We start from the raw sequence: 56,369 nt of genomic DNA, 5'->3' as shown, positions 1-56,369 counted from the left end.
ATATCGCCGGAGACAGCAGCTTCGCGCTGATGCTTGCTGCGCAGGCCCGCGGGCATGAGGTCTGGCACTACGACGTCGAATCGCTCGCATGGCAGAGCGACGGCACGCCTTCCGGCAAGATTACTGCGCATGCTGCGCCGGTTACTGTAAAGCCCGTGAAAGGCGACCACTTCACCGCGGGCGAGCGCCGGCGGATCGATCTGGCATGCGACATCGATGTCGTGTTGATGCGGCAGGACCCGCCATTTCATCTGGGTTATATCAGCTCGGCACTTTTGCTTGACCGGTTGAAAGGCACCACCTTGGTCATCAATGACCCGCGCGAAGTGGTGAATGCGCCGGAAAAGATGTTCGTCCTCGACTATGCGCGGTTCATGCCGCCAACGATGATTGCGCGCGATCTGGACGACTTGAGAGCATTCCAGAAGGAACATGGCTCTGTCGTAATCAAACCGCTGCATGGAAATGGCGGCAAGGCCATCTTCCGGCTCGATGCAGAAGGCACCAATCTGTCAGCACTGAGTGAGGTGTTCAACCTCACCTGGCCGGAGCCGCACATGATCCAGCCTTTCCTGCCCGAGGTAAGCGAAGGCGATAAGCGTATCGTGCTAATCGACGGAGAATTTGCCGGTGCAATCAACCGCTTCCCGGGTGAAGGTGAGTTTCGTTCGAACCTCGCACAAGGCGGTCACGCCGAATCTGCGACCCTCACTGCGCGCGAAGAGGAAATCTGTGCTGCGATGGGGCCGGAACTGAAAAAGCGCGGCCTGGTATTTGTCGGTATCGACGTGATCGGCGGGAAATATCTCACGGAGATCAATGTGACTTCGCCCACGGGCATTGTCGCGATCGACAAGTTCAATGGAACCGACACCCCAGGGTTGATCTGGGATGCTATCGAGCGTCGTCACGCGGCGATTTAATTAATCCCGGTCGCGGGGATGGGCATTGCGATAGGTATCCAGCAGGCTGGCTGCATCGACCTTCGTATAGATCTGCGTCGATCCAAGGCTGGCATGACCAAGCAGTTCCTGGAGACTTCTGAGGTCCGTGCCCGCACCCAGCAAATGGGTTGCAAAGCTGTGGCGCAGCGCATGCGGGGTCGCGGTATCGGGCAAGCCCATGGCCCGGCGTGCGCGTGCAGTCGCTTTCTGGATCATGCCCTGTGATAGCGCGCCGCCTTTCACGCCTCGGAACAGGGGATCCTCCGGCCCGAGCGGCCATGGTGTGATCTGACAATAATGATCCACGGCGTCGCGAACGATGGGCAGGATTGGCACCACCCGCTGTTTGCCGCCCTTGCCGGTTACGTTCAGGCGATCACCCAGAGGCAAATCGGCACCAGTCAGCGACAGAGCCTCGGCGATCCGGAGGCCTGCGCCGTAGAGCAGCAACAGAACGGCCCGGTCGCGCGCGCCTACCCAGTCCACGCTCGCCATTTCCTCGACCGTATCGGCCAGGCCCTCCGCATCATCGGGCGATACGGGGCGGGGGAGGCCCTTCTTGATCCGGGGCCCGCGCAGGCGTGGAGGCTGCGTGACGTCATGCCCGGCTTGCGCCCTCGCGAAGGACACGAATGACTTCACAGCGGAGAGCTCTCGTGCAGCAGACGAATTGGTCAATCCATCGCTGCGCCTCGACGCCAGGTGACTGCGAATACTGGTCGTGGAGAGCAGGGCGACTGCGTCAAAATCTTCAAGGTCGAGCCGTGTCATCAATCGTTCCGCCGCTCTTGAATAAGCGCGGACAGTATGCGGTGATCGGCGCTGGGCCTGCGAAAGGTGGTTGTTCCACGCCTCGAGACAGTCAGCCTTGGTCAATCGCGCACCAGTTCGGGCCTGACCAATTCGCCCAGAAGCCCGTCGAGAAGCGGCATGCCGGCGTCCGTGGCGCCAATCTGCGCTTCATTTGACCAGATGAGGCCAAGATCGCGGTACAGTGCCAGTTTGGCGTCATCTACCAATGCATTATCCGGGACGCCAAAACGGCGCGATATTTCGCCCAGATTGACGCCTTCGGCCAGTCGCAGACCCATCAGCAGTGCTTCGGAAGCCTGTTCTCTTGAAACGAGGTCGCGCGCCTCGGCGATCCCGTGGCCCTTGCTATCGACAGCAGCGAGATAATTCTCTGGCTTCTTGTGACGTACAGTCGCGATCCCGCCTCGCCTTCCGTGGGCGCCTGGTCCGATGCCGCAATAGTCCTGGTAACGCCAATAGGTGAGGTTATGGCGGCTTTCCTGCCCGGGGCGGGCGTGATTGCTGATCTCGTATGCCGGAAGTCCGGCCTCGGCGGTCATATCTCGGGTGACGGCGAACAGGTCGGCCGCAGGATCATCATCCAGCGGAGTGAACACGCCGCGCCTCACATCGGTTGCGAACCGCGTCGTGGGCTCGATGGTCAATTGGTACAGCGACATATGATCCGTGCCCAATGCCAGAGCCTCGCCCAGTTCGGTTCGCCATTCTGCTTCGGTCTGCTGGGGCCGGGCGTAGATCAGATCGATCGATACGCGGTTAAAATGCGTTTGCGCGGTGGTCACAGCCTTCAGCGCTTCGTCCGCACCGTGCAGCCTGCCTAAAAATCGGAGCGTCTCGTCCCGTAGCGACTGCACCCCGAGCGACACTCGGTTCACCCCCGCGGCTGCAAGCGCGGCGAAATTGGCTGCCTCGACTGAGGATGGATTAGCTTCCAGAGTGATCTCGATACCGTCTTCGAAGCCCCACAAACGGTGCGCTTCATTAAGGAGTTTCTCAACAAGTTGCGGGGACATCAGCGAAGGAGTTCCCCCGCCAAAAAAGATACTTGTGAGCTTTTCTTCAGATTTTACTGCAGCAAACTCACTGCGCATATCCGCCAGCAAGGCGGTTTCCCATGCCTTAGCATCGGTCTTCTCGCGGACGTGACTGTTGAAGTCGCAATAGGGACATTTTGCGAGGCAGAATGGCCAGTGGATGTAGAGCGCTTTGGCCAAGGGTGCCTTCATTGAATTTTAAGCTCGGTTATTGTTTACCGGGCAAATGGACGGGTCGAAACTACTGGGCGGCGCACTTGCGGCCGCCGGATTGCTATGTGCCACGGGAGCGAGCGTTGCCGCAAGCGCTGGAAGTGCATCACGCACGGCCAATGTTTCGCGGGAGGCACCCCATGACAACCGGATGAGCGATCACCACGCGCGCCGCATTCTGGCGCTCCACAATCGCGAACGGCAGCAATTGGGTCTGCCCAAGCTGAAATGGAACCGCGCGCTGGAGCGTGAAGCACATAATTACGGCTCTGTTCTCGCCCGTAAGGGCCGGCTCGAGCATGCCCAAAATGGCGCACGCAACGGCACCGGCGAAAATCTATGGATGGGGACCGCCGGACAGTGGCCTGTGGAAACTATGGTGGGCCTCTTCATCGAAGAGAAACGCCACTATCGTCACGGCAATTTCCCCGAGATTTCCCGCACCGGAAAATGGGCTGATGTGGCCCACTACACGCAGGTAATTTGGCGCGACACCCAAGAGGTCGGCTGTTCTGTCGTCAACGAACGGGGCTGGGACGTCCTTGTCTGTCGCTATTGGCCGGCGGGCAATGTCTGGGGCCGCAAAGCCTATTAGGCGAACTGTTCGGCCACCAGTTTCGCAAATGCATCAGCGCGGTGGCTGATACCGTGCTTTTCTTCGGGATCGAGTTCTGCAAAGGTCTGATCGCTTCCCTTTGGAACGAAGACCGGGTCGTAGCCAAAGCCCATTTCGCCGCGCGGCGGCCAAGTCAGCGTGCCCGGGACCGTGCCTTCGTAGACCTCCTGATCGCCATCAGGCCAGGCAATCGCCAACACGCAGTGGAAAGCGCATGAGCGATCGACGTCGGCGCCCTTGTGCTGGAGCATTCCCTCGACCTTGCCCATTGCCATGAACCAGTCACGGCCGGGATCGCCCTCGAACCATTGCCGCTCGGCCCAATCGGCAGTGTACACGCCGGGGCGGCCATCAAGCGCATCCACCGACAAGCCGCTGTCGTCCGCGAGAGCAGGAAGGCCCGAGGCCTCCGCTGCGGCGCGCGCTTTCAGCAGCGCGTTCTGGACGAAAGTCGTCCCTGTTTCGGCCGGTTCGGGCAGGCCCAGTGATCCTGCCGAGATACACTTCACTCCGTACGGAGCCAGAAGTGCGGATATTTCCTTCAGCTTGCCCGCATTATGCGTGGCAATCACCAGGCTGCCCGAACCGAGCCGACGCGTCATTTCCGGGTAGCCTCGTCCTGTGCCTTGAATACCTGCGCGCAGCCGAGCTGGGCGAGGCGGAGCAGGCGGAGGAACGCTTCCTCGTCATACGGAGCGCCTTCGGCCGTTGCCTGTGCTTCAGCGATCTTGCCGCCTTCGATAAGCACGAAATTGGCATCAGCATCGGCGTTGCTGTCTTCCGGATAGTCGAGGTCGAGTACGGGAGTGCCCTTGTAGACACCGCAGGAAATCGCAGCGACTTTCGCGGTGATGGGATCTTCGACGATGTCTCCGGACTTCATCAATCCGTCGACCGCCAGCCGCAAGGCAACCCATGCGCCGGAAATCGAAGCGGTACGGGTTCCGCCGTCGGCCTGGATTACGTCGCAGTCCAGCGTGATCTGGCGTTCACCGAGCTTCCTCATGTCTACCACGGAACGCAAGCTTCGACCGATAAGCCGCTGTATTTCTTGTGTTCGTCCACTTTGCTTGCCCTTCGCAGCTTCTCGCTGACCGCGAGTGTGCGTTGCCCGTGGAAGCATGGAATATTCGCCGGTCACCCAGCCTTCATTCTTCCCGCGCAGCCACGGCGGGATCCGTTCTTCGATCGATGCGGTGCACAGAACCTTGGTCTCGCCGAAGCTGATAAGGCAGCTTCCCTCGGCGTGTTTCGTGTATCCAGTCTCGATAGTGATGGCGCGCATTTCATCGGGCGCGCGTCCTGAAGGTCGCATCAATGTCTCCAATTTAGTCGAATCTCTTGGGGCGGCTTTGGCGTAAGCCCCTTGAGGCCGCAAGGGGAGCGTCTAGATAGGGGTGTATGACCGGCCCATTGCTTTCCGACCTTTCCGAACGAGCGCGCGATATTTTCAGGCTCGTGGTGGAGGGCTACCTCGACACCGGCACGCCGGTCGGCTCGAAAGCGCTGGCGGGCGAGCGAGGCGTTAATCTTTCGCCGGCCTCGATCCGGTCCGTGCTTGCCGAGCTTGAGCAACAGGGCCTGCTGGCAGCACCCCACACAAGCGCAGGGCGAATGCCGACTGAAAGTGGACTGCGCCTGTTTGTCGATGCTATGATGCAAGTCGCCCTGCCGACCCGCGAAGAACGTGCCGCGATCGAGCAGCGCCTTGGCGAACCGGGTCCGATCGAGCGCGCGCTGGAAGAAACCAGTTCGCTGCTGTCGGATCTTTCCGGGGCAGCTGGCATGGTGATGGTCCCGCGCCGGGAACCGCGCCTGACGCAGGTTTCCCTGACCGCCCTCGATGCAAATCGCGTGCTTGCCGTCCTCGTGGGCGAGGATGGGCACGTTGAAAACCGCATTCTTGCTATTCCGGCAGAGGCGCTTGGGGTGTCGCTTGAGCAAGCCAGCAATTATCTGACAGCTCGGGCTTCCGGCAAGACCTTGGCAGAAGCGTCCAGGGCGATAGAGGACGAGATTGCGGGGGGGCGCAGCGCCCTCGACGAAGCCAGCCGCGACCTGGTTTCACGCGGCCTCGCAACTTGGACGCAGGACACAACCGCGCGGCCAGTCCTGATCGTGAGGGGTCAGGCAAATCTCCTCGATGAAGCGGCGCTCAACGATATTGAGCGCGTGCGTTCGCTGCTCGATGATTTGGAGAACAAGCAATCGGTTGCCTCCTTGCTTGAACATGCGCGCGATGCCGATGCCATGCGAATTTTCATCGGAAGCGAGAACCGGCTGTTTTCGCTTTCGGGATCATCAGTAATCGCCGCGCCCTACCGCGACCGCGAAGGCAAGGTCGTCGGAGTGCTGGGCGTTATCGGGCCAACTCGGTTGAATTATGCCCGTGTGGTCCCCATGGTTGATTTCACGGCCCGATCCTTGGGCAAAAGAATAGGCTGACAGGGTTTTCAAGTGACTAATAACGACACCAACGAACCGCAGGATAAGGCGGTCGACGACGAAGTAGCGCGCGAGATGGAAGGCGTGCCTAAACACCTGCGTGAAGAAACCGAAGGTGAAGGCGAAGCGGACGAAGCGCTCGATGAGGCGCTGGCAAGCCTGCGCGGCGATCTGGAGGCGGCCAAGCAGGACGTACTCTATGCCCGTGCAGAAACGCAGAACGTGCGCCGCCGGATGGAAAAGGACGTGCAGGATGCGCGCAACTATGCCGCGACAGGCTTTGCGCGCGATGTCCTGAGCGTCTCGGACAATCTTGCCCGCGCCCTCGATGCAATCCCGGCAGAGCAGCGCGAAGATGAGAAGCTCAAAGGCTTCATCGCTGGTATCGAGGCAACTCAGCGCGAGCTTGAGAAGGTCTTCAACCAGAACGGTATCAAGCGCATCGCTGCCAAGGGCATGCCGCTCGATCCGAACCAGCATCAGGCGATGATGGAAGTGCCGACCGACGAAGTCGAGCCGGGCACTATCGTGCAGGAAATGCAGGCGGGTTACATGATCAAGGATCGCCTGCTGCGTCCGGCAATGGTTGGCGTAGCCAAGAAGCCCGACTGATTTTCGAGGCGAGGGGAAATACGATGAGAACTGCATTCTTCGGAGCGGCGGTTCTCGTCGCCTCTACCCTGGCGTCACCGGCTACTGCGGAGGACACCGCCGATGCGCAGCTCAGCGCCTTGGCTGATGCTTATTACGATTACGAGCTCGAACAGTTTGGGCTGACCGAGACGGAGAGCGAGCAAACCAGTCAGGGTGCCCGGATGCCGACTGTCACTCCGCAGGCCCAGCTGGAAAGAGCGGCGCAGTACGCGCAATTCCTGGCACAGCTTGAAACGCTTGACGACAAGCTGACCGATGGCGCCCGGACCGACGCGCTCGTGCTGCGGACCCTGCTCGAATCCTCGATCGGCGATGCCCGATTCTCCGAGTGGGAAATGCCATTCGACAGCGATTCCAACTTCTGGTCATATCTTGCCGGCCGCTCAGGTTACGGAAGCGCCGAGGAATATGAGAATTATCTCGGCCGGATGCGCGATATTCCGCGCTACTTCGCTGAACAGACCGCCAATGCGCGTGCCGGACTGGCCCGTGGCTTTAGCGTGCCGGCAGTCACACTGGAGGGCCGCGATGCGTCAATCGAAGCTTATGTCGTCGACGACCCCGAGCGCAGCCCGTTCTGGGCCCCGTTCTCGGACATGCCATCCTCGATAAGCACATCGGACCAGATCAGGTTGCAGGACCAAGCCCGCACGGTGATCTCGCAGCAGGTGACACCGGCCTACGCTGCTTGGCTGGGTGTGTTTCGCAATGAATACCTGCCGCAGGCGCGGACCACTGTCGGCGCTCGGGAATTTCCCGATGGCGAGGCGTTTTACGCGCAGCAAATCCGGCAATACACCACGCTCGATCTGGGGGCGGAGGAAATTTATGCAATCGGCCTCGAAGAGGTCGCGCGGATCACTGCCGAGATGGAGAAGGTGAAAGCCGAGGCGGGATTTGACGGGTCGCTGGACGAGTTCATCATTTTCCTGCGCACCGATCCGCAGTTCGTGGCGCGCACTCCTGACGAACTCATGGGTGTGGCAGCTTTTACGGGCAAACGTGTCGATGACCGTCTGAGCGACTATTTCGGTTTCCTGCCCCGTTACCGGCACGGGCTGCGGCCGGTCGATCCGGCCATCGCTCCGTTCTACACGGCGGGCCGCGGGGGACTGGAATATTGCCAGATCAACACGCATGATCTCCCGTCACGCCCGGTCTACAACATTCCCGCGCTGACCATGCATGAATGCGCTCCGGGTCATTCCTTCCAGGCGGCAATCGCACTGGAACAGGGCGAAGCACCGCGTTTCAGGCGGCAGACCTATTTCTCCGGTTTCGGGGAAGGGTGGGGGCTCTACACCGAGTATCTCGGGGAAGAGATGGGCATCTACCGCACCCCGTACGAGAAGTTCGGAAAGCTGAGCTACGAGATGTGGCGGGCTGCGCGGCTCGTGATTGACACCGGCCTTCATCACTATGGCTGGAGCCGGCAGCAGGCTATCGATTACCTATCGAGCCATACCGCCCTGTCGGACCGGGAAGTCGTGACGGAGATCGACCGCTACATCAGTTGGCCCGGACAGGCGCTGGCCTACAAGCTGGGTGAAATGACAATCCGCCGCGTCCGCGCCAAGGCAGAGAACGCGCTTGGCGACGGTTTCGACATCCGCAAATTCCACGATGTCGTCCTGTCGCTTGGCTCGGTCCCGCTCCCGGCACTGGAGGAGCGGATCGATGCATTCATAGCCGATGGCGGGCAGGGGCTACCCCGTGTGACCTACGACTGACGGGCGTCAGACACAGCGGGACACGTCGTTGAGGTAAGCCTGAAGTGCATTGCGCCGGTCGTCAGCCCACAGGCCCACCATTCGGTCTTGGGCGAGCGGACTTGTCGAATACTCGATAGCCCTGGCCAATATCGCCCGCCCGTCTGCGACGCAGAAATCCTGTGCATTCGCCAAGTTCATGAAATCGGTCACGGACTGGTATTGAGCCTGGCGCTGTAGCGCTTCCGCACGTTCTTCCGCGGCGCGTTCCTGCATCCGTTCGGATGCGCGTTGCTCGGTCCGGCGGTCGCCTATTTCGCTATCCACGCGTGCAATTTCTGCGCGATAAGTATCCGAATTGCGGGGGAGGTAGGTTGCGAGCGGGGTTATCGGTGCACGCTCGTCTTCGCGCTCGAAACGTTCGATCCGCTTGGCGTCGGTGTCAGGGTCCAGCTGGGCGCCTGCCACGGCAATTCCGATCGCTGCGGCGGTGTCCGCAATCGATCGATCCTTTGTGAAGGCCTGCTGCGGGACCGGCGGGGCTTCGGCAAGAAGCAGGGTTACGACCATTGACGCATCGTCGGCATCTTGGACAAGCTCTTGCAGCATGCAGGGAAAGCGCAATTCAGCACCCCGCAGTTCGACGATCTGGCGCTGATCCCGGGTGCAAGAGATAGCTTCGATCTCGATTGCGCCGGATGCAGATTTCGCGCGCTCGAACGCGGCATCGATCAAGGCCGACTGGGCTTCGGTCTCTTGAGCGGAAAGTAGCGGGGAAGCGCCCACTGCGAACAGGCCTGCCAAAAGGATGTGCCGACTTCTTTTCCGCATGCGCTATGGCCCCCGTCCTATCATTCTGAAATCTGCAGGGAAACGCCTTTCTTCCCGATGAACAGGCCGCAATCCGGCTCCCTTTGCGGAAGTTACCGCCCCGGCATCAGGAACTTAACCTGAAGCCGGGGCGATGTGGTCTTAACCAATCACCTGCGCGCGGTTCTCATCGCGGTGCTTTTTCAGGTACTTCATGAACGGCGTGCCGCCGGTGCCAACATCGGGATCATTGCCCGCAATCGAGCCCGCCTGCTTGTTGATGTAGCTGGCCGCATATTCCAGATGCCGGGTCCGGAACCGCGCGGATTGCTCAAGGCAGGCGTTGAAAGCATCTTTCAGCCCTTGGTCTTCACACGAACTGACGAAGTCGCGAAGGGTCGATTTCGCCGCGAGATCCTCGATAAAGCGCCGGTGTTCGACCGGGCGGTATTGGTGCAGTTCGTCGAGAAACGATCTCAGCGGATCATCGCTATGGCTGACCTGAAACAGCGCATCCATCGCCGGAACGATGGACGATTGCGACCCTGTCTGCCCGCGCAGTGCCTGCGGCTTGCCTTCAAAGCGGTCGATGCCTTCGTAAACAAGGCCGCCATCGGCGAGTGCTGGATTGTTCGCCCATCCGTGAATGTAGGGGCGAACGCGGTGGAAATAGATATAGGGATCGCACTGCTCGGGCATACGCGCAAAGTGGCCGTAGATGCGTTCCCATGCGTCATCCATTTCCAGCAGCAACCGCGTAGCTTCAGCTGCATCGCCTGCGCGTGAAACACCAACCAGTTTCGCAGCATTGTCGAGGAGCACACCGGCTTCTGCCTCGATCGCCACGTGGACGAGGACGAACCAGTTCTCGTCCACGCCGCCCAGGAAGTTCTGGTGCATGGCGATATTATCGAGTGTGATCGGGCCGGATTTGTCGAGCCGGTACCAATTGTCGAGGACATATCCGGAATATGGGAGCAAGGGTGCCTGTCCGAGCCGTTCCGCCAAAGCGCAGATCGGGCGTGCCAGATTGGCAGGCAGGCAAGCTGGCGGGGTCGGTTCGCCCCAAACATACGCCTGCACGAGGAAGGAATAGTGCACCATGGCTGTGCGGACCAGCTCTTCCGATGCGGTCATTGTCCAATCGGCGATTTCTGGATCAGGTAAACCATCCAGAAAATTGCGGACCCTGCCCGAAGTCAGGAGGTTCGACAGATTGCCTGCTGCCTGAATGATGGGTGCCAGGTTTTCGGGAAGCGTGATCTCGTCGATCTCGTAGTGCGAAAGATAGCCGCGCTCGCGGCTCATACCGTAGTCTTGAAGCTCCATTGTAATGACTCATCGCCGGGCGCGGGTTTGGCCGCCCGGTCAATGCGCTGGATAGTATTCAATGTAACTTGTTTGCTCAAGCGAGGGCGGTGGAAAACTCTGCAATCCGTAGCGTTAACCCTCAGCTCCCGGAAACCTCACCAGTAGATCGTAGGCGGAAGGATCGGCGACACCTGCCAGCTTCTTGCCTTGTCGCAGCAGAAAGGCGTGCTTCACGATCTCGGCCTGTTGCTCGATCCCGTAGCGATGCAATGGCCAGCCCGGCTTCAACGAATACTCGTACCGCGCCCACGGCATGCGCCGGGTCACCAGGTACCACTCGCCCAGTGTCTGGGTTTGCCAGACATGGACCATTTCATGGATGAACAAGCCTTGCCGGGAAATGCTCGCCGCCGAGAAATCATCGCAATAACTTTGCGATGAAGGATGAAAATGCAGATGTCCGCGCGGTGCCATCGTGACGCGACTGGGCTGAAACGGAAACCATTTGCGGCGCCGTATCGTCACGCGGTGATATTCGATCGCCGTCCCGAAAACAGTTCTGGCAAGCGCAATTTCGCCCGGGGTCAGCGGACGCTGACCGCCAACCTCGCACTGGGCAGGGGTTGGGCTTTCATGGCTTTCAACCCCGAGCGAATCCCGCAAATCGTTCAGCGATTTTCCCCGGCAGCCTGGATCGGAACGGTGAAGGTTGCGGATTTGCCGCCAGCAACGGTCAGCGTCATCGCTGTTTCGCTACCTGCGACCAGATCAGGCGAGAGGTCGAATACCATGATGTGCAGGCCGCCCGGTTCGAATTTCAAAGTGTCACCGGCCTGGACTGCCTGGGGTCCCGTTTCCCCCATTTCCATTTTGCCGTCCCATTCGGTGGTCGCATGGACTTCGGTCTTGCCCGCACCGTCAACTTCGACCTTGCGCACGGCCACGCCGCGCTCTCCATCATTGGTGAGGTCAAAGTAAATTGCCGCTGGATTGCCCTCAACAGCAGGCAAAACCATGCGCGCATTGGCAATCGAAAGCCCTGCTGCATCGGTCGCCGCCGACGGAGTTTCCTCCTGCGCACCGCCGCAAGCGGCGAGCCCCAGGCTTGAGCCGGCAAGCAGGGCTGCTGCGAAAACGGGTTTGATCATTTGTGGATTTCCCTCCTGTTGATAGCTGCAAAATCTAGCGGGCGACCTCCCTTGTGCCAAGAAAAACCGCACCTATATCGCTCGGGTAACACACCACTCGAATGAGCCGCAGACCGGATCTGCCACTCGTGGGGGTCCAGACGTGCGGTGTCCAACAATGTGAAACTTATGGGGAAACCATGGCTAAAGTAATCGGTATTGACCTCGGCACCACCAACAGCTGCGTCGCCGTGATGGACGGCGGCAAGCCCAAGGTCATCGAAAATTCGGAAGGCGCGCGTACCACGCCTTCGATCGTTGCCTTCACCAAGGATAACGAGCGTCTTATCGGCCAGCCGGCAAAGCGCCAGGCGGTCACCAATCCGGACAATACAGTTTTCGCGGTGAAGCGCCTTATCGGCCGCCGTTTCGATGACCCGGTGACCAAGAAGGACACCGAGCTGGTCCCCTATGACATCGTCAAGGGCAAGAACGGCGACGCATGGGTCAAGGCGGGCGGCGAAGAATATTCGCCCAGCCAGATCTCCGCATTCATTCTGCAGAAGATGAAGGAAACCGCCGAGAGCTATCTTGGCGAGACGGTGACCCAGGCGGTCATCACGGTTCCTGCCTACTTCAACGATGCCCAGCGCCAGGCGACCAAGGACGCCGGTCAGATCGCCGGCCTCGAAGTCCTGCGCATCATCAACGAGCCGACTGCGGCTGCGCTGGCCTATGGCCTCGACAAGGACGACGGCAAGACGATTGCTGTTTATGACCTTGGCGGCGGTACGTTCGACGTGTCGATCCTGGAAATCGGTGACGGCGTCTTCGAAGTGAAGTCGACCAACGGGGACACTTTCCTGGGTGGTGAAGATTTCGACAGCGCAATCGTCGAATGGCTTGCTGCACAGTTCAAGAAGAAGGAAAACATGGACCTGAAGAGCGACAAGCTTGCTCTGCAGCGTCTCAAGGAAGCGGCGGAAAAGGCCAAGATCGAACTTAGCTCGGCTCAGACGACCGAAGTCAACCTGCCCTTCATCACCGCACGCATGGAAGGTGGTGCGTCCACTCCCTTGCACCTCGTCGAAACGATCAGCCGCTCAGACCTCGAAAAGATGGTCGGCGATCTGATCAAGCGTACGCTTGAGCCTTGCAAGAAGGCGCTGGCCGATGCCGGCGTTTCCAAGGACGAAATCGACGAAGTCATCATGGTCGGCGGTATGACCCGCATGCCCAAGGTCCGCGAAGTGGTCGAAGGCTTCTTCGGCTCCAAGCCGCACACCGGTGTGAACCCCGACGAAGTGGTCGCAATGGGTGCTGCTATCCAGGCCGGCGTCCTTCAGGGCGACGTGAAGGACGTGCTGCTGCTCGACGTGACCCCGCTTTCGCTGGGCATCGAGACGCTGGGCGGCGTGTTCACCCGCATGATCGACCGCAACACAACGATCCCCACCAAGAAGACGCAGACCTACTCGACCGCTGAAGACAATCAGCAGGCCGTGACGATCCGCGTCTTCCAGGGCGAACGTGAAATGGCGGCTGACAACAAGATGCTCGGCCAGTTCGATCTTGTCGGCATTCCTCCTGCACCGCGCGGCGTGCCGCAGGTCGAAGTTACGTTCGATATTGATGCCAACGGCATCGTGAACGTGTCGGCCAAGGACAAGGGTACGGGCAAGGAACAGCAGATCCGCATTCAGGCGTCCGGTGGTCTCACCGATGCCGACATCGACCAGATGGTCCAGGATGCCGAGAAGTTCGCCGACGAAGACAAGAAGCGCAAGGAAAGCGCCGAAGCACGCAACCAGGCTGACAGCCTCGTCCACGCGACTGAAAAGCAGCTCGAAGAACATGGCGACAAGATCGACGCTTCGCTGAAGAGTGAAGTCGAAGAAAAGGTTGCTGCCCTCAAGACTGCACTGGAAGCTGACGATGCGGCTGATATCAATGCCAAGGCCCAGGACCTGTCGCAGTCCGCGATGAAGATGGGTCAGTCGATCTACGAGCAGGAGCAGGCGAGCGCCTCGGCCGAGACGCCGACGGAAGATGCCGGCGAAAGCGGCGCTGACGAAGAAGTCGTCGATGCCGAGTTCTCCGAAGTCGACGAAGACGCAAAGAACTGAGACTTCTGATGAAAACCATGACCGCCACCGGTGCAATTCGCTCCGGTGGCGGTTAGATTTTCAGCAGACGGGATTACCATGCCAGCCACCGATATCGATTTTTATGAACTTCTTGGCGTAAGCCGGGACGCTGACGGCGCGACAATCAAGTCCGCCTATCGCAAGCTTGCGATGAAGCATCACCCTGACCGAAATCCGGGTTGCACGGAAAGCGAGAATACCTTCAAGGCAGTAAGCGGCGCTTACGAATGCCTCAAGGATCCGCAGAAACGTGCTGCCTATGACAGGTTCGGGCACGAAGCCTTTACGCAAGGAATGCAGGGCGGCGGAGGCCACGGCGGCCATCCGGGCGGTGATTTCGGTGACATTGGCGACATTTTCGAAACCATTTTCGGAAGCGCCTTTGGCGGTGGTGGACGCGCTCAGGCCCGCCGCGGCGCCGACCTGCGATATGACATGGAAGTGTCCCTCGAAGAGGCGTTCCACGGCAAATCATCCGAGATCGAAATCGAGGTCAGTCAGACCTGCGATACCTGTCACGGCACGGGCGCAACTCCTGGCACGCAAAAGCGGAACTGCAATTTGTGCTCCGGCCACGGCAAGGTTCGCGCAAAACAGGGCTTTTTCGTCGTCGAACGGCCTTGCCCCAACTGTCACGGCGCCGGTGAAATCATCACCAGCCCCTGCCGCGATTGCCGCGGCGAAGGGCAGGTCGACGTTCCGCAGAAGCTGGAAATCGACATCCCGCCCGGCGTCGATACGGGAACTCGTATCCGTTTGTCGGGCAAGGGCGAAGCTGGCCCGCGCGGTGCAGCACCAGGCGACCTCTACATCTTCGTGCACGTCAAACAGCATGAGATTTTCCAGCGCGAAGGCACCACTCTGGCGACGCGCGTTCCGATCAGTTTCACCACAGCGGCGCTGGGCGGATCGATCGAAATTCCCGGTCTCGATGGTGAAAAACTCACTCTCGAAATTCCGGCGGGTATCCAGTCGGGCAAGCAATTGCGCCAGCGCGGTGCCGGTATGCCGGTGCTCCAAGGACGCGGACGCGGAGACATGGTCATCGAGATCGCAGTGGAAACGCCGACCAAGCTTTCGAAAGAGCAGCGAGGTCTGCTCGAAGAGTTTCGCGAGCTTGAGACGGGCGACGAATGTCCCGAAAGCCGGGGCTTCTTCAACAAGCTGAAAGACGTATTCGGCGCCTGATCTAGGGCATTCGGTCCAGCACTTCTGCGCGGATCCCATCCAGTAAAGACTGAGCGCAGCGTTTGCTGGCGTCCTCCTCGTCAAGAATGGCGAGGAACGCCCGGCGCTTGAATGTGCGCAGGGAGGCGTCTTTCGGCGGCTTGTCCAGCGTGCTGCAAACCAGGTCGATCATCCGCTCCGCGCCGTGCAGTCGGCCCCACAAATAATCATTCTCGCGGTATGACCGGCTGAAGAATGCTCCGAAATTATAGAACTCGATACCGCGCAAGGTGGCTCGCGTTCCGCCCTCGCGTATGCTGCGCGCATCATCGGGACTGATCCGGTCGACTTTCACCGGGTCGAATTCAGTCAGCCCTTCGTTGCGAAGCAGTGGTAGCGTCGCAACGTCGTAGAACGGGAAGCCGAGATAGGCGAACAGCATCCGCCGTTTCAGATCAGCAGGCATCGTCTCGAGCGCTTCTGCCAGCATCTCCTCTGCCCTGTCGTCCGTTTCAATCAGAAGGCGTTTTGCTTCGATGGTATCAAGTAAGTTGCCGGGATTCCCGAGGACATGCTGGGCCACACCGCCAAAATCCTCGCCAAGCGATGTCAGCGCTTCTTTCTCGAAATAGAGCGCAAGGATCGAGTAGATCGCATCGCGGCCCTGTTCCAGAGCCGCATCGGAAATGTCGGGGTCTGCATCCCAGTCGCGGGCAAGTCGCCGCGCGAGGGAGCGCAGGCGGCGGATGCGAAAACCAATATCGTGCTCACGGAAGAATGCGATCGCCGCTTGTGTCGCTCCCCCCGATCCATCGACCAGGCTGGTCAGTCCGCGGCGGTACAATTCCTCGCGGACGACATCCTCGATCGCCAGCGGGTCGGGCAGGTGGAGTGATGGCGCAGCCTCGTAAGCCAGCCTCGCCAAACGCGAAACAATCCCGCTGAATTTCGCCTGTGCATAGGAATGGAAGGCGTATCCCGCCTGTTCGGCAGCGGCTTGCTGGGCCTTTTGCCGCCAGGCCTTGAGCCGCTTCGGGGTGGGGCGATCAAGAAACAGTGTCCGCCCGAACAGACGCTCGACCGCACGCTCGACTTCGGGGCGCAGGGAAGCGACGATGCGCTGCATGCGTTCGGCCTCGCGGCTCTGTTCTTCCAGCTGCTCCAGATTGTCGCGGATCGGTTGTTCACGCGGAATCGTCGAAAGCGATCCGAATATGGCCGAGAAGAAGCCGACATCATGTTTTACTCGCTCGTCCCTTGTACTGAACCGATCAGGACGCGGATCGACATAGACGAGGCGGCGATCCACTTCGCGCTGGGCTGGTTTGCCTCGCAACGCTGCCATCGCGCCAGCAAACGGCTTGTTCACCAGCACAGACCCATCGATCAGGGAAACATTACCTGTATCGCCGCGCATGACGTGGATAGGCATGATCGCATCGAGAAATTCGTCCTGCGTTTCCCAACTGCGGCCGCTGTCCTGTGCCAATCGCTCGATCTCTTCGACCCGCAGCGGAGGAAATGCGCCGGGGAAACTTGCCGTGGCGCGTGCGGCAAACACAAGCTCGAGCGGATTGGCAAGATCGTGACCGCCGGTTTCGGGGACTTTGCGCCGCATGGCTATCGGGAGCCGGTGTTCTGTATCTTCCACAACCGGCGGGCTGTTCAGGCGCAATAGCTCCAGATAGCCGTGGAAGTCCGTCGTCGTGACAAACAGATCAAGTGGATGATCAGCCGGAAGCAAGGGCGTTTCAACCGGAGCATCCGCCATCGCGGTGAAAGCGCGCTCCAGCAGTTTGGAGAACCCAAGGCCGGAGAACGGCGGTTCAAACCAGCGCCCGCGGATCAGGTGCGAGACTTTGCGGCGGACCTTCTCGCGCGTTTCGGGAGCGACCTGTTCGGCGATCTCGGTGCCCGGCCGGCCCAATAACCACGTCGCAAGCGGCTGCGCCCAGAACTTCCCGCCGCGCCAGCGCAGTTTGGCTTCGGGATCAATCAATTCATCGACGTCGGCCACCTCAAGCCAGAGATCGGTGAGGGGATCGAGGCTTTGGCCGGAATAGATCGCCTGCGCGAGAAACACGGCATTGATCCCGCCTGCGCTCGCGCCGCTCATGATGTCGGGAATGACCCTGAGACGAAGCTCGCAATCATCTTCGATAGCGGCGAGCAAATCGACATAGACCTGGTCCACGCCGCTGTCGGGCCGCTTGCCCGAATGGAAATCGCGGCTCGCCCGGGCAAGGTGCCACAACTCGCGCGTAACGCCGTGCATGTAGACCGCCAGGCTTACCCCGCCATAGCAGACGAGCGCGATCCTTAGTTCCTTTTGCCGCATCCGCACCCTTGTGCACATGAAGCAGGCGATTGGCAATTGCGTTCCGCAAATGTTCCGTCTAGCGATCGGGTATGGCCAAACCGAAGAAACGCTATGTCTGCCAGGCCTGTGGCAGTGTCTCGCACCGCTGGCAGGGGCAATGTGCCGACTGCGCGGAATGGAATACGCTGGCGGAAGATGCTCCGGCGACGGTGTTTTCGCTGAAGCATGATCTGTCGAGCGGTGGCAGGGCGGTTGAGTTTGTCGACCTCGATAAACCGGGAGAGATGCCGGTTCGCCAAAAGACCGGTCTGGCGGAGTTCGATCGCGCGCTGGGCGGCGGACTGGTTCCGGGCAGCGCGATCCTGATGGGCGGCGATCCCGGCATTGGCAAATCGACCCTGCTGCTCCAGGCTGCGGCAAAGGTCGCCCGGGAAGGGCACTCCGTGGCTTATGTCAGCGGGGAAGAGGCGTCTGGGCAGGTCCGGATGCGCGCCGCACGCCTTGGGCTCTCCGACGCGCCGGTGAAGCTTGCGGCAGCGACCGGCGTCCGCGATATTCTGACCACTTTGGGCCAAATGGAAACGCCAAAGTTTCTTATAATAGATTCCATCCAGACCATGCACTCCGACACGATTGAAGGCGCGCCGGGCACCGTCAGCCAGGTCCGCGGATGTGCTTTCGAATTGATTCGCTATGCCAAGGAAAACGGGGTTGCGCTGGTCCTTGTCGGACATGTGACGAAGGACGGCAGCATCGCCGGACCGCGTGTGCTCGAGCATATGGTCGATGTGGTGATGAGCTTCGAAGGGGAACGCAGCCACCAGTACCGCATCCTTCGCGCGCTCAAAAACAGGTTCGGCGCTGTCGACGAGATTGGCGTTTTTGCCATGGCGACAGAAGGTCTTGAAGAGGTCGAAAACCCTTCGATGCTGTTCCTTTCCGGCCGTGAACAGCCAATGGCGGGAAGCGCGGTCTTTCCCGCAATGGAAGGCACGCGTCCGGTCCTGGTGGAAATCCAGGCGCTGATTGTGAGGCTGCAATCAGGTGCCACCCCGAGGCGGGCTGTCGTCGGGTGGGACAATGGCCGCTTGGCCATGTTGTTGGCAGTATTGGAATCGCGGTGCGGGCTCAATTTCAGTTCGGCAGAAGTCTACCTCAACGTCGCTGGCGGCTATCGTTTGTCCGACCCTGCTGCGGATGTGGCGGTTGCGGCGGCGCTGGTCAGCGCACTTGCCGATAAACCCTTGCCGGATCGCAGTGTCTGGCTTGGCGAGGTCAGTCTTTCGGGCGAGGTTCGGCCCGTTGCACACGGCGGAGTAAGGCTGCGCGAGGCGGCCAAGTTGGGATTCAAGTCGGGTTTCGGGCCATCCGATACCAAGCCCGGTTCGGCAGAACTCGATTATAAGGGTTTGGGACAACTTTCGAACCTCGTTGACCGGGTGATGGCGACCTAATATCCCTTGCCCTCATATGACGGGATTTGATTACATTGTTCTGCTGATTGTCGGTGTTGCTGCCATTGGCGGCTTCATGCGCGGTTTCATGCAGGAAATATTGTCGCTGGCGGCATGGATACTTGCGGCGTTTGCAATCCGCTTTTTGCACACGCCGCTGACCTTGGCTCTGCAGGATTTCCTCGGCGACGGGATCGCGACCTCCGTACTGGCCTTCGCGCTTCTGCTGCTCATTCCATATGCCGCCATGAAAGTGATCGCCAACAATGTCGGCATGGCTTCCCGGGATTCGCTCCTCGGTCCTATCGACCGCGTGTTGGGGTTTGGCTTCGGTGCGCTGAAGGGGATCGTGATCGTCGTCATCGCGTTTTCCCTGTTGGTGCTCGGATACGACAGCGTTTGGGATTACCGGGGCCGGCCGGTCTGGATTACGACGGCAAAGACCTATGAACTGGTTGATGGCGGCTCGCGAACCCTGGTGGAAATCCTCGCGGAGCGCAGGGCGCGCTTGCTCGGCAATGAAGGCGATGACGCCGAGGCTGAAACCGAGTGAGCCGGCCGCCAGGTGGCGCGCTTTATTCACCAGCACTGCTTTCGCTGGCCGTCGAACTTTCCGAATATCCGTTTGATGAATCGGCACCGCTTGTCGGCGGCGCTAGGTCACGCAGTTGCGGTAGCGAAGTGAAGCTATCGGCTCATTCTGGACTCCAATCGCTCGGCTTGCAGGTCACAGCCTGCGCCGTGGGACAGGCGGCTTGCACCATATTCGCAAGGCATTGCGCGGGAGCGGATGCGTCCAACTTGGAGAACGCCGTTTCCGCCATCAGGGATTGGCTGAATGGCGGAGTTAATGTCCCCGATTGGCCGGATATCTTACAGCTCGAGGCGGCGATACCCTATCCCGGACGCCATGAAGCCGTCCTGCTGCCGTGGAGAGCGGCCATCGACGCGCTAGGCAAGGGCCAAGCCACTCGCTAGACCTCTGGCCGCTCGGGAGATCAAGAGGGGGAGCATCGTAATGTCCGCAAGTGAGGGGGTTATGCAACGGGAGCCGACCGAAAAGGAAATTCGGCTGGTGATCGCTGCCAGCAGCGCCGGCACCATTTTCGAATGGTATGATTTCTTCATCTACGGAACCCTCGCCGGATTGATTGGCGCAGCGTTTTTCCCGAGTGACAATGAAACGCTTCAGGTCCTCCTCGTGTGGGCCGGTTTCGCAGTCGGTTTCGGTTTCAGGCCGCTTGGCGCTATCCTGTTCGGCTTCCTTGGCGACCGGCTTGGCAGGAAGTACACTTTCCTAGTGACGGTTACCCTGATGGGCATCGCCACGGCGGGCGTGGGCCTGATCCCCAGCGCGGCGAGCATTGGCCTTGCTGCGCCGATAATCGTCATCGGCCTGCGCATCCTGCAAGGCCTTGCCCTGGGCGGCGAATATGGCGGCGCGGCGATCTACGTGGCGGAGCACGCTCCGCCCGAGAAGCGTGGCTATTACACCAGCTTCATTCAGGCCAGCGTGGTCGGCGGGTTTGTCCTTTCCATCATCGTAGTGATCGCGTGTCGCGCCTTCATTCCGGCGGACGACTTTGTTGCGTGGGGGTGGCGGATCCCGTTCCTGCTCTCGATCATCCTCCTCTTCATTTCACTGTGGATGCGCCTGAAACTATCGGAAAGCCCGGTGTTCCAAGCGATGAAGGAAGCGGGCGAAACCTCGGATAACCCCTTCAAGGAGAGCATGACCTATCCGGGTAATCCAAAACGGATTTTCGTCGCCTTGTTCGGGATTGCCGGGATCCTCACCACGATCTGGTACACCGCGTTTTTCTCCGGCCTGTCCTTTTTGCGCGGCCCCATGCGGGTCGAAGAAAGCACGGTCGAATGGATGCTGCTGATCGCGGGCACCATCTCGATGAGCTTTTACGTGATGGTCGGAAAATGGTCCGACCGGGTGGGGCGCAAGAAGCCGATCATCATCGGCGCAATTGCATCGCTGGTGCTCCTTTTCCCGATTTTCTGGGGCATGGGAGCCTTGGCCAATCCGGGTCTCACCTCCAGCGCATCGGCGGCGCCTGTCACGATCGCGGGCGAGGCCTGCGAATACGATCCCTTTGCAGAGGTGCAGGCAAGTTCCTGCGGCCGCGTGCTGCAGGATCTGACGGCGCTGGGCGTACCCTATTCAATTGATCCAGCGTCCAGCGCGCCCTCGGTCTCGATCGGAAGTTTCACGGGCGACTTTACCGTGCTGGAAGAAGCGGATCGCCGTGCCACCATTCAGGGCTGGCTCGAGGCGCAGGGTTACAGCTTCGAGAAGCAGCAGCTTCCTCTCCTGAGCATTCTCGGGATCATCGGCCTGCTCCTGGTGTGCGGCATGTTGTCGGCGCTCACTTATGGCTCGGTCGCCGCGCTGCTGTGCGAGATGTTCCCCGCCCGGATACGTTACAGCTCGATGTCCATCCCTTACCATATCGGCGCAGGTTACCTTGGCGGATTTCTGCCGCTGATTGCGGGATACATCGTGGCTATGACGGGTAACGTGTATTCGGGACTTTGGTACACGATCGGCATCGTAGCATTCGGGCTGGTTGTCGCATGGTGGGGCATTCCCGATGGCCCGCCGAAGGACTTTGAAGAGGCCAATGCCTGACGCACCGCCGCCGACACTAAAACTCGATATCGACCGCCAGGCGCTGGCCAATAACTGGCGCACGCTGGACCGCTTGAGCGGGTCGGCCAGCGCGGGCGCAGCCGTCAAGGCCGACTGCTACGGTCTGGGCGTCCACCACTGTGTCCCCGCCCTGCGCGATGCCGGCTGCGAAAGCTATTTCGTGGCGCACTGGAGCGAGGTCGAACCCTTGCTCAGCATCGTGCCAGCTGAACAGATTGCTGTTCTGCACGGTCCCTTGACGCATGAGGATGTCGCCTTCGCCCGCGTAACCGGAGTGCGGCCGGTCATCGACACCGTCCGGCAGGCTGCGCTGTGGCGCGACGGCGGGGGAGGGCCATGCCATTTGATGGTCGATACCGGCATCAACCGCCTGGGCATCTCACCGGCAGAGGCGGGCGATGAGGCGGTCCAGTCGCTGAAGGTCGAAGTCCTGTTGAGCCACCTCGCCTGCGCCGATGAAGACAGCGACATGAACGCTCGGCAGCTTGCGGAATTCCAGCAAGTCATTCCGCACATCAGCCACAAGAAAGCGAGCCTGAGCAACAGCGCCGGCATTGCCTTGGGCAGCGATTATCACTTCGACCTGACCCGGCCGGGTCTCGCATTGTATGGCGGGATTCCCCGGACCGAACTGGCGCCGAATATACGGCAAGTTGCATTCCCGCGTGCCGCGATAATCCAGACCCGCACGCTGCGCGCCGGCGACACTGTAGGGTACAATGCCACATTTACCGCACCGTCGGAAATGCGCGCCGGTGTCCTGTCGCTTGGCTATGCAGATGGCATCCTTCGCGCATGGGGTGGAGGGGCATTCGAACACGAAGGCCAAAAGCTTCCAATATTGGGGAAGGTATCGATGGACATGATCGTTATCGATCTGACAAATGCACCCGAACTGGGCGAGGGCGATTGGGTTTCGCTACCCTATTATCTGCCGGATGCTGCGCGGCAAACATCTGTATCACAGTATGAATTACTTACTATTCTGGGACAACGTTTCGCCCGGTGACAGGTTCGTGTTGCGCTGCACATTGTGCGCCTGCTAAGAATGATTGCAGTGCACAAACCGGGGAGTGATACTAAATGGCAAAACGGACCGCCGAAGGCGAACCGATCATCATCAAGAAGTACGCCAACAGGCGGCTCTATAATACCGATACAAGCAGCTATATTACGCTGGATGACCTGGCGAAAATGGTCCGCGACAATGTCGACTTCCAGGTGCTCGACGCCAAGAGCGGCACCGATATCACGCACACGATCCTGACGCAGATCATCGTCGAGGAAGAGAGCCACGGCACCCAGATGCTGCCCGTCAGCTTCCTGCGCGATCTTATCTCGATGTATGGCAATTCGATGCAGTCGATGATGCCCAGCTATCTCGAAGCAAGCATGGCGAATTTCCGCAAGAACCGCGAACAGCTCCAGGCTGCCTTCGCGAAAGGCATCGAATCCAATCCGCTGGCGAAGATGGCAGAAGCCAACTTCAAGATGATGCAGAATGCGGCCGACGTTCTTATCCCGGGCGCGCGCAAATCTCCCAAGCCGGGACAGGCCGATGAACTCGCCCAGATGCGTGCCCAGATGGCCGAGATGCAGAAGAAGCTGGACGAGCTGAGCAAATAATTGCAACGGCCCGCCCGCCGTTACCCAACCAGATATAGGAATTTTTCGTGGCCCAGATCCGCCATGCCTTGAACGCCCGCCGCGCCGATGATTTCGCCGCGTGGTACCAGGAAGTCATCTCTGCTGCTGAAATGGCGGAAGAATCCGGTGTGCGTGGCTGCATGGTCATCCGCCCGTGGGGTTACGGTATCTGGGAGCGTATGCAGCGTCTGCTGGATGATCGGATCAAGGCGACGGGCCACGACAATGCCTATTTTCCGATCTTCATTCCCCTCTCGAATTTTGAACGAGAGGCGGAGCATGTCGAAGGTTTCGCCAAGGAAATGGCGGTGGTTACTCACCATCGCCTGATCGCTGGCAAGGACGGGGGGCTGATCCCCGATCCCGAAGCCAAGCTGGAAGAGCCCTTGGTCGTGCGCCCGACTTCGGAAACCATCATTGGCGATGCGATGTCGCGCTGGATCCAGAGCTGGCGCGATTTGCCGCTCAAGCTCAATCAATGGGCTAACGTTGTCCGCTGGGAAATGCGCACCCGGATGTTCCTGCGCACCAGCGAATTTCTCTGGCAGGAAGGGCACACCGCCCATGCCGACGAAGCAGAGGCGCGCGAGCACACGCTGACCATGCTGGAAGTCTACCGCGCCTTTGCAGAGGAAGATCTCTCGCTGCCCGTGATCGCTGGCGAAAAGCCAGAGAACGAACGCTTCCCCGGCGCCGTCGAGACATGGTCCATCGAAGCAATGATGCAGGACGGCAAAGCGCTTCAGGCCGGCACCAGCCATTATCTCGGCACGAACTTCGCTCATGCCAGCGGCATTAAGTACCAGAACCGCGAAGGCGGCGAGAGCCTGTGTCATACCACCAGCTGGGGCGTTTCGACCCGTATGATCGGCGGCGTCATCATGACCCATGGTGATGATGACGGGCTGCGCCTGCCCCCGCGTATCGCGCCGCAGCAGATCGTGATTCTGCCGATGCTGCGTGACAAGCCGGAAGACCAGGCGCTCATCGATTATTGCGAAGTGCTCAGAGCCGATCTTGCCGCACAACACACCTTGGGCGAGCGCGTTCGCGTTCTGCTGGACACCCGCCCGGGCAAGGCCGCTGCGAAGCGGTGGGACTGGGTACGCAAGGGTGCTCCGATCATTATCGAAGTCGGCGGGCGGGACATGGAAAACGGCGTTGTAAGCTTGCTTCGCCGCGATCGCCTGTGGGACGAAGAGACCGGCAAGCCCGATTTCCAGACACCCACTCGCGAAACTGCTGCGCAAAACATTCCAGGCATCCTTGCCGAAATGCAGAGTGCAATTTTCTCCGAGGCAGAAGATCGGCGCGAAGCGAACATCACCCGCGGCGTGACCGACTTTGCCGAAGTCGAGACGTTCTTCTCCGGTACGAAATATCCGGGCTGGGTCGAGGTGCAGTGGTCCAAGCCGACCGGGGCAGAGCTCGAGGAGGTCATCGAACGCCTCAAGGCTCACAAGCTCACCATGCGAAACGTGCCCATTGGCGCGGCTGCGGTCGATGGAGCTTGCATCTTCACCGGTAAACCGGCGACCGAACGTGTGCTGTTGGCAAAAGCGTATTAGGCACTGCGTGACATGGGGGCCCTGCGTCCCCATATGGCGCACATGAACAAATATAACAGAACCGGAAGGCCTCAGGGCCTTCCGTCAGCAGAACAGATACTCGAATTTATCCAAAGCTCGCCCACACCGGCGGGCAAGCGCGAAATTGCCAAGGCCTTTGGCCTCAAGGGCCAGGAAAAAATCGCGCTGAAAAAGCGTCTCAAGGACATGGCTGAAGAAGGCCTGATCGACGGCAAGCGCACGGCCTATCACCAGATGGGCGGCGTGCCAAAGGTCGCGGTGCTCAAGGTCATCGAAATCGAGGACGGCGAACCGATCGCCGTTCCCGAGGCATGGGACCCTGACAGCAAGCAGCCAGCTCCCCGCCTGACAGTCAAGGAAGGCAAGAAGGTCGCTGCACTCAAGCGTGGCGACCGTTTCCTTGCGCGAACAGAAGAAAAGCCGCGCGGTTGGGTCGCCCATCCGATGAAGAAATTGCCTGCGCGCAGTGAGGGCCTGATGGGCGTCGTCGAGTTCGACGGGAGTGGTAAACCCTGGCTCGCGCCGGTGGACAAGCGGGTGCGCAATGCATCACCGATCGCCGATCTCGGCGGCGCCGAAGAAGGCGAACTGGTACTGGCCGAACGCGCCGGCAAGTCTGCCCGGGCAGCGGTAAAGGTCGTCGAAGTCATCGGCGACCCGCTCGCTCCGAAGAGCTTCAGCCTGATCGCGATTGCCAAACACGGCATCCCGCATATTTTCCCGGAAGAAGCGCTAAGCGAAGCGCAGGCTGTCGTGGACCTACCGCTGAGCGCTGAGAAGCGCGAGGATCTTCGCGGCATTCCGATCGTGGCAATCGATCCGGCCGACGCGCGCGATCATGATGACGCGATCTGGGCCGAACCCGACGGCAAAGGCGGCTTCCGCGCCATCGTGGCGATTGCAGACGTGAGCTATTATGTCCGACCGGGCGGGCCGCTCGACCGCGAAGCGCGCAAGCGCGGAAATTCGGTATATTTCCCCGACCGCGTGGTCCCCATGCTGCCCGAAATCCTCAGCGCCGATGTTTGCTCGCTTGTCGAGGGTGAAGACCGCGCCGCGATGGCCTGCCACCTGAGCATTGCACCTGACGGCAAGGTCACGGACTGGCGTTTCACCAGGGCGACAGTGAAGCTGGCCGCCAATATCGCTTATGAGGACGCACAAAAGGCAATCGACGATGGCAGCGCCGACCAGCATCTCAAGGATCTGTGGGCTGCCTGGGACTTGCTCTACAAGGCCCGCAAGGCACGAGATCCACTTGAGCTGGAACTGCCCGAACGGCAGGTCAAACTGAACGACCAAGGCGTGATCGAAGAGATCGCGGTCCGCGACCGCCTCGACGCGCACCGTCTGGTGGAAGACTTCATGATTGCCGCCAATGTGGCTGCTGCGAAAGCGCTCGAAGCGAAGAAGGCGCCCGTGGTCTACCGCGTCCACGAGACACCAAGCCGCGAGAAATTGACAGCTTTCAAGGAATACCTCGCAACGCAGGGACGCAATTTTGCTCTTGGTCAGGTGATCACTCCGGGTTTGTTCAACCGGATGCTCAAGGACATCAGCGAGCCGGCCGAGAAGGCGTTGATCATGGAGGCCGTGCTGCGCAGCCAGACGCAGGCCTATTACGGTCCGGCGAACGCTGGCCACTTCGGCTTGGCGCTGGGCAGCTATGCGCACTTCACCTCGCCCATCCGCCGGTATGCCGACCTGCTGGTACACCGCGCGCTGGTGGATTCGTATCACCTCGAACAGCCGAAGCCCAAAGGCGACATCCCTGCGACTTCGGGCCTGTCCGACCGCGACCGTACTGCGCTCAGCCAGATCACCGATGCGATCAGCCAGACCGAGCGCCGGGCAATGGAAGCGGAGCGGGACACTATCGACCGCTATGTCGCGGCATGGCTATCGGGCCGTGTCGGAGAAACGTTCGACACCCGCATCACAGGCGTCCAGTCCTTCGGCTTCTTCGCCACGATCGAGGCACTGGGCGGTGACGGGCTGGTGCCGGTTTCCACGCTTGGCCGCGAGTATTTCCGCTATGACGAAGCCGCCCGCCAGTTGGTGGGTGAAAACTCCGGCAAGACCTATGCCGTGGGGGACAGGCTCAAGCTGAAGCTGGCGGAATCGAATGCGCTCACCGGCGCGCTCAAGTTCGAAGTCCCTGACGGGGATGGCGCACCGATCGAGAAACGCGGTGACCGCCCGGCGCCGAAGAAGAAACCGTTCGTGAAGGGCAAGGGTGCTCCTCGCCAGGCACATCATTCAGGGCAGCGCGGCCGACCCAAGAACATCCGCCACCAGGGGCGAGGCAAGAAACGCTAGACCAGTTCGTCCAGCCGTTCCCGCGTCAAATTGCCGGGAATGAGATATAGCGGGCAGGGCAGTTCGTTGGCCCTGCTCGAGAAATAGCTGACCAGCGGATCCTTGCCTCCGTCCTTGGCTGTGCCCAGCACAAGGGCGGCGATTTCGCCGTGCTCTTCCAGATACTTGCGGATAACTTCTGCAGGCGATCCGGGACGCACGGCGATCACCGGCATCTTCCCCATTTCCCCGAAGATGTTCCCGGCAGCGCTGTTGGCCAGCACTTCGGCACGTTCACGCGCTTCCTGTTCGATGGTGGCCTGGACCCCGCCGAAAGCGTTGAATGTCTGCTGCGGAACCAGTGCAAGGATGTGCACGGAACCATTGGTCTTCTGTGCGCGCAGCGACGCAAATCGCAGCGCTTGTTTCGATTCCTCGGTTTCGTCCATCACGACCAGGTAAGTACGCATGTCCGGCTCCCCTCTCTCGCTTCAACGCCTATCCGGTAATTCGTATTCTGCGCAAGGACCTTGCGAGGGAGGCGCAATTTGGCCAGAGGTCCACGCAACAGTATTTCCAGCGAGGACGTAACGTCACCACATGCCCACGCCGATCAAGATGCCCGCCCTTTCGCCAACCATGGAAGAAGGCACGCTCGCCAAATGGCTAGTGAAGCCCGGTGACAAGGTCGAGGCCGGCGACATCATGGCCGAAATCGAGACCGACAAGGCGACGATGGAATTCGAAGCTGTGGATGAAGGCACGATTGCCAGCATCGCAGTAGAAGAAGGCGCCGAGGGCGTGAAGGTCGGCACGGTCATCGCCATGCTTGCCGAAGAGGGCGAGGATATCGACGAGGCTGCTGCTGCCGCGCCCACTGGCGGCGATGACAAGGCCGAAACCGCGCGCGAGGAAAAAGTCGAACAGGAAGAGAAGCGCGTCGAAGCACCCGCTCCTGCTCCGGCACCAGCACCAACCGGTGCAAAGAGCCATGACGGCGAGCGCATCAAGGTCTCGCCACTTGCGCGCCGGATTGCCGAGGACAAGGGTCTCGATCTTTCGAGCATCACCGGATCGGGTCCGGGCGGCCGCATTGTGAAGGCCGATGTCGAGGATGCGAAACCGGGCTCAGCTCCTGCCAAGGAAGCCGCTGCTCCCGCGCCCGCTCCGGCCAAACCCGCCACGCAGGGCGGCGATCTGGATGCGCCGTACGAAGCGCAGAAGCTCAACAATGTCCGCAAGGTTATCGCGCGCCGCCTGACCGAAGCGAAGCAAACCATCCCGCACATCTACCTCACCGTGGACGTACGCCTCGATGCGCTGCTGGGGCTGCGCAGCGAACTCAACAAGAGCCTCGAGGCGGACGGCATCAAGCTGTCGGTCAACGACCTGCTCATCAAAGCGCAGGCCCGCGCGCTGCAACGCGTGCCGCTGTGCAATGTCAGCTTCCAGGGCGACGAGCTTTACCAGTACACGCGCGAGGATATCTCGGTCGCCGTGGCCGCGCCTTCGGGCCTGATCACGCCGATCATCCGCGATGCAGGCCGCAAGGGCCTCGCGCAGATCTCCGCCGAGATGAAGGAACTTGCAGGCAAGGCGCGCGACGGCAAGCTGCAGCCGCATGAGTTCCAGGGCGGCACCGCCTCGCTCTCGAACCTCGGCATGTTCGGCACCAAGCAGTTCGACGCGGTAATCAACCCGCCGCAGGCGATGATCCTCGCCGTCGGCGCAGGCGAGCAGCGTCCGCATGTGATCGACGGCGCACTGGGTGTCGCCACCGTGATGAGCGCCACCGGCAGCTTCGACCACCGCGCCATCGACGGCGCAGACGGCGCGCAGTTCATGCAGGCCTTCCAGCAACTGGTCGAGAACCCGATGGGGCTGGTGGTTTGAAGCTACTAATCGAGGTTGGCCGATTTATAGTGACTGCGCTGGCGGTCGCGTTGGCCGTTCCTCTAAGTCTTGTAGTTTTTCCCCTGTTTTCCGCAGGGGGCTTTTCCACATCAGCCTTTTTTGGAATTGGTGCGGTGACCTTCGTTTTCTCACTGGCTGGTGGATTAGTTTTCGGACTTCCAGCTTTATGGTTTGCGCGCCAAAATCATTGGGACCAGTCCAAATGGAAGTTGGCGATCTATGGTGGGTTCATAGGATTGCTTGCCGGATTGATAACCAATGCACTGTTTTGGCAAGGCAACTTTGAATTGGTGATGCCTTCTCTTTTCCCATTTGGAATGTTCGGCGCGCTGGGTGGGATCGTTGCCGGATTGGTCTGGTTTTTGCTCCACAAGAATGACCGTTTAATAGCCAACGATGCCTGACCGCTCCCCTCTCATCCGCGTCACGGCCATGCCCGCCGACACCAACCCCTATGGCGGGGTATTCGGCGGCTGGCTGACGAGCCAGATGCCGCTGGGTGCAGCCCAGACTTCGGACACAAACACCCTTCCACATAGTTCGTAGGGGGAAAGGGCGGACATTCCGGTCGCCTGAATTGAGGAGATTTCATTTGAACCGCATGACTTTAGCCATCCCGGCACTCGCACTGGTCCTGGCAGCCTGTTCACAGGACGCCGAAGAAGCGCCTGCCAATGACAGTTACGATACTGCCCCGGTCGATGCGACCTTGGCCGCGCGGCCTGTCATGTATGGCGGCGAGGCGAATATGGATGCATGCGCGTCTGCTGGCACCGTCGGCACGCTGGACACGCAGGCCGGTAATGTCCTCCCAGTGCGTTCAGCGCCTGACATGGGCGCTTCCGAAACAGACCAGCTCCAGGCGGGACAGCTTGTCTCGATCTGTGAAAACGAAGGCGGCTGGGTCGGCGTGGTCTATTCCAAGAACGCTGCGGATTGCGGAACGGGCACGCCGGTCGCGGATCGCCGCGAATATGACGGCCAGTGCCAATCAGGCTGGATCGAAGGTTCCTACCTCACCAATGTGGCGGGTTGAGCCTCTTGGCACGTGAACTATTCATTCGCGTCACGGCCATGCCGGCGGACACGAACCCTTACGGGGGCGTGTTCGGCGGGTGGCTGATGAGCCAGATGGCGCTTGGTGCCGGTTCGCTCGCGAGCCGCGAGGGGCAGGGCAAGGCAGTGGTCGTCTCGGCCACGGACTTTGCTTTCCCCGGTGCGATGCAAGTAGGTGACGAATTGTCTGTCTATTGCGAGGTCGCGGTGACCGGGAACACCTCGATGACCATTGCCGCCGAAGCTATCTCCCGCGAACGCAATGGCGAGGCTGAGACCAAGGTGGCGCAGGGCACATTCAAATTCGTGCTACTGGATGAAGAAAATCGACCGCGCGCCGTGGCACAGCGGTGGGCATAAAGGCTGTCCTACACGCGGTGTCGCATGGCATGGGGGCAGAATGACCCGCGCCGCTGCTTTCCCATCCGAATACCTATTCCCGTTTTCTTTTGAGCGGCTCTCGGTTTTTATGCGCAAGACCGTGTTCCATGTGTTCCATCCAGACGGACTGATCCAAGGCTAATCCAATATGGCTCCTACATACGATGTCATCGTTCTCGGCTCCGGCCCCGGCGGCTATGTGGCGGCAATCCGCTGCGCCCAGTTGGGGCTGAAAACCGCGATTGTCGAACGCGAACTGCTCGGCGGCATCTGCCTCAACTGGGGCTGCATCCCGACCAAGGCGCTGCTGCGCTCGGCGGAGATCCTGCACTATGCACAGCATGCGAGCGATTACGGCCTGAAGATCGCGGGCAAGATCGAAGCGGACCTCGAAGCCGTGGTGAAACGCAGCCGCGGTGTGGCCAAGCAGCTCAACCAGGGCGTCACGCACCTGATGAAGAAGAACAAGATCACCGTGCACATGGGCGATGGCACGCTGACCGGCCCGACCAGCATCACCGTCAAGGGCGAGAAGGGCGTGGAGAAGCTCACCGCCAAGCACGTGATCGTCGCCACCGGTGCACGCGCCCGCGACCTCCCTTTCGCGAAGGCCGACGGCAAGCGCGTGTGGACCTATCGCCACGCGATGACTCCGCCGGAGATGCCCAAGAAGCTGCTCGTGATCGGCAGCGGCGCAATCGGCATCGAGTTTGCCAGCTTCTACAACGACATGGGCTGCGATGTGACCGTGGTCGAGATGCTCGACCGGATCGTCCCGGTCGAAGACAAGGACGTCTCCGCTTTCCTTGAAAAAAGCCTGACCAAGCAAGGCATGACGATCATGACCGGCGCGGGCGTGGAAGCGCTCGATGTGTCGGACAAGGGCGTCAAAGCCAAGATCAAGGACAGCAAGGGCAAGGTTGCCGAAACCGAGTTCACGCACTGCATCACCGCCATCGGCATCGTGCCGAACACGGAGAATGTGGGACTCGAGAAGCTGGCCGAGATGGACCGCGGCTTCATCCAGATCGACGACTTTGGCCGCACCAAATCAAAAGGCCTATGGGCCATCGGTGACTGCACTCCGGGCCCGTGGCTTGCTCACAAGGCGAGCCATGAAGGCGTGACTTGCGCTGAAGCCATCGCCAAGGAACTGGGCAACAAGGACGTCCACCCGCACCCGCTCGACCGCAACAACATCCCGGGCTGCACCTATTGCCATCCGCAAATTGCGTCGGTCGGCATGACCGAAGCGAAAGCCAAGGATGCCGGGTACGAGGTGAAGGCAGGCACGTTCCCGTTCATCGGCAACGGCAAGGCAATCGCCCTTGGCGAGGCGGAAGGTTTCGTGAAGACCGTGTTCGATGCGAAGACCGGCGAACTGCTCGGTGCACATATGGTCGGCGCGGAAGTGACCGAAATGATCCAGGGGTTCGTCGTCGGCAAGACGCTGGAGACTACCGAAGCGGAGCTGATGAACACGGTCTTCCCGCACCCGACCATCAGCGAATCCATGCATGAAAGCGTGCTTGCTGCTTACGGGCGGGCCTTGCACATCTGACAATCGGGCATAGGGAGGTGAGATGACCGGATTTTTGCTCCTCGCCTTCCTGATCCTTGTCGCAGGGGTCATTGCCGTCCCCTTGGCGAGCCGCTTCGGTCTGGGCTCGGTCCTTGGATATCTGCTGGCAGGCATGGCGATCAGCCCGCTGCTTGGCGCGCTCAACGTCGACGTCGATGCCTTGCAGGTGTTTGCCGAATTCGGCGTCGTGATGATGCTGTTTATCGTGGGACTGGAGCTTGAACCCAAGCGCCTCTGGGAGATGCGCGGGAAATTGTTGGGGCTGGGCGGTGGGCAGGTCGTGCTGACTACCCTTGCGATCACCGGAATCGCTTTGATCAGCGGCAATCCCTGGCAGACAGCACTGGCGATCGGTATGATCCTTGCGCTGTCATCGACCGCCATCATCGTGCAGACCCTGAACGAGAAGAACCTCCTCGGCAGTGAAGGGGGCGAAGCAAGCTTTTCCGTCCTGTTGGTGCAAGATGTTGCGGTCATCCCCATGCTGGCCCTGATCCCCCTGCTGGCAATGCCGGAATTGGCGGCGGCCGCAGCAGGGCATAGCGATGGCGGGGCGCACGGCGGCCTTGACTTCACCAAGCATATGTCCGGCTGGCTCGCGGCCGCAGTGCGAATTGGCGCAGTCGCCGCCGTAATCGGCATCGGCGTCTTTCTGGTTCGGCCCCTGTTTCGATACATCGCCGCCGCGAATTTACGCGAGCTCTTCACCGCAGCCGCATTGGGCGTGGTCATCGGAATAGCCTTGCTGATGTCCCTGGTTGGATTGTCACCTGCCTTGGGTGCATTTGTCGCCGGGGTTGTCCTGGCAACGAGCGAGTACCGCCACGAACTCGAAAGTGACATCAACCCTTTCAAGGGCCTGTTGCTGGGACTATTCTTCATCACGGTCGGTGCGGGCATCGACTTTGCCCTTGCGAGCGAACGCTTGGGCGAGGTCGTTTTGTGGGCAGCGGTGACTATCGCGGCAAAGTTTGCGATCCTGTTTGGGGTGGGTTGGAGTTATGGCCTGCGCAAGCAGGCGCTTTGGTTATTCTCCCTCAGCCTTCCCCAGGCCGGTGAGTTTGCATTTGTCCTGATCGCCTTTGCGGTCGCCAATGCGGTGCTCGGGCAAGGTCAGGCCGATCTCCTCCTTTTGATCGTGGCGCTGACAATGCTGGTTACACCGCTACTGTTCATCCTTTACGACAAGGTCATTGCCCGCGCCTATTGCAAGGGCGAGGCCCGCGAAGCCGACGAGATCAACGAGGAGAACCCGGTCATCATCGCTGGCAGGGGTCGAGTTGGCGGTATCGTGGACCGCATGCTGCAGATCGCCGGATACTCTACCACGGTGATCGACTATGACAGCGCGCAGTTGGAGATCGTCCGCAAGTTCGGATACACGACCTACTTCGGAGACGCGACGCGGCCTGACCTGCTACATTCCGCCGGGATTGAAAAAGCCAAACTTCTGGTCGTCGCCCTTGATGAACGCGAGCAAATCGACAAGCTGGTTCAATACGCGATCAAGAACTTTCCCGACCTGCACGTCACCGCCCGCGCGATTGATCGCAACCATGTCTACGATCTTTGGTCCTACGGTTGCCGGGACATCATCCGCGAGACCTATGACAGCAGCTTGCGAATGGGTCGCTCGGCGTACGAGGCTTTGGGCATGGACCGTCAGCAGGCAATGGCGGTGACAGAAGCGTTCGAGCGGAATGATCGCGCCTTCATGCCGGAGGTCGCTGATCTCTATAAGGTCGGCGTGCCTTTCCATGAGAACGAACCGCTAATGCAGAGGGTCAGGGAATTGCGCGACAAATGGGACCCAATCCTGCGAGAGCAGATGGATGAAATTCTTAAGAGAGGCCGATGACGCAAGGCACTCACAACTACGTCTCCGATGAGCGCAACGAAAATGTGATCATCGACATCAATGGCGAGCATTTTGCGCGGCCTGATGCGAAAGTCAGTGTGTTCGATAGCGGGTTCATGCTCGGCGATGGTGTGTGGGAAGGCCTACGCCTCCACCATGGACGCCTTGCATTTCTGGATCGGCATCTGGATCGTCTGTGGCGCGGTGCCAAAGCAATCCACATGGATATCGGCATCACTCGCGAAGCGCTGGAGAAGAGGCTCTATGCAGTCCTCGAGGCCAACGACATGCGAGGCGACGGGGTGCATGTCCGTTTGATGGTAACGCGCGGCCTTCGCTCAACACCGTATCAGGATCCGCGTGTCGTCATCACGCCGGCAACGATCGTTCTGATCCCGGAATGGAAAGAGCCTGCTCCCGAAACCGCCACCAGAATGCTCAAGCTGGCCACCGTGCATGTCCGCCGCGGCTATCCCGATGTGCAGGATCCGATGCTCAATTCCCACAGCAAGCTCAACTGCATCACGGCCTGCATCCAGGCCGCGCAAGCCGGGGCGGACGAAGGGCTTATGTTGGACCCTCACGGCTTTGTGGCAACGTGCAATTCCACCCATTTTTTCATCGTCAAAGACGGGGAGATATGGACATCGAGCGGTGATTATTGCTTGGACGGGATTACCCGCGGGGTCGTTCTGGAGATTGCACGCGATGTTGGAATGACAGTTCGTGAACGCAATTTTTCTCTGACCCATGTCTACGGCGCGGACGAGGCGTTCACAACCGGGACCTTTGCCGGCGTAGCGCCGGTAGGATCAATCGATGGCCGCATACTCGGCGATAGTCGGGGTCCTGTGGTGGAGAGGTTGCAGCAGCTCTATCTCGAAAAGCTATCAGGCGATACCAAAGGGCGCGCAACCCAGTGACCATACGGATTGCGATGTGGTCCGGACCGCGCAATCTCTCGACTGCGATGATGCGCAGCTTCTCGTCACGGCAGGACACTTTTGTCAGCGACGAACCGTTCTACGGGGCATACTTGGCTGAGACCGGCGATCCACAACCAATGGCCGGCGAAATCATCGCCGACATGGATACCGACTGGCAGTCTGTAACCGCTGCCCTTCAAGGTTCGCCGCCAGTTGGCCATGCCGTCTGGTATCAGAAGCACATGCCGCATCATATGGAGGGCCCGGTCGATATTCGTGCTTTTCCCGAAATGCGGCACGCATTCCTTATCCGCGATCCGATCCGGGTCGCCGCAAGTTATGCGAACAAGCGCGCGGCAATCAGGCCAGAGCATCTGGGATTGGCTCGGCAAAGAGAATATTTCGAGATTGAAGCAGAGCGAACCGGGATTGCTCCGCCCGTAGTCGATAGCGCGGATATCCTGGCAGATCCTGAGGAGGTATTGCGAAGGCTAGTGTCGGCGCTCGGCATTTCTTGGGACCCTGCCATGCTGAAGTGGGAGAAGGGGCCGCATCCCCAGGACGGCATTTGGCAATCGCACTGGTATGACAAGGTCAACGCATCGACCAGCTTCGGATCTGCGCCTGGCCCGCTCCCTGATCTCGACGAAGAGTACGCTGGCGTCGCCGAAGCATGCCGCGAGGACTACGAAGCGCTGCGAAAATTCGCCCTGTGATCCGTCATGGCGTGTTTGCGGGTCATCCCGTCGAATTCGTTTGAAACCTTCGCTGTCTCAGACGTTTATTACGCTGAGGAGCAAAGCGATGGAGTTTGAAATGGCAGATGAACCGCAAGGGCAAGAAGATCGTGCTGAGGGCGCCAGAGACGGCGGAATTGTGGAAGACCACATTGCGCTTCGAAATCAATCCAGCGTGAAACCGAGCGATTATCCCAAAGATCAACTGCGGGACCAGTCACTGGTCCAGCCCGAATAGACGAGCGTGCTTAACGAGAATGAGTAGGGTGAAGTGGCGGACAGGGTGGGATTCGAACCCACGAAGGGCTTGCACCCTTGCCGGTTTTCAAGACCGGTGCATTCAACCGCTCTGCCACCTGTCCGCTCGGGAAGACCCGCTAGCGTGCCTCTGATCAATTGTCATCCCAGAACGCTCATCCTCCACATAAAGTAATGATCCGGATGACATCGCTCATTCACAATTCTAGTGACAAGTTATGCCTATGACACTTCGTAAAATTCTCGCCTTTACCGCTGCATCGATGCTTACACTGCCTGCAGCTCCTGTTGCTGCTCAGGAGTTGTCGTTCGACGCCTACGTACAGCTTCTGATAGCCCGCGCACGTGCAGAAGGCGTGAGCGAGGCGACCTTGCAGCGCATGACCGCCGGATTGCAGCCGAATGACCGCGTGATCCGCCTTGACCAGTCACAGCCTGGCTCTCCTACCACCAGCGGCTATCCGGCGATGGCACCCTATATCGCAACCCATGTCGACGATGCACGCATCCGGGGCGGCCAGAGAAACTATGCAGCCGCACGTTCGGAGCTTTCACGCATCGAGCGTGAATACGGCGTGCCCGGCGAGATCCTCATCGCCATTTGGGGCCACGAGACAGCCTACGGCGCTGTGAAGGGTGGTTTCGATCTTTCGCAATCGCTTGCCACACTGGCCTGGGAGGGCCGCCGCCGCGATCTATTCGCTGGCGAGTTCGTCGCTTTGATGAAGGTGGCTGACAAAGGCTACTCACGCAGCCAGCTCCAAGGCAGCTGGGCAGGTGCATTCGGCAATCCGCAATTTCTGCCAAGCGTCTACCTTCGCCTCGCGACGGACGGCGATGGTGATGGTCGCGCAGATATCATGAACAACCGTGCCGATACGTTGGCTTCGATTGCGAATTATTTCCGCGATTCGGGCTGGCGATCAGGTCAGCCTTGGGGAGTTAGGGCCTCTGTCCCCAATGGGTTCGATGTCGATCGCTACCGGACTGAGCTGGACGCCCCTGTTTGTTCCCGGGTTCACGGACGGCATAGTCAGTACAAGACGGCTGAAGAATGGCGGGCTTTGGGGGTGCAGCCGCAGCGCTCACTCCCGCAAGGCACCCTGGTATCATTGTTCCATCCGGATGGTCCCGGCACCCCCGCCTGGCTCCTGACCTCGAATTACCGGGTTATCCTCGAGTATAATTGCTCGAATTATTACGCGATGAGTGTGGGGCTGCTTGCTGATGAGATCGCGCGCTAGGACGCTTTCTGCAGCGCTTTCGGTGCCTGCCTTGACCGTGTTTGCAATTGGTGAGGTCAATGGCCCCGCTTTACGATCCAATTCTATAGGTCCAGCAGTGGATTACTCGGTCGTTGCCAGCGAAGCAGATCCGATCGACGGTACCGAGTATGATCCGTCGGGCCGCCAGAACTAAGACGCAGTAGGGTTTGCCTCGCCCGGACCTGAACCTATGCAAGCCGTGGACAGGCTGATGCAGCGCTCGCCAAGCTGCGCGAGCAGGGCTATATCGAAGCGCTTATTAGGAATTCAGACTAGAGACGCCGGGCAACCGGTGCGGAGCCGGTTTGCGATACTTTAAAACACTTCCGATGTTGGCGGCCGTTGCCGCCGTGGCTGCGCAACCTGCCGTAGCGCGTACCACCCCTGACGTGGCACCGCCTTCGCCCGAAGATGCTCCCATCGCGTACCTACTGGATCTTACCAGCGGCCAGGTCCTGTTGGCGCGCGAGGCAGATCGCCGCTTCATGCCCGCATCCATCACCAAGGTCATGACAACATTTCTAGCCTTCGAATGGATGGAAGAGGGCAAGCTGCTACCCCAGCAAACCTTTACAGTGCGTCCGGAAACCTGGTCGGATTGGAATAACAGGGGTTCGACGATGTTCCTGTCGAATCGTGCGCGAGTGACGGTCGACGATCTGGTGCACGGCGTAACCACCGTTTCGGCCAATGACGGGGCCGCTGTCCTTGCGGATTCCGCTGCTGGTTCTATCGAGGAATGGGTCGAGGCAATGAACGCCAAGGCTCGCGAGATTGGCATGAAAGACAGCCACTTCGGCACTCCGAATGGCTGGATGGACGAAGGCGCGACCTTCGTAACTGCCGTGGATTTGGCGACACTGGCCAGTGCGATGCTTCGCCGGCATCCCTCGAAATACAATCACTTCGTTGGCAAAACCGAATTCACCTACAACGGCATTACCCAGCCTAACCATGATCCGATTAGCGGAAGCGTCCGCGGCGCTGATGGTATCAAAACGGGTTTCACCAATCAGGCGGGGTACGGCTTCCTTGGGTCGGCAGAGCGCAACGGTCGCCGATTGGTAATGGTCGTTGCCGCCAGTCCGCGCGGCAGGACGCGGGACCGGGCTTCGCGCGACCTGCTCGAATGGGGCTTCTCGCAGTTCGAGCAGAGAAGACTGTTCGTTCCGGGATCGAAAGTGACAGATGCTGAGGTGCAGGGCGGAAATTCCACACAGGTCGGCTTGATTGCTCCGCGCGGCGTTTATCTAAGTATGCCTCGCGACCAGCAGACTGACGCCACTTTTCGTATCGAATACAGCGGCCCGCTCAGAGCACCCATCATGAAGGGCGAGGAAATAGCGCACCTTGTTGTGACGATCGAAGGAATGCCCGAGGCCCGCGTCCCGCTTGAGGCGGAAACAGATGTCGATGAAGCCGGGGTTTTCGGCCGGATAGTGAACGGGATCAGGGGTTGGCTTCCATGAGAACCGGGAAATTCATCGCATTCGAGGGCGGTGAAGGGATGGGTAAATCGACCCAGGCGCGCTTGCTCGCAGATGCCCTGAATAAGCGCGGCCTTGAGGTTGTCCTGACCCGCGAGCCCGGCGGCACTCCCGGAGCGGAAGCTATCCGGGGCCTGCTGCTTCACCCTCCTGGCAAAGGCTGGGGTCCCGAAGCAGAAGCCCTGCTGTTTGCGGCGGCCCGCGCAGACCATGTTAAAAAGCTGATTCGTCCAGCGCTCGAAGCGGGCAAATGGGTCATCTGCGACCGCTTTCTCGATTCCAGTCGGGCATACCAAGGCGATGCAGGCGGAGTCGGGGACACCAAGGTCCGCCAATTGCATGAGATTGGCAGCAAAGGGCTTTTGCCGGACCTGACTTTGGTCCTGGCAGCTGAAAGCAATCACGTTGCCGAACGCTTGCGCGCCCGTGACGGTGATGCCTCCGACGCCATCGGCGGAAGGGCCGATAGCTATCACAGCGATGTCAATTCGGCCTTCCAGAGCTTCGTGCGAGAGGAACCCGATCGGTTTAGGCTGATCGATGGTGAGGGATCGATCGATGAAGTCCACGAGCGTATTGTCGATGCTGTCAAGGACATCGCACCGTGAAGTTCATTGGACACGACGAGGCGTGGGAAGAATGGCGTAGCGCGATGGCGGGATCGCGTATGCACCACGCCTGGCTTCTCGCTGGCCGCAAAGGACTGGGCAAGGCTAGCTTCGTACAGTCTGCTGCGCGCGAACTTATCGGGGTGCCACGCGATACAGGTGACCATCCCGATATTCTCACCCTGACCTATGGACCCAAGAACAAGGACGAGGCCAAAAAGCGCGATGAAGGAAAGCCTTTCGAACTCGCTCGCGGCATAAAGGTCGAGCAAGTCCGAGCAATCCAGCGGCGCCTTACGACACGGCCTTCCATGGGGACCCGCCGCGCAGTCATAATTGACCCCTCCGACGATATGGAGGTGGGGGCATCAAACGCGTTGCTCAAGAGCCTTGAGGAACCCCCTGAAGGCACCTTCTTCCTCCTTGTCGCTCATAGCCCAGCGCGTTTGCTGCCGACCATTCGGTCACGGTGCCGGACAGTGCGCTTCCCATCCCTGGACAAAAACGCGATGGACGACCTGCTGCGAGATTTGGCGCCGGACGTCGATATCGCGACCAGGGATGCAGCGATCGCAGCAGCAGCAGGCTCGCCGGGGGCTGCACTTTCCTTCGTAACCCTTGATTTGGGCAAGGCAGCCCAGCTTATGCGACAGATCGTGGAACGAGGGGACCGCGATTTCAGTCTTCGGGGGCAACTGGCTGGCGTCATTGGGGGCAAGCAGGACATTCCGCGTTTGCAGGCCGTGCTCGATTTGGCACGAGCAATCCTCGCAGAACGCATTGGACAGATCACCGGCAACCCCCGCCGCTTTGTCGACACCCATGCCGAGTTGGTTCGCTTGACCGGCGAACAACCCACATACAATTTCGACCCCGGACTGCTCGCGATGGAAATCGGAACCTTGCTCGCATCCGCAGGGGCGGCTAGCGAGCGCGCCAATGGCTGATCCTTTCTATATTACCACCGCGATCCATTATCCCAACGGCAAGCCGCATATCGGGCATGCCTATGAGACGATCGCTGCCGATATCATCGCGCGCTTCCAACGCCTTTTGGGCCGCGAAGTGCGGTTCCAGACAGGGACCGATGAGCATGGCCTCAAGATGGCCCAGAAGGCCCGCGATCTGGGTATGACGCCGCGTGCGCTTGCGGACGAGATGTCAGGTCATTTCCGCGATCTGTTCGACAAGCTTGATATCACCTACGACCGCTTCATCCGTACAACGGACGCGGATCACCACAGGGCTAGCCACGCGATCTGGGAAGCGATGGCGGCCAAGGGAGATCTGTACCTTGATCGTTATGAAGGTTGGTACTCAGTCCGCGATGAAGCGTACTACGACGAAAAGGAACTCGTCGAAGGCGAGGGCGGCGAGAAGCTTTCCCCCCAGGGTACGCCAGTGGAATGGACTGAGGAAGAAACCTGGTTTTTCCGGCTGTCCAGCTATGCTGAACCCTTGCTGGAACTACTGAACAAACCCGGTTTCCTGGAACCTGCAAGCCGCCGTAACGAGATGATCGCGTTCGTGGAAGGCGGCCTCAAGGATTTGTCCGTCAGCCGGACCAGTTTTGACTGGGGCGTCAAGGTTCCGGGCAGTGAAAACCACGTGATGTATGTCTGGGTCGATGCTTTGACGAATTACATTACCGGTCTCGGATACCCGGATGGCGGCGAACTTTGGGACAAATTCTGGCCTGCCAGCCTCCATCTGATCGGCAAGGACATCGTGCGCTTCCACACGATCTATTGGCCTGCCTTCCTGATGAGCGCGGACCTGCCTGTGCCGCAGAAGGTCTTCGGCCACGGATTCCTTCTCAATCGAGGCGTCAAGGAATCGAAATCGGCCGGGAATGTCACGGATCCAAATGAACTGGTCGATCTGTATGGTGTCGACGCCCTACGCTATTTCTTGATGGCAGAGGTAACCTTTGGACAGGATGGCAGTTATTCGGCTCAAGCGCTTGTAAATAAAGTGAATGCCGAACTGGCGAACAGCTTCGGCAATTTGGCCCAGCGTACGTTGTCGATGATCCACAAGAATATGGACGGCAAGCTGGAGGCGTTTGAGCCCAGCGAAGATGACATGAAGCTTCTGTCCACCGTCCGCGAGGCATGCCGCGATGTCCTGCCGCGCGAGTTCGAGGCGTTGAACTTCAGTGTTGGCATCGAAGCCTGGCTCAAGGCGGTCTTCGCTTGCAACGCCTATGTAGACGAGCAGGCACCGTGGGGGCTGAAAAAGACAGACCCCGAACGGATGAAGGCCGTGCTCCAGACGCTCTTCATGGCCATTCGCGATCTCGCGATTGCAATCCAACCCGTAGTGCCGGCAAAATCAGCAACCGTACTGGATCAACTCGGTGTGGGTGAGGACCATCGGTCCTATGCCGACCTCAGTAACGAAGGATGGTTTGCGGCATTGGCGTCAACCGGTCATTCGATCGAGAAGCCAAATCCGGTTTTCCCGCGCCTTGAGCTTCCTGAGCAGGAAACCGCTTGATGCTGATCGATAGCCATTGCCATCTCGAATACGAAGGGCTGGTCGAAAACCAGTCCGAAATTCTCGACCGTGCGCGGGAGACCGGGGTAGGGGCCTTCCTCAATATCTCCACCAAGAAGGCCGAATGGGATCAGGTTTTAAGCACCGCCAATTCCCAGAGCGACGTGTATGCCAGCGTCGGCATTCATCCGCACAATGCGGACGAGCATCAGGATCTCCTTCGCGAAGAACTGTTGGAGGCTACACGCGGCCGGAAAGTCATTGGTATCGGCGAAACCGGGCTTGATTATTATTACGATCACTCGGACCGCAAAGTGCAGCAGGACCTGTTCCGCATGCATATCGATGTCGCGAGAGAGGTGCAGCTTCCCGTTATCATCCACACACGCGATGCCGAGGAAGACACCCTCGCGATCCTGACCGATGAAATGGAAAAGGGTTCTTTCCCTGCGCTAATCCACTGCTTCACGGCCTCGGACGAATTTGGCCGGCGTGTCCTTGAGCTTGGTCTTTCGATCTCGCTTTCGGGTATCGTGACATTCAAGAATGCCAAGGACTTGCAGGCATTTGCTCTAACGGTGCCCGAAGAACGGCTGTTGGTGGAGACCGATAGCCCGTTTCTCGCGCCGGTCCCGCACCGCGGGAAATCGTGTGAGCCCGGTTTCGTTCAGGATACGGCGCGATTTCTTGCTGAATTGCGCGGCGAAAGCTTCGAAGAGCTGGCCCAGTATACCACGCAAAATTTCTATCGCCTTTTCAGCAAGGCAGCTTCGTGAAACTCCTAATGCTGGGTTCCGGAACGTCCACTGGCGTCCCGCGTATCGGTGATGATTGGGGAGAGTGTGATCCATCCAATCCCCGTAATCGGCGAAGCAGGGTTTCGATCATCGTCGAAAACAGGATGGGCCAACGCATTTTGGTCGATACTTCGACTGATTTGCGGTCGCAATTGCTCGCCAACAAGATTGCGAAGGTAGACGCTGTCTTCTGGACGCATGATCATGCCGATCATTGTCATGGTATCGATGACCTGAGAGTCATGCGGTACGATCGCAGCAATCCTCTGCCAGGCTATGCGAGCCGCAAAACTTGCGAGAAACTGCGCCGCCGTTTCGATTACGTATTCGAGGGGCAATACGGTTATCCGACCTTGATGGACCTCAAGGAAGTCGAGCAATCACAGATGGTTGCGGGTTTCTCCTTCGATCACGTCGAAATGCCCCACGGTCCCGTAACAAGCACCGGTTTCCGGTTCGAAGCTGATGGCAAGGTGATCGTTTATGCCACTGATTTTAGCGAAATAACCCCCCGAATGGTCAGCTGCTTCAAAGGGTCTGATTTGCTGGTCGTTGACTGTCTCCGCAAGCGTCCGCATCCAACGCATGCCCATTTGGATATGGCGATCGAATTGGCCCGCAAGACCAAGGCCAAGCGAGCTGTTTTGACGCATCTCGACAAGAGCATGGATTATGAAACGATCCGCGCAGAAGTCCCCAAAGGAATCCTAGTTGGATACGACGGTCTGGAGATTGAACTATGAGTGGGGGAATGTGGGCTTGGGCAGCCATCAGCGCTGCTTTGGTGATTGCATATATCAGCGGCGTACGCGCCGATGGAATGACCGGAGGCAAGTTGATCAAGACGGCAGTGATCTGGGTAATGATTATTACGGGATGCTATTTTCTGGTTAGCTGGCTGACCGGGATGTCCTGACCCCGTCGACCTTCTCCTATATTTTACATAATATATATTATCGTTCTTTCATTTCAGTGGACCGGGGTCTCATCACACTTCCTCTTCCAACCGCCCTTTTATAAACTAGACAGATGCCTCACGAAATCGACCGCCTAATCGAAATCATGCAAACTCTGCGTAACCCTGAGGATGGATGCGAATGGGATAAGGCGCAAACCTTCAAGACAATCGCGCCATATACGATCGAAGAAGCATACGAAGTCGCCGATGCTATCGAGCGCTGTGACATGGCCGATCTACGCGGTGAACTCGGCGACTTGCTGTTCCAGGTCGTTTTCCATTCTCGGATGGCTGAAGAAGCCGGCCATTTCAGTTTTGCTGAAGTCGCCGCATCCATCTCGCAGAAGATGGAAGCTCGGCATCCGCACATCTTCGGTGATGAAGGCGGCATCATGGAAGACGGCCGCTGGGAAGACCTTAAAGCCGCAGAACGCGCTGAAGCAGGCGCCAGTAGCGCAATGGATGGTGTCGCCGGTGCCCTTCCCGCTCTCATGCGGGCCCAGAAGCTTCAGAAACGAGCAGCAAGGCAAGGCTTCGACTGGCCTGACGCAGAAGGTCCAACAGCCAAGGTTCTTGAGGAAATAGAAGAGCTTAAAGAGGCGACTGGAGAACATGTTGTCGAGGAGGCGGGTGACTTCCTGTTCGCAGCGGTCAATCTGGTCCGCGCATACGGGATCGATGCCGAAGAAGCGCTCAGGGCTGCCAATTCAAAATTCGAACGCAGGTTCCGTGCCATGGAAGATCTGGCCGCTGGAGACTTCCAGGAACGAGATCTCGACTCTCAGGAAGAGCTTTGGCAGCAGGTCAAACGCGCTGAAGCCAAAAACTTATAGGGTTTCGAATTGTCCCAGTTCCTTGGGATTGAGACGGACTTTAAACCGTCTTTTCGGCCCAGCCCCCTCGACTTCGACGCTCTCCTCGGACAAAATTTCGCCGTGAGCGTGTAGCCAAGCAATACGTCGTCCGTCACTGGCCGATACCTCGAATTCGCGAACTGATGCCTTGGCGGTCAGCATGATCCCCAGTTTTTCAAGAAATTCGGGCACACCTTCGCCGGTCAAGGCCGAGACGCGGACGACGTCGTCGGCATCGTGGGCCAAACCTTCGAGTTTTACTGCCCTGTCCTCGTCAAGCAGGTCCCACTTGTTCCAGACCTCTAGGATCGGGATAGTGGACACGCCTTCCTCTGCATCGATGACCTCAAGGTCGGTGAGGACTTTAAGAACCTGAGCTTTCTGAGCTTCGGACGATGGGTTGGAGATGTCACGCACATGGCAGATGATGTCCGCTGCGGTGACTTCCTCCAGAGTTGCCCTGAATGCAGCAACAAGCTGCGTCGGTAGGTCGGAGATGAAACCGACAGTGTCCGATAAAATAGCTTTTTCTACGCCCGGCAAAGAGATCGAACGCATAGTGGGATCAAGTGTGGCGAAGAGCAAATCCTCAGCCATCACGTCAGAACCCGTCAGGCGGTTAAATAGCGTGGATTTGCCCGCGTTCGTATAACCGACCAAAGCCACCACCGGCCAAGGGGCGCGTTCCCGCCTTTCGCGGTGCAGGCCCCGCGTCTTGCGGACCTGCTCAAGTTCTTTCTTCAGCCGAGCCATGCGCTGACGGATCATTCGCCTGTCAGCTTCGATCTGGGTTTCGCCGGGGCCGCCAAGGAATCCGAAGCCACCGCGTTGCCGCTCAAGGTGGGTCCAACTTCTTACAAGGCGGCTCTGTTGATAGTCGAGGTGCGCAAGCTCCACCTGCAGCCGGCCTTCCGCCGTCGCCGCTCGCTCTCCGAAGATTTCGAGGATCAGGCCTGTGCGGTCGATCACCTTGCGGCCGAGTTTCTCTTCGAGATTTCGTTGCTGGATTGGACTGAGAGCGCCATCAACTACCAGCAATTCCGCTTCGTGCTGCTCGCACGCGATGCGGATGTTTTCAACCTGGCCCGCGCCGAAGAGCAGGTTCGGCTTCACCTCGCGCACCGGCAATGTCAGGCTATCCGCGATGACGATGCCGATCGCTAGGGCAAGTCCTTCCGCTTCCTGAAGCCGGCTATCGGCATCAAGATCGTAGGATACTCCGCGAATATCCGGGCATATCACGAGCGCCCGCGCGCCGCGTGATACTTCACCCATCAGGTTGTCATCGAAACTCAGTTTGCTTCCTCGTCCCAGTTCTCGGTCAGATCGACCGGACCGGCGGGTTGAATTGTAGATACGGCATGCTTGTAGGCCAATTGAACGTAACCATCCCGCTCAAGCATCATGCAGAACAGATCATATGCGGCGATTTTGCCCTGAAGCATCACACCGTTGACCAGAAACATTGTGACCTGTGCTTCGGCCTCTTGCACACGGCTAAGGAAAACATCCTGCAAAAGCCGCTGCTTTGCGCCAGAACCCTGGCTTGCGAATTGGTCGGCATCGATCGGTTGGCCAGGCATAATCGTACTGACTGCATGCTTGTAAACCAATTGGGATTGACCATCACGGCGCAGAAGAATCGAGAAATTGTCGAACCAGGTCACGATACCTTGCAGCTTTACGCCCTTGACCAGGAAGACCGTTACGGGTGCCTTTTCCCTGCGCAAAAGATTGAGGAAAGCGTCCTGAAGACTGGGCGCTTTGCCTTTGTGTTGCGGCTCTGGCTGTTTCGGTTTCGGGCGCGCTGAGAGCGTGCGTTCGCCAGTCATCGTAGTGCTCCTCTTATTGTTGGCGAACGCGTCACGTCCGCAATCTGGACGCATCCACCACGTCCGGCTTCCGGATCATTGCCCGGCATAACTACAATGTGGCGATTCTCGCTTCATTCGGCAATGACTTTCATCATCCCCCGTAAGCGGTAACACGGATGAGAGGGGTTACTTCCTTCCGGTATCTTTGCGGTCGGCCATGCCCAGCAGTTTCAACTTCCGATGAAGTGCCGACCGCTCCATGCCGATGAAACTTGCCGTCTTGGAGATATTGCCTGAAAAACGGCGTATCTGGATGGCCAGATATTCTCTCTCAAAGCTTTCTCTAGCTTCGCGCAATGGCGCGCCCATCAATTGGGCCATGCCGCCGGTGCCGCCCAGCTTCCCGCCAGTAACCTCTTCGGAGAGCATGTCAGCCTCGACAATTTCAAGTTGGTCGCGAGGGGTCAGGATAATTGTGCGCTCCACGACATTGCGCAACTGCCGAACGTTTCCGGGCCAGTCATAGGCCTGCAGGGCCGCCATGGCTTCTTCGCTTATTTCAGGCGGGCGGATGCCTTGCTCGATCGCATAGCGAGCGAAGAAATGCTGGGCCAACGAGGGAATATCGTCGCGCCGTTCCGAAAGCGATGGCACTTCTACCGGAACCACATTGAGACGATAGAAAAGGTCTTCGCGGAAACGCTTCTCTTCCATTTCGCCCTCAAGATCACGGGCGGTCGAGGACACGACCCGAACGTCCACGCCGATCTGGCGGGTTCCCCCTACCCTCACAAAGCTCTGCTCGGTCAGGACACGCAAGATGCGCGCCTGTGTGGAGAGCGGCATGTCGGCGACTTCGTCCAGATAAAGGGTCCCGCCATCCGCCGTTTCGAGCAATCCAGGCCTTACAAGCTTGCCCTCGGCTTCTTCGCCGAAGAGTTCCTCTTCAAAACGCTCCGGGGTGATCCTCGCCGAATTGACGATGACAAACGGCTTGTCTGCCCTCGTGGACCAGCTGTGAAGGAGGCGCGCGGCAACTTCCTTGCCCGAGCCGGCCGGGCCACTAATCAGGACGCGGCTACCAGTGCCAGCGACACGTTTAAGCGTGGCTCGTACGGCGTTGATAGCGGCCGAGTTGCCGGTGAATTCACCCCCCTCACCTATACCTTCACGCAAGCGAGAGTTTTCGCGCCGCAAACGTTCGGTTTCAGTTGCCCTTGCAACGAGATGCAGAAGCCGTTCGGCTTCGAAAGGCTTTTCGATGAAATCCATCGCGCCGCGGCTCACCGCAGAAACGGCGGTGTCGATGTTTCCGTGACCAGAGAAGATGATCACCGGCAATTCGGGTTCACGTGCCTTGATCGCATCGAGAACTTCCAGGCCATCCATCTGGCTGCCGTGGAGCCAGACATCCAGGAGGACTAAACTGGGTCGCTTTGCATCAACCGATTCCAGCGCCGAGGAGCTGTCGGCCGCGGTGCGACATTCATAGCCTTCGTCGCTCAGGACGCCGGCGACAAGTTCGCGAATGTCGCGTTCGTCGTCGACGATGAGGATGTCGAGTGCCATGGTTCAGTTTCCTGTCTTTTCTTGGCGTGGACGGTCGTCACCGGGCTTCGCAGAGCGATGGGGATCTCTCGCGAAACGCAAAATCACACGAGTTCCGCCGGTTTCCAGTGATGAAAAGTTCATCTCTCCGCCATGTTCCTCGACGATTTTGTTCACGATAGCGAGACCCAGACCGGTCCCCTTCTCTCGTGTCGTCACATATGGCTCGAGAATTCTCTCGCGGTCTTGCGGCAGGCCGATCCCGTTGTCTGAAACGGCCACCTGCAGGGAATCGTCGGTTGCAGAAATTTCGACCGTGATCTTCCCGCGATAATCCGGCTCCGCATTTGCTGCCTTTGCCTCGATGGCTTCAGCTGCATTCTTCAGAATGTTGGTAACCGCCTGCCCAAGCTGATGCCTGTCAGCTTCGATCCGGAGCGGGCTGTCGGCATTGGTTTCCAGGACATAATTGATCTGCGGATTAGCGACTTCCTGCAGGAACAATGACTGGCGAACGAGGTCGACTGCGTCTTCGGGGCGGAAGACCGGTTTTGGCAAGCGCGCAAAACTGGAAAATTCATCCACCATTGTCCGCAACTCGCCAACTTGGCGCACGATCGTATTGGTGAGCTCGTCGAACAAATCGCCGTCTTGCAAGATCTGTTTGCGGTATCGGCGCTTGAGCCGCTCGGTCGCCAGCTGGATTGGAGTGAGCGGGTTCTTGATTTCATGTGCAATACGCCGAGCGACATCCGACCATGCTGCCTGCCTCTGATCGAGGAGCTGGCGCGTAATGTCTTCGAAAGTGATCACGTGACCGTCACCCTCCGAAACGAGCTTCACGGCAAGGGTCATCAGTTCGCCGTGCCGCGAATGGCTGACCACGCCCCGGTCAAGTCCGGCCTCAACCAGCACGGCGATTTGCGGCACCATCGCGTCCAGCGTCTCAGGGTGCTCACTGCCCTCCCCTCCTTCGAGGAGCATGTTCTGAGCCGGGGCATTCATCAAGAGGACGCGCCGTTTGCCGTCGATTGTAATGACGCCTGCACTCACGGATTCCAGCACGGCCTCGATGAAGCTGCGGCGCTCTTCCAGCTCCTCGTTGGCACCGACGAGAGCATCAGTCTGCTGCTCGATCTGGGCGGTCATACGGTTGAATGCGCGGTTCAGCAGGCCGATTTCGTCTGCCCCGGTTCGGCCCTCAACACGCAGGGAGAAATTGCCTGCTCCAACCTTGCGCGCGGCGGCGACCAGGTCGGTAAGGGGTTCAACTTGCCGATCGGCAAAGCGCAGTGCAAACCAGACGGCCAGACCGACAAGGGCCAGGCTGACGAAAAACAAGGCCAGGTTGAAGCGCAATTGCAGTGCGCGTGCACGTTTGGTGAGCTCTTCGTAAGCGGTCGAGATCGAACGGGCGCTCTCCCAACTTCTGAAGCTGGCAGCCTCGGCGTTTCTGGCGGTATAAAGGTAAATTCCCGCGGTCCGATCGATTGGCGCGATAGCTTCGATCCGTTCCGGGCTGCCTCTGATTACAACAGGCTCTCCGCCCCTCAACGAACGAAGGCTCTCTTCCGTAAAATCGACGGGATCGCTGCCTTCGCCAATGCCATAAACAACAGCCACGCGAGCCGTACCATCAGGCATCGCCTGCAAGATCGCACTCTCGATTACCTCGCGCCCATCGGCCTGGTACTTGTAGACGAGTTGAAAGTCTGGATTGGTGATGGAAACCTGCGACAAAATGGAGCGCATATCCATCGCCATGGAAATCGTTTCCTGGCCAAGATCGAGCTGATTGTCCTCGTAATACCGCTCGGCGAGGACGTTGGCATTCTCCATCAGCCCTCGCGAATTGTCCGAAAACCAGAAATCTACCCCGGACTGGAAAAGCACGGCTGCGAAAGCCGAAACCAGAAGCGTCGGAACCGCAGCGATCATCGAGAAGAAAAACACCAGCCGGACGTGCAACCGGGCGGTGCTGCCAGCGGCACGGCGGAGCGCCAAGCGCCTGCCCGCCAGAACCAGCAATGCCATTGCCGGAACAAGTGTTCCGATCAGTAGAACGGCGACCTGCCTGCTGGGCAGCAATTCGCCCGTCGGCGGCGCCGTCGTGAAAGCGGCCCATGTCGTACCGACCATCACTAAGAAGGTGGCCAGGGCGACGATTTCCACCAGGGTGAAAAGGTTGGAGCGCCTGGACGCAACAATGAAGCGGCGCCACCAGCGCGGGGTACGTTTCTGAAGAGGACCGGCAAGTGACGCCATCGTGGCTACTTTACGACACCTCTGTTGCAAATTTGCAAGGTCAAATACGACGAAATGCTCATCTATGACGCCGTATAAATTTATCGGGGTCGATCTCGAGCTCGTTTAGTCGTTTTCTGAGGGTATTGCGGTTTATCCCAAGTAGCGTTGCCGCGCGAACCTGGTTTCCCTCGGTAACGCTCAATGCGTGTTGAAACAGAGGCTTTTCGAACGCAGCCAAAGCCGAGTGATAAAGTGTGCCGGGTGCGGGATGCGACGCGTCGATCCAAGCAGCAAGTGCTAATTCAATCTTGCTCTTGGTACTCTCACTCGAAGCTTCCAAGCCCTTGGGCAATATCTCGGCCACCGCATCAGCATCGATCGTCTCATCGCGAGCCATCAATGCCAGCCTGAAAACAACATTGCGAAGTTCGCGAACGTTTCCGCGCCACTCGTTTGTTTCGAGCAGTGTTAGCGCTTGAGTAGATATACGGCGGGAAGGCAGTCCTTCGGCAACTGCTTCACCGAGGAAATGCTTCACAAGCGACCCAACGTCTTCCCTGCGTTCCCGAAGGGGCGGCAGATGGATTGGAACGACGTTCAAGCGATAATACAAATCCTCACGGAAAAGCCCGTCCGTTATCATGGGAATGAGGTCACGATTGGTCGCGGCTACGATGCGAACATCGACGCCGATCTCCTGCTTGCCCCCTACCCGCCGGATGCGACCCGATTGCAGCGCCCTAAGCAACCGTGTCTGGGCTTCGGCCGGCATGTCTCCGATTTCGTCAAGGAACAGGGTGCCGCCATTTGCCTGCTCGAACTTGCCGATCTGCTGCGATACCGCCCCCGTAAAGGCGCCGCGTTCGTGGCCGAACAATTCGCTTTCCAAAAGATCATGCGGGATCGCTGCCATATTGACGGCAACGAACGGCCCCGTGCGCCGTGATCCCAATTGGTGAATGGCCTCCGCAACCAGCTCTTTCCCGGTCCCGCTTTCTCCAGTGACCAATACCGAGAGATCATTGCGCAGCACACGCGTGATCATCCGGTAAACGTCCTGCATCGCCTTGCTGCGACCGATCAAAGGAAGTGCGCCATCCTCCGCACCATCGATGTGCCCCGAATCCGTATTCTTGGCATTGCGCCGCACAGCATCGCGAACTGCTTGCGAAAGCTCATCCAGATCAAACGGCTTGGGAAAATACTCGAATGCCCGGCTGTCACTCGCGCGCACAGCCGTGTCGAGGGTGTTCTGCGCGGATAGCACGATGACAGGCATGTCCGGGGATGCGTCACGGACTTCGGCCATAGAGGAAAGGCCATCGCCATCTTCCAGCATGACGTCGGTTAGCATGACGTCGAATTTGTGTTCAGCAAGCAAGGCGTCGCGGCGCTTGATCGTGCTGCATATCGTGACGTCATACCCTTCGTCGCCCAACGCTTCGCGGATTACAGTTGCGATGGCAGCATCGTCTTCGACTAACAGGACGCGGTTGGTCATTGTTCTGACTTCTCGGAAGCAAGCGGTAGATTGATGCGGAAGTGGGTCAGTCCGGCGAGCTCATCGCGCTCGTGCGAAATTCGGCCACCCATATCCCTGAGCAATTTGCGAACCAGCGCGAGCCCGAGGCCTTGGCCGTGCGGCTTGCCCGATACGAACGGCTCGAAGACATGGTCGCGCAGTTCAGCCGGGATACCAGAACCGTGGTCTGTCACCGTGATTTCAATGGGTAAACGCACCGTTTTGCCCAAGCGGATTGCTGAATACATGGGCCCGCTAATGTAGCGCGTGCGTACAACCACCTGCGCGTTCTCGATTTCGAGACTGGCATCGCAGGCATTGGCCATGAGGTTGATCAAAACCTGCTCCAAGGCATCCCTGTCAGCCTGAACCGCCGGCAGGGAAGGATCGAACTCTTCCACGAGCTCGCAGCCGTCCTGGCGAGCGGCCCTGACGGTCGCCATTGCTCCGCGAATGGCTTCATGAAGATTACATGGTGCGGTCTCCACCGGACGGCTGCTACCCAATTGTTGCATCCGGTCGATGAGCTTGGCGATGCGATCCACCTCCCCTTCGATCATGGATGCAAGCGGGCGATCCTTTTCGGCAGCCCGGCGAGCCAGGAGCTGGCTGGCGCCGCGAATGGCTGACAAGGGGTTCTTTATTTCGTGGGCAAGGATAGCTGGCGCGCGAAGCTCGGTACGCTCTTCCTCGTCGCCCGCATTACCGCTCTTACCCGCATCGGAAATGGTGATGAGCCGCCAACCGGGATGCGCATCGACCGGTGAGCAGCTGATGTTGACCATTCGAACGGATCCGGCTGATTTTAGAGGCAACCCTCTGGCGATCAGCTGGCTGTCCGTCTCCAGCAAAGAAGTGCCCACGCGTTCCGGAGTGATTGTAAACAGATCGAGCAAGGGCCGATCGATGATCCGGTGACTGCTACGGCCAAGCATTTCTTCCGATGCCGGATTGGCTTCTCGAACGCGCCCATCCGGGTCAACCAGCAACACCGCGAATACCATTGCCGCGATCTGGTCTGACGCCAGCGGCGCTTCGATCATGCTGCGCGCCGCTTCAGAAACGGATCGTAGAACTGTTCCAGTTCCTCAAGGACAACAGGAGCTTGGTCGATAAAGTTGACGCGGTTGCGGAACTCGGCCGAGCCGTGCATGCCCTTGGTGTACCACCCAAGGTGCTTGCGCGCGATTTTGACGCCAACATCTTCGCCATAAAGTTCGAGCATTTCACGGTAGTGCTCAACCACGACGTCATATTGTTCGTCGAAGGTCGGGCTCGCGAGGACATCGCCAGTGCGCCACCAGTGCATTACCTGACCCAGCAGCCAAGGTTTGCCGTAGGCGCCGCGGCCAATCATCAATCCGTCTGCGCCTGATTGCTCAAGCGCATTGGCGGCATCGTCGACCGTGCAGATATCGCCGTTGACGATAACCGGGATAGACACGGCATCCTTGACCTTCTTCACGAAAGCCCAGTCTGCCGATCCCTTGTACATCTGGTTACGGGTGCGCCCGTGAACAGTGACCATCTTCACGCCCAGATCTTCTGCGATGTGGGCAAGTTCAGGAGCATTCAGGTCCAGGTGATCCCAGCCCATGCGCATCTTCACGGTGACGGGAACATTCACCGCCTTGACCGTCGCTTCCATTAGTTTGGTCGCCAACGCGACTTCCCGCATCAGGGCCGAACCGGCAAGCTGGCCTACAACCTTACGCACGGGACATCCGAAATTGATGTCGATGATCTCGGCGCCATTTCCTTCCTGGAGCTTGGCAGCTTCGGCCATGCTGGTCGGATCACAGCCGACCAACTGCATGGAAACGGGCTCTTCGATCGGATCCCACTGCGCCTTCTGCACAGATTGACGCGTCTCGCGGATCGCGGCCTCACTGGCGATCATTTCGGTCACATTCAGACCGGATCCATAGCGCCGGACCATCTTTCGAAATGGCAAGTCTGTCACCCCCGTCATGGGAGCCAGGACAACGGGCGTGTCAATCACGACATCGCCGACCGAGATTGGCTTCGGTGCTACCGGGGGTGGAAGATGATCGTTCATGCTGAAGAGTGCTGCCTAATTATTGGGCAGCCACATAGTGCGTTGCAGCGAAAACAGCAAGGCGCTAGCGCGCTGTGCAATGGAACCTGCCGACGCCCTCCCTCCGTTCGCCGCTATCGTTGTCGCCGCAGGTAAGGGCCTGCGTGCCGGCCAGCCACTTCCCAAGCAATTCACGCAACTTAAGGGGAAGGCGGTCGTCCGGCATTCCGTCGAGGCTCTTTTGGATGCAGGCGCATCGCCAGTTATCGTGGCAATTCCCGAGCATGGTGAAGACACCGCCATGCAGGCCCTTGATGGACTGGATGTGCGGTTGGTTGTCGGCGGTGCTACTCGGCAAGAATCGGTGCTGAATGCGCTGGAATCTGTCGCGCAGGCGGAAAATGTGCTCATCCACGATGCCGCACGGCCATTTCTTCCGCGGCCGGTGATCGCTCGGCTTATCGAGGCTCTTGGTGCCCATCCCGGTGCAATCCCGGTCTTGCCGGTCGTGGATAGCCTTCTGGTCGAGCGGGATGGCTTGATGGAGCAAAAGGCTGACCGCGAAGTCTTGCGCAAGGTACAGACACCGCAGGCATTTCGTTTCCCTGATATCCTTCAAGCGCATCGGGCCTGGCAGGGTGAGCGCAATGCCGGTGACGACGCGCAGGTCCTTCAAGCGGCAGGCGGAAAGATCGCTCTGGTCGAGGGGGATGAACGCCTCAAGAAGCTAACTTTTGCAGAGGATTTTATGGCTGACCTACCAGCATTTCGATCCGGCAGCGGTTTCGATGTCCACCGACTCGTAGATGGCGAAGAACTATGGCTCGGCGGCATCAAGATCGAGCATGACAAAGGTTTGTCAGGACATAGCGATGCCGACGTTGCCCTTCACGCGATCGTAGACGCCATGCTGGGTGCGATCGCAATGGGCGACATTGGCGACCATTTTCCGCCTTCTGACCCGCAATGGAAAGGTGCCAGCAGCGACAAGTTCCTCGCCTATGCCAATCAATTGATTGGAGAAGCCGGCTATCGGGTCGCGAATATCGACCTTACCGTCATCTGCGAAGCGCCGAAGATCGGGCCTCACCGTCAAGCGATGCGCGAACAGATCGCTGCTCTGCTGGGCGTTGACATCGCAGCGATATCGGTGAAGGCGACGACCACTGAGAGACTGGGATTTACCGGCCGCGGCGAAGGTATCGCTGCGCAGGCCATAGCCACGGTAACCAGCACCTAGCCCGGCGCCGGGCCAGAAACAGAAGTGATTACATAATGACCGTACTGAGCCATCTCCTCCCGCAAGACATTGACGATCTGGCGCGGCGCGTCATCGAGGAGAATTCGGCTATCGGACGTAAGGTGGTATTGGCAGAGAGCTGCACCGGCGGACTGGTTGCAGCTGCCCTGACAGAGATACCCGGATCATCTGCGGTCCTCGATCGCGGGTTCGTAACCTACTCCAACGAATCCAAAATGCAGACCTTGCAAGTCCCGCTCGACATCATTGAGACGTTCGGAGCAGTCTCGATTGCCTGTGCGTGGGCAATGGCCAAGGGCGCGCTAGCCAACAGTGACGCAGATGTCGCCGTGGCTATCAGCGGTGTCGCCGGACCCGGCGGTGGGACCCAGCACAAACCGGTGGGCACAGTCGTATTTGCGAGAGTTATCAGAGGTCAGGAAGGCGAACCTGACGGCGAGTTGAAGCGCTTCGAGCCGACCTCGCGTGCCGACATTCGCCGTGAAGCAACTCTATGTGCACTTGATTTGCTGCTGCCCTAGAGGTTGGCAGCAGCGTTTTCGCGGCCGTATAGTTCGTCTGCCCTTTTCTCGAACGCTTCGACCATCTTGCGAAAGGCGCGGTCGAAATACTGGCCGGCCAACGCTTCGAAAACGGCATTCCGGAACGCGAAATCGACACAAAAATCGATCTCGCACCCGCCGTCCGGCAGACATTTGAACCGCCAATTGTTGTCGAGATCCTTGAGCGGCCCATCGACATAGAAAACTTCGAGATGGTCAGGCCGGTGCTTGATCACGCGGGAGGTGAATTTCTCCCGGATTGCCTTGAAGCCGACCAGCATGTCTGCGACCATTTCGGTTTCGCTATCACTGCGTATTCGTGTCGCCACGACCCAAGGCAAGAACTTCGGGTAATTTGCGACATCAGCAACAAGATCAAACATCTGCTCGCAGCTGTAGGGCAGCCGCCGGGTTTCACGGATGCCTGGCATCAGGCCTGCGCCCTCGCCTGCTCCTTTACCAGCTTCGCTTCGCGCGCAGCTTTCATCACAGCGAAGTCATCACCTGCGTGATAGCTGGAACGTGTAAGAGGGCTGGATGCCACTTGTAGGAAGCCCTTAGCCCTCGCGATCGAACCGTATGCGGCGAAAGCCTTGGGTGTGACAAAATCCTCGACCGTCGCGTGCTTCGGCGTCGGTTGAAGGTATTGGCCCATCGTGATGAAATCGACATCCGCGCTGCGCATGTCATCCATGACCTGGTGCACTTCCAGCCGCTGTTCACCCAGGCCCAGCATGATCCCGGACTTGGTAAAGATCATCGGATCGTGAGCCTTGACCTCTTCGAGCAAACGCAGCGAGGCGTAATACCGGGCGCCCGGGCGGATCGTGGGATATAGCCGCGGTACCGTCTCAAGGTTGTGGTTGTAGACATCGGGTCCGGCTTCGCAAATCGCCTCGACAGCCTTACGCATCTTGCCGCGGAAGTCGGGTGTGAGAATTTCAATCGTTGTATCGGGCGTTTCACGGCGTAGGGCCTTGATCACCTTCACGAATTGATCGGCACCGCCATCGGGCAGGTCGTCGCGGTCCACGCTGGTAATCACGATATGGTTCAGGCCCATCTGGCCGGCAGCGATGGCTACGTTCTCGGGCTCCATCACGTCGACCAATCGGGGCATGCCGGTCTTGACGTTACAGAAGGCACAGGCGCGCGTGCAAACATCGCCCAGGATCATCACCGTGGCGTGCTTCTTGTCCCAGCATTCACCAATGTTGGGGCAGGCTGCTTCTTCGCAAACCGTATTGAGCTTCAGAT

The 56,369-nt window shown here is 59.2% G+C and carries 55 protein-coding genes, 1 tRNA gene and 1 pseudogene (2 of these 57 cut by a window edge); 37 read left to right on the top strand and 20 right to left on the bottom strand.

From position 1 onward, the window contains the following. Positions 1–923, top strand: partial view of a glutathione synthase gene (gene gshB, locus K3166_RS06410; protein WP_221423823.1) — the 3' portion only. Its footprint begins 46 nt before the window's first position; only the last 923 of its 969 coding nucleotides appear in the window; its start codon lies off the left edge, out of view; its stop codon occupies positions 921–923. Here gshB and K3166_RS06405 read toward each other — a convergent pair whose 3' ends face one another. Together K3166_RS06405 and hemW are read right to left on the bottom strand one after the other, a co-directional pair. After that, positions 924–1,820 (bottom strand): tyrosine recombinase XerC, encoded by an 897-nt coding sequence (locus K3166_RS06405; protein ID WP_221423822.1) that lies wholly within the window; start codon positions 1,818–1,820, stop codon positions 924–926. Continuing rightward, complete coding sequence (gene hemW, locus K3166_RS06400) at positions 1,817–2,971, bottom strand: radical SAM family heme chaperone HemW (protein ID WP_221423996.1); 1,155 nt, start codon at positions 2,969–2,971, stop codon at positions 1,817–1,819. The genes K3166_RS06405 and hemW overlap by 4 nt, the downstream gene beginning before the upstream one ends. Before the next feature lie 46 nt (positions 2,972–3,017). Here hemW and K3166_RS06395 point away from each other — a divergent pair, with 46 nt between their 5' ends. After that, positions 3,018–3,599, top strand: a complete 582-nt coding sequence (locus tag K3166_RS06395; RefSeq protein ID WP_221423821.1) for a CAP domain-containing protein — start codon at positions 3,018–3,020, stop codon at positions 3,597–3,599. Here K3166_RS06395 and rdgB read toward each other — a convergent pair. After that, positions 3,596–4,222: an RdgB/HAM1 family non-canonical purine NTP pyrophosphatase gene (rdgB, locus tag K3166_RS06390; protein WP_221423820.1), complete on the bottom strand. Its 627-nt coding sequence runs from the start codon at positions 4,220–4,222 to the stop codon at positions 3,596–3,598. The two genes, K3166_RS06395 and rdgB, sit on opposite strands and share 4 nt — an antisense overlap. Next, a complete protein-coding gene (rph, locus tag K3166_RS06385) occupies positions 4,219–4,935 on the bottom strand; it encodes a ribonuclease PH (RefSeq protein WP_221423819.1) in 717 nt (238 codons plus the stop codon). The genes rdgB and rph overlap by 4 nt, the downstream gene beginning before the upstream one ends. Before the next feature lie 86 nt (positions 4,936–5,021). Between rph and hrcA the strand changes: the two genes are divergently transcribed. The 3 genes from hrcA to K3166_RS06370 are packed head-to-tail and all read left to right on the top strand — an operon-like array spanning position 5,022 to position 8,449. Continuing rightward, a complete protein-coding gene (gene hrcA / locus K3166_RS06380; RefSeq protein ID WP_221423818.1) occupies positions 5,022–6,065 on the top strand; it encodes a heat-inducible transcriptional repressor HrcA in 1,044 nt (347 codons plus the stop codon). A gap of 12 nt (positions 6,066–6,077) precedes the next feature. After that, positions 6,078–6,677 (top strand): nucleotide exchange factor GrpE, encoded by a 600-nt coding sequence (gene grpE / locus K3166_RS06375; RefSeq protein WP_221423817.1) that lies wholly within the window; start codon positions 6,078–6,080, stop codon positions 6,675–6,677. 23 nt (positions 6,678–6,700) lie between these two features. After that, positions 6,701–8,449, top strand: a complete 1,749-nt coding sequence (locus K3166_RS06370; RefSeq protein WP_221423816.1) for a DUF885 domain-containing protein — start codon at positions 6,701–6,703, stop codon at positions 8,447–8,449. A gap of 6 nt (positions 8,450–8,455) precedes the next feature. On the opposite strand, the gene K3166_RS06365 is transcribed toward K3166_RS06370, so the two are convergent. From K3166_RS06365 to K3166_RS06350, 4 genes are all read right to left on the bottom strand, one after another. After that, the gene (locus K3166_RS06365) at positions 8,456–9,259 is read right to left on the bottom strand and encodes a hypothetical protein (RefSeq protein ID WP_221423815.1); all 804 of its coding nucleotides are present in this window, start codon (positions 9,257–9,259) and stop codon (positions 8,456–8,458) included. A 141-nt stretch (positions 9,260–9,400) separates the two neighbouring features. Continuing rightward, complete coding sequence (locus K3166_RS06360; protein ID WP_221423814.1) at positions 9,401–10,567, bottom strand: PrnB family protein; 1,167 nt, start codon at positions 10,565–10,567, stop codon at positions 9,401–9,403. A 114-nt stretch (positions 10,568–10,681) separates the two neighbouring features. Then, complete coding sequence (locus K3166_RS06355) at positions 10,682–11,212, bottom strand: vgr related protein (protein ID WP_221423813.1); 531 nt, start codon at positions 11,210–11,212, stop codon at positions 10,682–10,684. Between the two features lie 5 nt (positions 11,213–11,217). Beyond that, the gene (locus K3166_RS06350; RefSeq protein WP_221423812.1) at positions 11,218–11,697 is read right to left on the bottom strand and encodes a copper chaperone PCu(A)C; all 480 of its coding nucleotides are present in this window, start codon (positions 11,695–11,697) and stop codon (positions 11,218–11,220) included. A gap of 179 nt (positions 11,698–11,876) precedes the next feature. On the opposite strand from K3166_RS06350, the gene dnaK reads away from it, so the two are divergent. Both dnaK and dnaJ read left to right on the top strand, forming a co-directional pair. Next, positions 11,877–13,802 carry a molecular chaperone DnaK gene (gene dnaK, locus K3166_RS06345; RefSeq protein WP_221423811.1) on the top strand — a complete coding sequence of 642 codons (1,926 nt, stop codon included), beginning with the start codon at positions 11,877–11,879 and terminating at the stop codon, positions 13,800–13,802. A gap of 78 nt (positions 13,803–13,880) precedes the next feature. Next, positions 13,881–15,011: a molecular chaperone DnaJ gene (dnaJ, locus tag K3166_RS06340; RefSeq protein ID WP_221423810.1), complete on the top strand. Its 1,131-nt coding sequence runs from the start codon at positions 13,881–13,883 to the stop codon at positions 15,009–15,011. A 1-nt stretch (position 15,012) separates the two neighbouring features. On the opposite strand, the gene K3166_RS06335 is transcribed toward dnaJ, so the two are convergent. Next, positions 15,013–17,328, bottom strand: coding sequence for a patatin-like protein (locus K3166_RS06335; RefSeq protein ID WP_221423809.1), 2,316 nt, complete (start codon positions 17,326–17,328; stop codon positions 15,013–15,015). Between the two features lie 71 nt (positions 17,329–17,399). On the opposite strand from K3166_RS06335, the gene radA reads away from it, so the two are divergent. The 8 genes from radA (at position 17,400) to rnr (ending at position 26,981) form a co-directional block, all read left to right on the top strand. Next, positions 17,400–18,764: a DNA repair protein RadA gene (gene radA / locus K3166_RS06330; RefSeq protein WP_221423808.1), complete on the top strand. Its 1,365-nt coding sequence runs from the start codon at positions 17,400–17,402 to the stop codon at positions 18,762–18,764. 16 nt (positions 18,765–18,780) lie between these two features. Next, on the top strand, positions 18,781–19,317 hold the full coding sequence (locus tag K3166_RS06325) for a CvpA family protein (protein ID WP_221423807.1): 537 nt from the start codon (positions 18,781–18,783) through the stop codon (positions 19,315–19,317). Continuing rightward, positions 19,314–19,742, top strand: a complete 429-nt coding sequence (locus K3166_RS06320) for an iron-sulfur cluster assembly scaffold protein (protein WP_221423806.1) — start codon at positions 19,314–19,316, stop codon at positions 19,740–19,742. Before K3166_RS06325 ends, K3166_RS06320 begins: the two co-directional genes overlap by 4 nt. Positions 19,743–19,782: 40 nt before the next feature. After that, positions 19,783–21,405 (top strand): MFS transporter, encoded by a 1,623-nt coding sequence (locus K3166_RS06315; RefSeq protein ID WP_221423805.1) that lies wholly within the window; start codon positions 19,783–19,785, stop codon positions 21,403–21,405. Next, on the top strand, positions 21,398–22,435 hold the full coding sequence (gene alr / locus K3166_RS06310; RefSeq protein ID WP_221423804.1) for an alanine racemase: 1,038 nt from the start codon (positions 21,398–21,400) through the stop codon (positions 22,433–22,435). The genes K3166_RS06315 and alr overlap by 8 nt, the downstream gene beginning before the upstream one ends. A 74-nt stretch (positions 22,436–22,509) precedes the next feature. Next, a complete protein-coding gene (gene phaR, locus K3166_RS06305; protein WP_221423803.1) occupies positions 22,510–23,052 on the top strand; it encodes a polyhydroxyalkanoate synthesis repressor PhaR in 543 nt (180 codons plus the stop codon). A gap of 47 nt (positions 23,053–23,099) precedes the next feature. Beyond that, the gene (proS, locus tag K3166_RS06300) at positions 23,100–24,641 is read left to right on the top strand and encodes a proline--tRNA ligase (protein ID WP_221423802.1); all 1,542 of its coding nucleotides are present in this window, start codon (positions 23,100–23,102) and stop codon (positions 24,639–24,641) included. Positions 24,642–24,674: 33 nt separating this feature from the next. Continuing rightward, positions 24,675–26,981 carry a ribonuclease R gene (gene rnr, locus K3166_RS06295; RefSeq protein ID WP_221423995.1) on the top strand — a complete coding sequence of 769 codons (2,307 nt, stop codon included), beginning with the start codon at positions 24,675–24,677 and terminating at the stop codon, positions 26,979–26,981. On the opposite strand, the gene K3166_RS06290 is transcribed toward rnr, so the two are convergent. Continuing rightward, entirely contained in the window at positions 26,978–27,430 is a 453-nt protein-coding gene (locus K3166_RS06290; protein ID WP_221423801.1) for a universal stress protein, read from the bottom strand. The two genes, rnr and K3166_RS06290, sit on opposite strands and share 4 nt — an antisense overlap. Before the next feature lie 130 nt (positions 27,431–27,560). On the opposite strand from K3166_RS06290, the gene K3166_RS06285 reads away from it, so the two are divergent. The 10 genes and pseudogenes from K3166_RS06285 to K3166_RS06240 all read left to right on the top strand — a co-directional run bounded on the left by K3166_RS06285 (position 27,561) and on the right by K3166_RS06240 (position 35,652). Next, on the top strand, positions 27,561–28,853 hold the full coding sequence (locus K3166_RS06285) for a pyruvate dehydrogenase complex dihydrolipoamide acetyltransferase (protein WP_221423800.1): 1,293 nt from the start codon (positions 27,561–27,563) through the stop codon (positions 28,851–28,853). Continuing rightward, positions 28,850–29,278, top strand: coding sequence for a hypothetical protein (locus tag K3166_RS06280; protein ID WP_221423799.1), 429 nt, complete (start codon positions 28,850–28,852; stop codon positions 29,276–29,278). The genes K3166_RS06285 and K3166_RS06280 overlap by 4 nt, the downstream gene beginning before the upstream one ends. Next, positions 29,271–29,378: pseudogene (locus K3166_RS06275) on the top strand (acyl-CoA thioesterase); the annotation flags it as partial. The gene K3166_RS06280 and the pseudogene K3166_RS06275, both read left to right, overlap by 8 nt. Positions 29,379–29,475: 97 nt before the next feature. Continuing rightward, complete coding sequence (locus tag K3166_RS06270) at positions 29,476–29,910, top strand: SH3 domain-containing protein (RefSeq protein ID WP_221423798.1); 435 nt, start codon at positions 29,476–29,478, stop codon at positions 29,908–29,910. Between the two features lie 38 nt (positions 29,911–29,948). Continuing rightward, the gene (locus tag K3166_RS06265) at positions 29,949–30,290 is read left to right on the top strand and encodes an acyl-CoA thioesterase (RefSeq protein ID WP_221423994.1); all 342 of its coding nucleotides are present in this window, start codon (positions 29,949–29,951) and stop codon (positions 30,288–30,290) included. A gap of 169 nt (positions 30,291–30,459) precedes the next feature. Next, the gene (gene lpdA / locus K3166_RS06260; protein WP_221423797.1) at positions 30,460–31,872 is read left to right on the top strand and encodes a dihydrolipoyl dehydrogenase; all 1,413 of its coding nucleotides are present in this window, start codon (positions 30,460–30,462) and stop codon (positions 31,870–31,872) included. A gap of 22 nt (positions 31,873–31,894) precedes the next feature. Next, positions 31,895–33,751 carry a cation:proton antiporter domain-containing protein gene (locus K3166_RS06255; protein ID WP_221423796.1) on the top strand — a complete coding sequence of 619 codons (1,857 nt, stop codon included), beginning with the start codon at positions 31,895–31,897 and terminating at the stop codon, positions 33,749–33,751. Further along, a complete protein-coding gene (locus tag K3166_RS06250) occupies positions 33,748–34,674 on the top strand; it encodes an aminotransferase class IV (protein ID WP_221423795.1) in 927 nt (308 codons plus the stop codon). Before K3166_RS06255 ends, K3166_RS06250 begins: the two co-directional genes overlap by 4 nt. Beyond that, positions 34,671–35,393 (top strand): sulfotransferase-like domain-containing protein, encoded by a 723-nt coding sequence (locus tag K3166_RS06245; protein ID WP_221423794.1) that lies wholly within the window; start codon positions 34,671–34,673, stop codon positions 35,391–35,393. Before K3166_RS06250 ends, K3166_RS06245 begins: the two co-directional genes overlap by 4 nt. An 88-nt stretch (positions 35,394–35,481) precedes the next feature. Further along, the gene (locus K3166_RS06240) at positions 35,482–35,652 is read left to right on the top strand and encodes a hypothetical protein (RefSeq protein WP_221423793.1); all 171 of its coding nucleotides are present in this window, start codon (positions 35,482–35,484) and stop codon (positions 35,650–35,652) included. 34 nt (positions 35,653–35,686) lie between these two features. On the opposite strand, the gene K3166_RS06235 is transcribed toward K3166_RS06240, so the two are convergent. Beyond that, positions 35,687–35,776, bottom strand: a tRNA-Ser gene (locus K3166_RS06235). A 120-nt stretch (positions 35,777–35,896) separates the two neighbouring features. On the opposite strand from K3166_RS06235, the gene K3166_RS06230 reads away from it, so the two are divergent. The 10 genes from K3166_RS06230 (at position 35,897) to mazG (ending at position 44,119) form a co-directional block, all read left to right on the top strand. Next, a complete protein-coding gene (locus tag K3166_RS06230) occupies positions 35,897–36,916 on the top strand; it encodes a lytic murein transglycosylase (RefSeq protein WP_221423792.1) in 1,020 nt (339 codons plus the stop codon). Beyond that, complete coding sequence (locus tag K3166_RS06225; protein ID WP_221423791.1) at positions 36,900–37,091, top strand: hypothetical protein; 192 nt, start codon at positions 36,900–36,902, stop codon at positions 37,089–37,091. Before K3166_RS06230 ends, K3166_RS06225 begins: the two co-directional genes overlap by 17 nt. A 196-nt stretch (positions 37,092–37,287) precedes the next feature. Next, complete coding sequence (locus tag K3166_RS06220) at positions 37,288–38,406, top strand: D-alanyl-D-alanine carboxypeptidase family protein (protein ID WP_247714758.1); 1,119 nt, start codon at positions 37,288–37,290, stop codon at positions 38,404–38,406. Continuing rightward, positions 38,403–39,032, top strand: a complete 630-nt coding sequence (gene tmk, locus K3166_RS06215) for a dTMP kinase (protein WP_221423789.1) — start codon at positions 38,403–38,405, stop codon at positions 39,030–39,032. The genes K3166_RS06220 and tmk overlap by 4 nt, the downstream gene beginning before the upstream one ends. Beyond that, positions 39,029–39,979, top strand: a complete 951-nt coding sequence (locus K3166_RS06210) for a DNA polymerase III subunit delta' (protein ID WP_221423788.1) — start codon at positions 39,029–39,031, stop codon at positions 39,977–39,979. The genes tmk and K3166_RS06210 overlap by 4 nt, the downstream gene beginning before the upstream one ends. After that, on the top strand, positions 39,972–41,531 hold the full coding sequence (gene metG / locus K3166_RS06205; protein WP_247714757.1) for a methionine--tRNA ligase: 1,560 nt from the start codon (positions 39,972–39,974) through the stop codon (positions 41,529–41,531). Before K3166_RS06210 ends, metG begins: the two co-directional genes overlap by 8 nt. Beyond that, entirely contained in the window at positions 41,531–42,307 is a 777-nt protein-coding gene (locus K3166_RS06200) for a TatD family hydrolase (RefSeq protein ID WP_221423787.1), read from the top strand. The genes metG and K3166_RS06200 overlap by 1 nt, the downstream gene beginning before the upstream one ends. Continuing rightward, entirely contained in the window at positions 42,304–43,071 is a 768-nt protein-coding gene (locus K3166_RS06195) for an MBL fold metallo-hydrolase (RefSeq protein ID WP_221423786.1), read from the top strand. The genes K3166_RS06200 and K3166_RS06195 overlap by 4 nt, the downstream gene beginning before the upstream one ends. Continuing rightward, on the top strand, positions 43,068–43,244 hold the full coding sequence (locus tag K3166_RS06190) for a hypothetical protein (RefSeq protein WP_221423785.1): 177 nt from the start codon (positions 43,068–43,070) through the stop codon (positions 43,242–43,244). Before K3166_RS06195 ends, K3166_RS06190 begins: the two co-directional genes overlap by 4 nt. Positions 43,245–43,357: 113 nt before the next feature. Next, positions 43,358–44,119, top strand: a complete 762-nt coding sequence (gene mazG, locus K3166_RS06185) for a nucleoside triphosphate pyrophosphohydrolase (RefSeq protein ID WP_221423784.1) — start codon at positions 43,358–43,360, stop codon at positions 44,117–44,119. Here the strand turns inward: mazG and hflX are convergent. The 7 genes from hflX to dusB all read right to left on the bottom strand — a co-directional run bounded on the left by hflX (position 44,114) and on the right by dusB (position 53,330). Continuing rightward, on the bottom strand, positions 44,114–45,415 hold the full coding sequence (hflX, locus tag K3166_RS06180) for a GTPase HflX (protein ID WP_221423783.1): 1,302 nt from the start codon (positions 45,413–45,415) through the stop codon (positions 44,114–44,116). The two genes, mazG and hflX, sit on opposite strands and share 6 nt — an antisense overlap. A gap of 17 nt (positions 45,416–45,432) precedes the next feature. Next, positions 45,433–45,972, bottom strand: a complete 540-nt coding sequence (hfq, locus tag K3166_RS06175; protein WP_221423782.1) for an RNA chaperone Hfq — start codon at positions 45,970–45,972, stop codon at positions 45,433–45,435. A gap of 168 nt (positions 45,973–46,140) precedes the next feature. Then, positions 46,141–47,523, bottom strand: coding sequence for a nitrogen assimilation response regulator NtrX (ntrX, locus tag K3166_RS06170; protein WP_221423781.1), 1,383 nt, complete (start codon positions 47,521–47,523; stop codon positions 46,141–46,143). 3 nt (positions 47,524–47,526) lie between these two features. Beyond that, positions 47,527–49,767 carry a sensor histidine kinase gene (locus K3166_RS06165; RefSeq protein ID WP_221423780.1) on the bottom strand — a complete coding sequence of 747 codons (2,241 nt, stop codon included), beginning with the start codon at positions 49,765–49,767 and terminating at the stop codon, positions 47,527–47,529. 58 nt (positions 49,768–49,825) lie between these two features. Then, positions 49,826–51,250, bottom strand: coding sequence for a sigma-54-dependent transcriptional regulator (locus K3166_RS06160; protein WP_221423779.1), 1,425 nt, complete (start codon positions 51,248–51,250; stop codon positions 49,826–49,828). Further along, positions 51,247–52,314, bottom strand: a complete 1,068-nt coding sequence (locus K3166_RS06155; protein WP_221423778.1) for a two-component system sensor histidine kinase NtrB — start codon at positions 52,312–52,314, stop codon at positions 51,247–51,249. Before K3166_RS06155 ends, K3166_RS06160 begins: the two co-directional genes overlap by 4 nt. Next, entirely contained in the window at positions 52,311–53,330 is a 1,020-nt protein-coding gene (gene dusB, locus K3166_RS06150) for a tRNA dihydrouridine synthase DusB (protein WP_221423777.1), read from the bottom strand. The genes K3166_RS06155 and dusB overlap by 4 nt, the downstream gene beginning before the upstream one ends. 79 nt (positions 53,331–53,409) lie before the next feature. On the opposite strand from dusB, the gene K3166_RS06145 reads away from it, so the two are divergent. After that, positions 53,410–54,549: a bifunctional 2-C-methyl-D-erythritol 4-phosphate cytidylyltransferase/2-C-methyl-D-erythritol 2,4-cyclodiphosphate synthase gene (locus K3166_RS06145; protein ID WP_221423776.1), complete on the top strand. Its 1,140-nt coding sequence runs from the start codon at positions 53,410–53,412 to the stop codon at positions 54,547–54,549. 35 nt (positions 54,550–54,584) lie between these two features. Further along, a complete protein-coding gene (locus K3166_RS06140; protein WP_221423775.1) occupies positions 54,585–55,091 on the top strand; it encodes a CinA family protein in 507 nt (168 codons plus the stop codon). Here the strand turns inward: K3166_RS06140 and K3166_RS06135 are convergent. Beyond that, complete coding sequence (locus tag K3166_RS06135; protein ID WP_221423774.1) at positions 55,088–55,543, bottom strand: type II toxin-antitoxin system RatA family toxin; 456 nt, start codon at positions 55,541–55,543, stop codon at positions 55,088–55,090. The genes K3166_RS06140 and K3166_RS06135 overlap by 4 nt on opposite strands. Next, a protein-coding gene (lipA, locus tag K3166_RS06130) for a lipoyl synthase (RefSeq protein ID WP_221423773.1) crosses the window boundary here: on the bottom strand, positions 55,543–56,369 show its 3' portion. The gene runs 127 nt beyond the window's last position; 827 of the gene's 954 nt are visible here — the last part of the coding sequence; the start codon falls outside the window, past its right edge — the gene reads right to left on this strand; it ends in the stop codon at positions 55,543–55,545. The genes K3166_RS06135 and lipA overlap by 1 nt, the downstream gene beginning before the upstream one ends.

This window comes from Qipengyuania psychrotolerans (assembly GCF_019711355.1).
GTDB classification, from domain to species: Bacteria; Pseudomonadota; Alphaproteobacteria; order Sphingomonadales; family Sphingomonadaceae; genus Qipengyuania; species Qipengyuania psychrotolerans.
Note: the sequence above shows the minus strand (reverse complement) of the source record. Positions and strands in the feature narration are given on the sequence as shown.

What these genes read in the sequence shown, in the direction of transcription:
- phaR (WP_221423803.1), top strand. Translation starts at nt 22,510, where the DNA reads ATGGCAAAACGGACCGCCGAAGGCGAACCGATCATCATCAAGAAGTAC.
- K3166_RS06270 (WP_221423798.1), top strand. Translation starts at nt 29,476, where the DNA reads ATGACTTTAGCCATCCCGGCACTCGCACTGGTCCTGGCAGCCTGTTCA.
- K3166_RS06365 (WP_221423815.1), bottom strand. Translation starts at nt 9,259, where the DNA reads ATGCGGAAAAGAAGTCGGCACATCCTTTTGGCAGGCCTGTTCGCAGTG.
- K3166_RS06200 (WP_221423787.1), top strand. Translation starts at nt 41,531, where the DNA reads ATGCTGATCGATAGCCATTGCCATCTCGAATACGAAGGGCTGGTCGAA.
- alr (WP_221423804.1), top strand. Translation starts at nt 21,398, where the DNA reads ATGCCTGACGCACCGCCGCCGACACTAAAACTCGATATCGACCGCCAG.
- hfq (WP_221423782.1), bottom strand. Translation starts at nt 45,972, where the DNA reads ATGACTGGCGAACGCACGCTCTCAGCGCGCCCGAAACCGAAACAGCCA.
- rph (WP_221423819.1), bottom strand. Translation starts at nt 4,935, where the DNA reads ATGCGACCTTCAGGACGCGCGCCCGATGAAATGCGCGCCATCACTATC.
- K3166_RS06160 (WP_221423779.1), bottom strand. Translation starts at nt 51,250, where the DNA reads ATGACCAACCGCGTCCTGTTAGTCGAAGACGATGCTGCCATCGCAACT.
- K3166_RS06255 (WP_221423796.1), top strand. Translation starts at nt 31,895, where the DNA reads ATGACCGGATTTTTGCTCCTCGCCTTCCTGATCCTTGTCGCAGGGGTC.
- lpdA (WP_221423797.1), top strand. Translation starts at nt 30,460, where the DNA reads ATGGCTCCTACATACGATGTCATCGTTCTCGGCTCCGGCCCCGGCGGC.
- dusB (WP_221423777.1), bottom strand. Translation starts at nt 53,330, where the DNA reads ATGAACGATCATCTTCCACCCCCGGTAGCACCGAAGCCAATCTCGGTC.
- K3166_RS06165 (WP_221423780.1), bottom strand. Translation starts at nt 49,767, where the DNA reads ATGGCGTCACTTGCCGGTCCTCTTCAGAAACGTACCCCGCGCTGGTGG.
- K3166_RS06190 (WP_221423785.1), top strand. Translation starts at nt 43,068, where the DNA reads ATGAGTGGGGGAATGTGGGCTTGGGCAGCCATCAGCGCTGCTTTGGTG.
- hrcA (WP_221423818.1), top strand. Translation starts at nt 5,022, where the DNA reads ATGACCGGCCCATTGCTTTCCGACCTTTCCGAACGAGCGCGCGATATT.
- K3166_RS06225 (WP_221423791.1), top strand. Translation starts at nt 36,900, where the DNA reads ATGAGATCGCGCGCTAGGACGCTTTCTGCAGCGCTTTCGGTGCCTGCC.
- K3166_RS06140 (WP_221423775.1), top strand. Translation starts at nt 54,585, where the DNA reads ATGACCGTACTGAGCCATCTCCTCCCGCAAGACATTGACGATCTGGCG.
- K3166_RS06265 (WP_221423994.1), top strand. Translation starts at nt 29,949, where the DNA reads ATGCCGGCGGACACGAACCCTTACGGGGGCGTGTTCGGCGGGTGGCTG.
- hflX (WP_221423783.1), bottom strand. Translation starts at nt 45,415, where the DNA reads ATGGGTGAAGTATCACGCGGCGCGCGGGCGCTCGTGATATGCCCGGAT.
- K3166_RS06230 (WP_221423792.1), top strand. Translation starts at nt 35,897, where the DNA reads ATGACACTTCGTAAAATTCTCGCCTTTACCGCTGCATCGATGCTTACA.
- K3166_RS06360 (WP_221423814.1), bottom strand. Translation starts at nt 10,567, where the DNA reads ATGGAGCTTCAAGACTACGGTATGAGCCGCGAGCGCGGCTATCTTTCG.
- K3166_RS06135 (WP_221423774.1), bottom strand. Translation starts at nt 55,543, where the DNA reads ATGCCAGGCATCCGTGAAACCCGGCGGCTGCCCTACAGCTGCGAGCAG.
- ntrX (WP_221423781.1), bottom strand. Translation starts at nt 47,523, where the DNA reads ATGGCACTCGACATCCTCATCGTCGACGACGAACGCGACATTCGCGAA.
- radA (WP_221423808.1), top strand. Translation starts at nt 17,400, where the DNA reads ATGGCCAAACCGAAGAAACGCTATGTCTGCCAGGCCTGTGGCAGTGTC.
- K3166_RS06240 (WP_221423793.1), top strand. Translation starts at nt 35,482, where the DNA reads ATGGAGTTTGAAATGGCAGATGAACCGCAAGGGCAAGAAGATCGTGCT.
- K3166_RS06335 (WP_221423809.1), bottom strand. Translation starts at nt 17,328, where the DNA reads ATGCGGCAAAAGGAACTAAGGATCGCGCTCGTCTGCTATGGCGGGGTA.
- dnaK (WP_221423811.1), top strand. Translation starts at nt 11,877, where the DNA reads ATGGCTAAAGTAATCGGTATTGACCTCGGCACCACCAACAGCTGCGTC.
- mazG (WP_221423784.1), top strand. Translation starts at nt 43,358, where the DNA reads ATGCCTCACGAAATCGACCGCCTAATCGAAATCATGCAAACTCTGCGT.
- K3166_RS06325 (WP_221423807.1), top strand. Translation starts at nt 18,781, where the DNA reads ATGACGGGATTTGATTACATTGTTCTGCTGATTGTCGGTGTTGCTGCC.
- rnr (WP_221423995.1), top strand. Translation starts at nt 24,675, where the DNA reads ATGGCGCACATGAACAAATATAACAGAACCGGAAGGCCTCAGGGCCTT.
- metG (WP_247714757.1), top strand. Translation starts at nt 39,972, where the DNA reads ATGGCTGATCCTTTCTATATTACCACCGCGATCCATTATCCCAACGGC.
- K3166_RS06395 (WP_221423821.1), top strand. Translation starts at nt 3,018, where the DNA reads ATGGACGGGTCGAAACTACTGGGCGGCGCACTTGCGGCCGCCGGATTG.
- K3166_RS06285 (WP_221423800.1), top strand. Translation starts at nt 27,561, where the DNA reads ATGCCCACGCCGATCAAGATGCCCGCCCTTTCGCCAACCATGGAAGAA.
- K3166_RS06370 (WP_221423816.1), top strand. Translation starts at nt 6,701, where the DNA reads ATGAGAACTGCATTCTTCGGAGCGGCGGTTCTCGTCGCCTCTACCCTG.
- rdgB (WP_221423820.1), bottom strand. Translation starts at nt 4,222, where the DNA reads ATGACGCGTCGGCTCGGTTCGGGCAGCCTGGTGATTGCCACGCATAAT.
- K3166_RS06315 (WP_221423805.1), top strand. Translation starts at nt 19,783, where the DNA reads ATGTCCGCAAGTGAGGGGGTTATGCAACGGGAGCCGACCGAAAAGGAA.
- K3166_RS06155 (WP_221423778.1), bottom strand. Translation starts at nt 52,314, where the DNA reads ATGATCGAAGCGCCGCTGGCGTCAGACCAGATCGCGGCAATGGTATTC.
- dnaJ (WP_221423810.1), top strand. Translation starts at nt 13,881, where the DNA reads ATGCCAGCCACCGATATCGATTTTTATGAACTTCTTGGCGTAAGCCGG.
- K3166_RS06250 (WP_221423795.1), top strand. Translation starts at nt 33,748, where the DNA reads ATGACGCAAGGCACTCACAACTACGTCTCCGATGAGCGCAACGAAAAT.
- K3166_RS06350 (WP_221423812.1), bottom strand. Translation starts at nt 11,697, where the DNA reads ATGATCAAACCCGTTTTCGCAGCAGCCCTGCTTGCCGGCTCAAGCCTG.
- K3166_RS06290 (WP_221423801.1), bottom strand. Translation starts at nt 27,430, where the DNA reads ATGCGTACTTACCTGGTCGTGATGGACGAAACCGAGGAATCGAAACAA.
- tmk (WP_221423789.1), top strand. Translation starts at nt 38,403, where the DNA reads ATGAGAACCGGGAAATTCATCGCATTCGAGGGCGGTGAAGGGATGGGT.
- K3166_RS06145 (WP_221423776.1), top strand. Translation starts at nt 53,410, where the DNA reads ATGGAACCTGCCGACGCCCTCCCTCCGTTCGCCGCTATCGTTGTCGCC.